General features: G+C 45.5%; 60 protein-coding genes (1 of these 60 running past the window's edge). 32 read left to right on the forward strand and 28 right to left on the reverse strand.

What is annotated here, in order from left to right; all coding sequences use genetic code 11:
• Positions 1 to 162 precede the first annotated feature (162 nt).
• The 7 genes from ACYFDN_RS18915 to glpG all read left to right on the forward strand — a co-directional run bounded on the left by ACYFDN_RS18915 (position 163) and on the right by glpG (position 6711).
• The gene (locus ACYFDN_RS18915) at positions 163 to 1281 is read left to right on the forward strand and encodes a branched-chain amino acid ABC transporter substrate-binding protein (protein WP_152783596.1); all 1119 of its coding nucleotides are present in this window, start codon (positions 163 to 165) and stop codon (positions 1279 to 1281) included.
• A 176-nt stretch (positions 1282 to 1457) separates the two neighbouring features.
• Positions 1458 to 2384: a high-affinity branched-chain amino acid ABC transporter permease LivH gene (gene livH, locus ACYFDN_RS18920; RefSeq protein ID WP_016399757.1), complete on the forward strand. Its 927-nt coding sequence runs from the start codon at positions 1458 to 1460 to the stop codon at positions 2382 to 2384.
• On the forward strand, positions 2381 to 3652 hold the full coding sequence (locus ACYFDN_RS18925) for a high-affinity branched-chain amino acid ABC transporter permease LivM (protein WP_483512341.1): 1272 nt from the start codon (positions 2381 to 2383) through the stop codon (positions 3650 to 3652). The genes livH and ACYFDN_RS18925 overlap by 4 nt, the downstream gene beginning before the upstream one ends.
• Positions 3649 to 4413, forward strand: a complete 765-nt coding sequence (livG, locus tag ACYFDN_RS18930; protein ID WP_016399755.1) for a high-affinity branched-chain amino acid ABC transporter ATP-binding protein LivG — start codon at positions 3649 to 3651, stop codon at positions 4411 to 4413. Before ACYFDN_RS18925 ends, livG begins: the two co-directional genes overlap by 4 nt.
• A gap of 19 nt (positions 4414 to 4432) precedes the next feature.
• Complete coding sequence (locus tag ACYFDN_RS18935) at positions 4433 to 5134, forward strand: ATP-binding cassette domain-containing protein (RefSeq protein ID WP_016399754.1); 702 nt, start codon at positions 4433 to 4435, stop codon at positions 5132 to 5134.
• 405 nt (positions 5135 to 5539) lie between these two features.
• Positions 5540 to 5866, forward strand: coding sequence for a thiosulfate sulfurtransferase GlpE (glpE, locus tag ACYFDN_RS18940; protein ID WP_472591540.1), 327 nt, complete (start codon positions 5540 to 5542; stop codon positions 5864 to 5866).
• Positions 5863 to 6711 (forward strand): rhomboid family intramembrane serine protease GlpG, encoded by an 849-nt coding sequence (gene glpG / locus ACYFDN_RS18945; protein ID WP_040306577.1) that lies wholly within the window; start codon positions 5863 to 5865, stop codon positions 6709 to 6711. The genes glpE and glpG overlap by 4 nt, the downstream gene beginning before the upstream one ends.
• Before the next feature lie 9 nt (positions 6712 to 6720).
• On the opposite strand, the gene ACYFDN_RS18950 is transcribed toward glpG, so the two are convergent.
• The gene (locus tag ACYFDN_RS18950) at positions 6721 to 7122 is read right to left on the reverse strand and encodes a flagellar basal body-associated protein FliL (protein ID WP_016399751.1); all 402 of its coding nucleotides are present in this window, start codon (positions 7120 to 7122) and stop codon (positions 6721 to 6723) included.
• 403 nt (positions 7123 to 7525) lie between these two features.
• Here ACYFDN_RS18950 and ACYFDN_RS18955 point away from each other — a divergent pair, with 403 nt between their 5' ends.
• Positions 7526 to 8089 carry a chorismate--pyruvate lyase family protein gene (locus ACYFDN_RS18955; RefSeq protein WP_483512342.1) on the forward strand — a complete coding sequence of 188 codons (564 nt, stop codon included), beginning with the start codon at positions 7526 to 7528 and terminating at the stop codon, positions 8087 to 8089.
• Positions 8076 to 8951, forward strand: a complete 876-nt coding sequence (gene ubiA / locus ACYFDN_RS18960) for a 4-hydroxybenzoate octaprenyltransferase (RefSeq protein WP_016399748.1) — start codon at positions 8076 to 8078, stop codon at positions 8949 to 8951. The genes ACYFDN_RS18955 and ubiA overlap by 14 nt, the downstream gene beginning before the upstream one ends.
• On the opposite strand, the gene plsB is transcribed toward ubiA, so the two are convergent.
• A complete protein-coding gene (gene plsB / locus ACYFDN_RS18965; protein ID WP_483512343.1) occupies positions 8948 to 11341 on the reverse strand; it encodes a glycerol-3-phosphate 1-O-acyltransferase PlsB in 2394 nt (797 codons plus the stop codon). The genes ubiA and plsB overlap by 4 nt on opposite strands.
• Before the next feature lie 244 nt (positions 11342 to 11585).
• Between plsB and ACYFDN_RS18970 the strand changes: the two genes are divergently transcribed.
• Positions 11586 to 12269, forward strand: a complete 684-nt coding sequence (locus ACYFDN_RS18970) for a zinc metalloprotease (RefSeq protein WP_483512344.1) — start codon at positions 11586 to 11588, stop codon at positions 12267 to 12269.
• A 30-nt stretch (positions 12270 to 12299) separates the two neighbouring features.
• Here the strand turns inward: ACYFDN_RS18970 and ACYFDN_RS18975 are convergent, their stop codons facing one another.
• Positions 12300 to 13178 (reverse strand): NAD(P)-dependent oxidoreductase, encoded by an 879-nt coding sequence (locus tag ACYFDN_RS18975; RefSeq protein WP_016399745.1) that lies wholly within the window; start codon positions 13176 to 13178, stop codon positions 12300 to 12302.
• Positions 13179 to 13499: 321 nt separating this feature from the next.
• Between ACYFDN_RS18975 and ACYFDN_RS18980 the strand changes: the two genes are divergently transcribed.
• Together ACYFDN_RS18980 and ACYFDN_RS18985 are read left to right on the forward strand one after the other, a co-directional pair.
• The gene (locus tag ACYFDN_RS18980) at positions 13500 to 14267 is read left to right on the forward strand and encodes a hypothetical protein (protein ID WP_483512345.1); all 768 of its coding nucleotides are present in this window, start codon (positions 13500 to 13502) and stop codon (positions 14265 to 14267) included.
• A 92-nt stretch (positions 14268 to 14359) separates the two neighbouring features.
• Positions 14360 to 15001, forward strand: coding sequence for a Crp/Fnr family transcriptional regulator (locus ACYFDN_RS18985; RefSeq protein WP_483512346.1), 642 nt, complete (start codon positions 14360 to 14362; stop codon positions 14999 to 15001).
• On the opposite strand, the gene ACYFDN_RS18990 is transcribed toward ACYFDN_RS18985, so the two are convergent.
• Positions 14990 to 15493, reverse strand: coding sequence for a hypothetical protein (locus ACYFDN_RS18990; protein WP_483512347.1), 504 nt, complete (start codon positions 15491 to 15493; stop codon positions 14990 to 14992). The genes ACYFDN_RS18985 and ACYFDN_RS18990 overlap by 12 nt on opposite strands.
• A gap of 144 nt (positions 15494 to 15637) precedes the next feature.
• Here ACYFDN_RS18990 and ACYFDN_RS18995 point away from each other — a divergent pair, with 144 nt between their 5' ends.
• The 3 genes from ACYFDN_RS18995 (at position 15638) to ACYFDN_RS19005 (ending at position 18339) form a co-directional block, all read left to right on the forward strand.
• Positions 15638 to 17050, forward strand: coding sequence for an alkyl sulfatase dimerization domain-containing protein (locus ACYFDN_RS18995; protein ID WP_483512348.1), 1413 nt, complete (start codon positions 15638 to 15640; stop codon positions 17048 to 17050).
• 61 nt (positions 17051 to 17111) lie between these two features.
• Entirely contained in the window at positions 17112 to 17639 is a 528-nt protein-coding gene (locus tag ACYFDN_RS19000; RefSeq protein WP_483512349.1) for a hypothetical protein, read from the forward strand.
• A gap of 121 nt (positions 17640 to 17760) precedes the next feature.
• Positions 17761 to 18339, forward strand: coding sequence for a Crp/Fnr family transcriptional regulator (locus tag ACYFDN_RS19005; RefSeq protein ID WP_483512350.1), 579 nt, complete (start codon positions 17761 to 17763; stop codon positions 18337 to 18339).
• Between the two features lie 240 nt (positions 18340 to 18579).
• On the opposite strand, the gene ACYFDN_RS19010 is transcribed toward ACYFDN_RS19005, so the two are convergent.
• The 6 genes from ACYFDN_RS19010 to ACYFDN_RS19035 form a co-directional block, all read right to left on the reverse strand.
• Positions 18580 to 18918 carry a cytosolic protein gene (locus tag ACYFDN_RS19010; RefSeq protein WP_483512380.1) on the reverse strand — a complete coding sequence of 113 codons (339 nt, stop codon included), beginning with the start codon at positions 18916 to 18918 and terminating at the stop codon, positions 18580 to 18582.
• A 671-nt stretch (positions 18919 to 19589) separates the two neighbouring features.
• Entirely contained in the window at positions 19590 to 20951 is a 1362-nt protein-coding gene (locus ACYFDN_RS19015) for a serine hydrolase domain-containing protein (RefSeq protein ID WP_472589877.1), read from the reverse strand.
• A gap of 72 nt (positions 20952 to 21023) precedes the next feature.
• Positions 21024 to 22181 (reverse strand): DcaP family trimeric outer membrane transporter, encoded by a 1158-nt coding sequence (locus ACYFDN_RS19020; RefSeq protein WP_483512351.1) that lies wholly within the window; start codon positions 22179 to 22181, stop codon positions 21024 to 21026.
• A gap of 128 nt (positions 22182 to 22309) precedes the next feature.
• Positions 22310 to 23680 (reverse strand): serine hydrolase domain-containing protein, encoded by a 1371-nt coding sequence (locus ACYFDN_RS19025; protein ID WP_483512352.1) that lies wholly within the window; start codon positions 23678 to 23680, stop codon positions 22310 to 22312.
• 38 nt (positions 23681 to 23718) lie between these two features.
• On the reverse strand, positions 23719 to 24462 hold the full coding sequence (locus ACYFDN_RS19030) for a hypothetical protein (RefSeq protein ID WP_483512353.1): 744 nt from the start codon (positions 24460 to 24462) through the stop codon (positions 23719 to 23721).
• A 297-nt stretch (positions 24463 to 24759) separates the two neighbouring features.
• Positions 24760 to 25578, reverse strand: a complete 819-nt coding sequence (locus ACYFDN_RS19035) for a helix-turn-helix domain-containing protein (protein ID WP_483512354.1) — start codon at positions 25576 to 25578, stop codon at positions 24760 to 24762.
• An 825-nt stretch (positions 25579 to 26403) separates the two neighbouring features.
• Here ACYFDN_RS19035 and lexA point away from each other — a divergent pair.
• The 5 genes from lexA to ACYFDN_RS19060 all read left to right on the forward strand — a co-directional run bounded on the left by lexA (position 26404) and on the right by ACYFDN_RS19060 (position 31492).
• Entirely contained in the window at positions 26404 to 27051 is a 648-nt protein-coding gene (gene lexA / locus ACYFDN_RS19040; RefSeq protein WP_483512355.1) for a transcriptional repressor LexA, read from the forward strand.
• A 291-nt stretch (positions 27052 to 27342) separates the two neighbouring features.
• Positions 27343 to 28449 carry a cytochrome c oxidase subunit II gene (gene coxB / locus ACYFDN_RS19045; RefSeq protein WP_040306634.1) on the forward strand — a complete coding sequence of 369 codons (1107 nt, stop codon included), beginning with the start codon at positions 27343 to 27345 and terminating at the stop codon, positions 28447 to 28449.
• 11 nt (positions 28450 to 28460) lie between these two features.
• Complete coding sequence (ctaD, locus tag ACYFDN_RS19050; RefSeq protein ID WP_016399731.1) at positions 28461 to 30053, forward strand: cytochrome c oxidase subunit I; 1593 nt, start codon at positions 28461 to 28463, stop codon at positions 30051 to 30053.
• A gap of 1 nt (position 30054) precedes the next feature.
• Positions 30055 to 30633, forward strand: coding sequence for a cytochrome c oxidase assembly protein (locus tag ACYFDN_RS19055; RefSeq protein WP_483512356.1), 579 nt, complete (start codon positions 30055 to 30057; stop codon positions 30631 to 30633).
• A complete protein-coding gene (locus tag ACYFDN_RS19060) occupies positions 30617 to 31492 on the forward strand; it encodes a cytochrome c oxidase subunit 3 (RefSeq protein ID WP_152783580.1) in 876 nt (291 codons plus the stop codon). The genes ACYFDN_RS19055 and ACYFDN_RS19060 overlap by 17 nt, the downstream gene beginning before the upstream one ends.
• Here ACYFDN_RS19060 and ACYFDN_RS19065 read toward each other — a convergent pair.
• On the reverse strand, positions 31489 to 31692 hold the full coding sequence (locus tag ACYFDN_RS19065; RefSeq protein ID WP_016399728.1) for a DUF2909 family protein: 204 nt from the start codon (positions 31690 to 31692) through the stop codon (positions 31489 to 31491). The two genes, ACYFDN_RS19060 and ACYFDN_RS19065, sit on opposite strands and share 4 nt — an antisense overlap.
• On the opposite strand from ACYFDN_RS19065, the gene ACYFDN_RS19070 reads away from it, so the two are divergent.
• The 5 genes from ACYFDN_RS19070 to dinF all read left to right on the forward strand — a co-directional run bounded on the left by ACYFDN_RS19070 (position 31685) and on the right by dinF (position 36256).
• Positions 31685 to 32413 (forward strand): SURF1 family protein, encoded by a 729-nt coding sequence (locus ACYFDN_RS19070; RefSeq protein WP_483512357.1) that lies wholly within the window; start codon positions 31685 to 31687, stop codon positions 32411 to 32413. The two genes, ACYFDN_RS19065 and ACYFDN_RS19070, sit on opposite strands and share 8 nt — an antisense overlap.
• The gene (locus ACYFDN_RS19075; protein ID WP_338623461.1) at positions 32410 to 32913 is read left to right on the forward strand and encodes a hypothetical protein; all 504 of its coding nucleotides are present in this window, start codon (positions 32410 to 32412) and stop codon (positions 32911 to 32913) included. The genes ACYFDN_RS19070 and ACYFDN_RS19075 overlap by 4 nt, the downstream gene beginning before the upstream one ends.
• A 16-nt stretch (positions 32914 to 32929) precedes the next feature.
• Positions 32930 to 33946: a COX15/CtaA family protein gene (locus ACYFDN_RS19080; RefSeq protein WP_483512358.1), complete on the forward strand. Its 1017-nt coding sequence runs from the start codon at positions 32930 to 32932 to the stop codon at positions 33944 to 33946.
• A complete protein-coding gene (cyoE, locus tag ACYFDN_RS19085; protein WP_483512359.1) occupies positions 33924 to 34838 on the forward strand; it encodes a heme o synthase in 915 nt (304 codons plus the stop codon). The genes ACYFDN_RS19080 and cyoE overlap by 23 nt, the downstream gene beginning before the upstream one ends.
• A gap of 80 nt (positions 34839 to 34918) precedes the next feature.
• A complete protein-coding gene (gene dinF / locus ACYFDN_RS19090; protein WP_483512360.1) occupies positions 34919 to 36256 on the forward strand; it encodes an MATE family efflux transporter DinF in 1338 nt (445 codons plus the stop codon).
• Here dinF and ACYFDN_RS19095 read toward each other — a convergent pair.
• Genes ACYFDN_RS19095 through ACYFDN_RS19110 form a run of 4 tightly spaced genes read right to left on the reverse strand, consistent with a single transcriptional unit; the run spans position 36240 to position 39236 of the window.
• Complete coding sequence (locus tag ACYFDN_RS19095) at positions 36240 to 36692, reverse strand: N-acetyltransferase family protein (protein WP_483512361.1); 453 nt, start codon at positions 36690 to 36692, stop codon at positions 36240 to 36242. The two genes, dinF and ACYFDN_RS19095, sit on opposite strands and share 17 nt — an antisense overlap.
• A 28-nt stretch (positions 36693 to 36720) precedes the next feature.
• Positions 36721 to 37185, reverse strand: a complete 465-nt coding sequence (gene trmL / locus ACYFDN_RS19100) for a tRNA (uridine(34)/cytosine(34)/5-carboxymethylaminomethyluridine(34)-2'-O)-methyltransferase TrmL (RefSeq protein ID WP_220719253.1) — start codon at positions 37183 to 37185, stop codon at positions 36721 to 36723.
• A gap of 27 nt (positions 37186 to 37212) precedes the next feature.
• Complete coding sequence (locus ACYFDN_RS19105; protein WP_483512362.1) at positions 37213 to 38547, reverse strand: ATP-binding protein; 1335 nt, start codon at positions 38545 to 38547, stop codon at positions 37213 to 37215.
• Positions 38548 to 38549: 2 nt separating this feature from the next.
• On the reverse strand, positions 38550 to 39236 hold the full coding sequence (locus tag ACYFDN_RS19110) for a response regulator (protein WP_483512363.1): 687 nt from the start codon (positions 39234 to 39236) through the stop codon (positions 38550 to 38552).
• 160 nt (positions 39237 to 39396) lie between these two features.
• Between ACYFDN_RS19110 and ACYFDN_RS19115 the strand changes: the two genes are divergently transcribed.
• Genes ACYFDN_RS19115 through cysE form a run of 3 tightly spaced genes read left to right on the forward strand, consistent with a single transcriptional unit; the run spans position 39397 to position 41619 of the window.
• Positions 39397 to 39852 (forward strand): Spy/CpxP family protein refolding chaperone, encoded by a 456-nt coding sequence (locus ACYFDN_RS19115; protein WP_483512364.1) that lies wholly within the window; start codon positions 39397 to 39399, stop codon positions 39850 to 39852.
• 48 nt (positions 39853 to 39900) lie between these two features.
• Positions 39901 to 40803, forward strand: a complete 903-nt coding sequence (locus ACYFDN_RS19120) for a cation diffusion facilitator family transporter (protein ID WP_483512365.1) — start codon at positions 39901 to 39903, stop codon at positions 40801 to 40803.
• Positions 40804 to 40812: 9 nt separating this feature from the next.
• The gene (gene cysE / locus ACYFDN_RS19125) at positions 40813 to 41619 is read left to right on the forward strand and encodes a serine O-acetyltransferase (RefSeq protein WP_016399716.1); all 807 of its coding nucleotides are present in this window, start codon (positions 40813 to 40815) and stop codon (positions 41617 to 41619) included.
• Positions 41620 to 41624: 5 nt separating this feature from the next.
• Here cysE and ACYFDN_RS19130 read toward each other — a convergent pair whose 3' ends face one another.
• Positions 41625 to 41843 (reverse strand): DUF1653 domain-containing protein, encoded by a 219-nt coding sequence (locus ACYFDN_RS19130; RefSeq protein ID WP_483512366.1) that lies wholly within the window; start codon positions 41841 to 41843, stop codon positions 41625 to 41627.
• A 192-nt stretch (positions 41844 to 42035) separates the two neighbouring features.
• Here ACYFDN_RS19130 and ACYFDN_RS19135 point away from each other — a divergent pair, with 192 nt between their 5' ends.
• Entirely contained in the window at positions 42036 to 42242 is a 207-nt protein-coding gene (locus tag ACYFDN_RS19135; protein WP_016399714.1) for a cell division protein ZapB, read from the forward strand.
• A gap of 16 nt (positions 42243 to 42258) precedes the next feature.
• Here ACYFDN_RS19135 and rraA read toward each other — a convergent pair whose 3' ends face one another.
• The 9 genes from rraA to priA all read right to left on the reverse strand — a co-directional run bounded on the left by rraA (position 42259) and on the right by priA (position 51329).
• Complete coding sequence (rraA, locus tag ACYFDN_RS19140) at positions 42259 to 42747, reverse strand: ribonuclease E activity regulator RraA (RefSeq protein WP_016399713.1); 489 nt, start codon at positions 42745 to 42747, stop codon at positions 42259 to 42261.
• A 171-nt stretch (positions 42748 to 42918) separates the two neighbouring features.
• Positions 42919 to 44250, reverse strand: a complete 1332-nt coding sequence (hslU, locus tag ACYFDN_RS19145) for an HslU--HslV peptidase ATPase subunit (protein ID WP_483512367.1) — start codon at positions 44248 to 44250, stop codon at positions 42919 to 42921.
• A gap of 19 nt (positions 44251 to 44269) precedes the next feature.
• Positions 44270 to 44800 carry an ATP-dependent protease subunit HslV gene (gene hslV / locus ACYFDN_RS19150; RefSeq protein WP_016399711.1) on the reverse strand — a complete coding sequence of 177 codons (531 nt, stop codon included), beginning with the start codon at positions 44798 to 44800 and terminating at the stop codon, positions 44270 to 44272.
• Positions 44801 to 44909: 109 nt separating this feature from the next.
• Positions 44910 to 45233 (reverse strand): replication protein RepA, encoded by a 324-nt coding sequence (locus ACYFDN_RS19155; protein WP_472589894.1) that lies wholly within the window; start codon positions 45231 to 45233, stop codon positions 44910 to 44912.
• Positions 45220 to 45888, reverse strand: coding sequence for an AAA family ATPase (locus ACYFDN_RS19160; RefSeq protein WP_016399708.1), 669 nt, complete (start codon positions 45886 to 45888; stop codon positions 45220 to 45222). The genes ACYFDN_RS19155 and ACYFDN_RS19160 overlap by 14 nt, the downstream gene beginning before the upstream one ends.
• Before the next feature lie 107 nt (positions 45889 to 45995).
• A complete protein-coding gene (locus ACYFDN_RS19165) occupies positions 45996 to 46298 on the reverse strand; it encodes a PilZ domain-containing protein (protein ID WP_016399707.1) in 303 nt (100 codons plus the stop codon).
• 318 nt (positions 46299 to 46616) lie between these two features.
• A complete protein-coding gene (locus tag ACYFDN_RS19170) occupies positions 46617 to 47180 on the reverse strand; it encodes an SPOR domain-containing protein (RefSeq protein ID WP_483512368.1) in 564 nt (187 codons plus the stop codon).
• Between the two features lie 2 nt (positions 47181 to 47182).
• Positions 47183 to 48937, reverse strand: coding sequence for an arginine--tRNA ligase (gene argS / locus ACYFDN_RS19175; protein ID WP_016399705.1), 1755 nt, complete (start codon positions 48935 to 48937; stop codon positions 47183 to 47185).
• A gap of 187 nt (positions 48938 to 49124) precedes the next feature.
• Positions 49125 to 51329: a primosomal protein N' gene (gene priA / locus ACYFDN_RS19180; protein WP_483512369.1), complete on the reverse strand. Its 2205-nt coding sequence runs from the start codon at positions 51327 to 51329 to the stop codon at positions 49125 to 49127.
• Between the two features lie 240 nt (positions 51330 to 51569).
• Here priA and rpmE point away from each other — a divergent pair, with 240 nt between their 5' ends.
• On the forward strand, positions 51570 to 51782 hold the full coding sequence (gene rpmE, locus ACYFDN_RS19185; protein WP_016399703.1) for a 50S ribosomal protein L31: 213 nt from the start codon (positions 51570 to 51572) through the stop codon (positions 51780 to 51782).
• Between the two features lie 76 nt (positions 51783 to 51858).
• On the opposite strand, the gene ACYFDN_RS19190 is transcribed toward rpmE, so the two are convergent.
• The 3 genes from ACYFDN_RS19190 to metJ form a co-directional block, all read right to left on the reverse strand.
• The gene (locus ACYFDN_RS19190) at positions 51859 to 52347 is read right to left on the reverse strand and encodes a DUF3859 domain-containing protein (RefSeq protein WP_483512370.1); all 489 of its coding nucleotides are present in this window, start codon (positions 52345 to 52347) and stop codon (positions 51859 to 51861) included.
• Positions 52348 to 52728: 381 nt separating this feature from the next.
• Positions 52729 to 53097, reverse strand: a complete 369-nt coding sequence (locus tag ACYFDN_RS19195; RefSeq protein ID WP_483512371.1) for a hypothetical protein — start codon at positions 53095 to 53097, stop codon at positions 52729 to 52731.
• 228 nt (positions 53098 to 53325) lie between these two features.
• On the reverse strand, positions 53326 to 53625 hold the full coding sequence (gene metJ / locus ACYFDN_RS19200; RefSeq protein WP_152783554.1) for a met regulon transcriptional regulator MetJ: 300 nt from the start codon (positions 53623 to 53625) through the stop codon (positions 53326 to 53328).
• Between the two features lie 152 nt (positions 53626 to 53777).
• On the opposite strand from metJ, the gene metB reads away from it, so the two are divergent.
• Together metB and metL are read left to right on the forward strand one after the other, a co-directional pair.
• On the forward strand, positions 53778 to 54935 hold the full coding sequence (gene metB / locus ACYFDN_RS19205) for a cystathionine gamma-synthase (RefSeq protein WP_483512372.1): 1158 nt from the start codon (positions 53778 to 53780) through the stop codon (positions 54933 to 54935).
• Positions 54936 to 54963: 28 nt separating this feature from the next.
• Positions 54964 to 56041, forward strand: partial view of a bifunctional aspartate kinase/homoserine dehydrogenase II gene (gene metL, locus ACYFDN_RS19210; protein ID WP_483512373.1) — the 5' portion only. It continues 1334 nt past the right edge of the window; only the first 1078 of its 2412 coding nucleotides appear in the window; it begins with the start codon at positions 54964 to 54966; its stop codon lies off the right edge, out of view.

The raw sequence follows: 56041 nt of genomic DNA on the forward strand, positions 1-56041 counted from the left end.
GTTAAAACCCTATGTGATAGTGCCAGCTTCAGGAGGGCGACTTGTGAAACACTGCAAACTTAGGGTAAAACAACAGCCAATGGGGTGAAATCTGCATTATGGTTTAATGCGGCACTTCTGCAAACACACTCAATATAACAAAAAGCTAACATGGAGTTATCAATGACTAAATGGACAAAATCAGCTTCAGGGGTAGCGGTATCGCTAGCTCTATTTGGCGCTGCTACTTTTGCACAAGCAGCAGACACAATTAAAGTAGCAATTGCTGGCCCAGTAACTGGTCCGGTTGCGCAATACGGTGACATGCAATTTGCTGGTGGCGGCATAGCAGTAGAATTGCTTAACCAAGCTGGCGCACTATCTGGCAAACAAATTGAAGCAGTTGTTTACGATGATGCTTGTGAGCCAAAACAAGCCGTGGCCGTAGCCAACAAAATCATTAACGACGGCGTTAAGTACGTAATTGGTCACCTTTGTTCTGGTGCAACTCAGCCAGCGTCAGACGTCTATGAAGATGAAGGTGTATTGATGATTACGCCTGCTTCAACTAACCCAGACATCACTACCCGTGATTACCAACTTATTTTCCGCACCATTGGTCTAGACAGCGACCAAGGCCCAACTGCTGCACGTTATATCATCAATGCGGTTAAACCTGAGCGTGTAGCCGTGATTCACGATAAGCAACAATACGGTGAAGGTATTGCTACTTCTGTGAAAAATGAGCTAGAAGCTGCTGGCACTAAAGTGGTGGCTTTTGAAGGTGTAACAGCCGGTGATAAAGATTTCTCAGCACTAATTGCTAAGTTAAAGAAAGAAAACGTAGATTTTGTTTACTACGGTGGTTACCACCCAGAGCTAGGTTTGATTCTTCGTCAGTCTTCAGAAAAAGGCCTAAAAGCCACCTTTATGGGGCCTGAAGGTGTGGGTAACAAAGACATTTCTGCGATTGCTGGTGCAGCTTCAGAAGGTTTATTGGTTACGCTTCCTAAGAAATACGACTTAGATCCTGCCAACAAACCAGTGGTAGATGCTCTAGTTAAAAATGGCGACGATCCTACAGGTCCGTTCGTATGGACAGCCTTTGCTGCAATGCAAAGTATTGTTGCTGGCGTAAATGCTGCGGGTGATGATCCAGAAGCCGTAGCCGAATTCCTACGTGGTAACACCGTTGAAACGGTTATGGGCCCACTTCAGTGGGACGCTAAAGGCGACCTTAAAGGCTTCGACTTTGGTGTATTCACTTGGCACGCTGACGGTTCTTCTTCAGCAGCTAAGTAAGCACGTAATACCACACCGGCTAACGATAAGTTAGTCGGTGTTTCTGTTTTTAAGACACTAAATATACCAAACAAGATAAGTCAGCTGGGTAACAAGGTTATCAGCGGTTTGGGCCGCAACACTGAATACACTTACTTGCCGGTATAGGTGGCGTTAGCCACTAGATTGGGGCAGTTATGTCTGAGCAATTTTTCTATTTCTTTCAGCAGCTAGTTAATGGTTTAACCATTGGTAGCACCTACGCACTTATCGCCATTGGGTACACCATGGTGTACGGCATTATCGGCATGATTAACTTCGCACATGGTGAAGTGTATATGATCGGTAGTTACGTCGCGTTTATCGTGTTAGCTGCATTGGCCTTAATGGGCCTAGACTCCTTACCTATTTTGTTATTTGGTGCGTTTGCAATAAGCATCATTATTACCAGCGCCTATGGCTGGACCATTGAAAAGATCGCCTATCGGCCAGTGCGCGGCGGTAATCGCCTAATTGCGCTCATTTCGGCCATTGGTATGTCTATCTTCTTGCAGAACTTGGTGCGACTGTCGCAGGGCAGTCGAGACATTGCCATGCCCAGTTTAATTACTGGTGGTTGGACATTTGGCCCAGAAGATGGCTTTAACCTAACTATTTCCTACATGCAGTTAGTTATTTTTGTAGTGACCTTTGTCACCATGATTGCACTAACCACCTTTATTACTCACTCGCGCATGGGACGTGCCTGTCGCGCTTGTTCTGAAGACATCGGCATGGCCAACCTATTGGGTATCGATACCAATAAAGTTATCTCTCTCACCTTTGTGATTGGTGCTGCATTAGCTGCAGTAGCGGGTGTGCTATTGGGTATTTATTACGGTGTAATTAATCCTTACATTGGCTTTATGGCAGGCTTAAAAGCCTTTACTGCAGCGGTATTGGGCGGTATTGGTTCTATTCCTGGGGCAGTGGTAGGTGGTTTGTTGTTAGGCATTACCGAGGCAATTACCGCAGGTTACTTTAGTACTGAATACAAAGACGTAGTGTCGTTTGGTCTATTGTGTTTTGTATTGTTATTTATGCCTACAGGTTTACTTGGTAAGCCGGAGGTTGAGAAAGTATGAGTAAGCTCAATCTCTCTGGTGCGTTAATTTCTACCATCACTTTTATGCTGTTGGCCGGCTGGCTATTGGGCATTCGTATGGAGCCAAGCAGCAGTGGCTTAAACTTGGCTTTGGCCGATGAAGGTCATCTAAAATGGTTATTCATTGGCATGGCGGCAGTATTTGTTAGCCAGTTACTTAATCCGCTTTTATTTAAGAAAAAAGTCGGAAAAGCCCCAAGCAAGGGTTTTAACTTTAAACTGCCTAGTCCTGAGCAAAACCCAAAGGCTTATCGCTTGCTGGTGTCTTTTGCCTTAGCTGGCGCAATTATTTGGCCCTTTATGGTAAGCCGTGGCTCGGTAGATTTGGCAACGCTCACGCTTATTTACGTGATGCTAGGCTTGGGCCTTAATGTGGTGGTTGGTTTAGCCGGCTTGCTGGATTTAGGTTATGTAGGCTTTTATGCAGTAGGTGCATACACTTATGCGCTGCTAAGTGCCGACGGCTTTGGTTTTTGGCTTTGTTTGCCTATTGCTGGCGCTATGGCGGCCTTGTTTGGCTTTTTATTGGGGTTCCCAGTATTGCGCCTACGGGGTGATTACTTAGCTATTGTAACGCTAGGTTTTGGTGAAATTATTCGCCTATTGCTGAATAACTTAACTCACCTTACCGGTGGCCCAAACGGGATCAGTGGTATTCCTAAACCTACCTTGTTTGGTTTGGAGTTTAACCGCCGCTTGAAAGGCGAGGGTTTTGATACCTTCCACAACTTTTTTGGTATTAGCTACAACTCGCAATACAAAGTGATTTTCTTGTATTTAATGGCCTTGTTATTGGTGGTGCTAACGGTAATTGTGATTAACCGTTTATTAAGAATGCCAATTGGCCGTGCATGGGAAGCACTACGTGAGGACGAAATTGCCTGTCGCTCATTAGGCTTAAACCCTACTGTAGTTAAGTTGAGTGCCTTCACTATTGGCGCTGCCTTTGCCGGTTTTGCCGGTAGCTTTTTTGCTGCACGTCAGGGCTTTATTAGCCCCGAATCTTTCACCTTTATTGAATCGGCAATTATTTTGGCGATTGTGGTACTGGGCGGAATGGGCTCGCAAATTGGTGTCGTTTTGGCGGCGATTATTATGACGGTATTGCCAGAGATGGCGCGCGAATTTAATGAATATCGCATGTTAATGTTTGGTTTGATGATGGTATTTATGATGGTTTGGCGACCACAGGGCTTATTGCCAATGTCTCGTCCTCATATTGAGTTAAAAGAGGAGGCCAAGGCATGAGTGCTTTATTAGATGTAAATGGCCTTACCATGCGTTTTGGTGGCTTATTGGCGGTAAACAATGTTGCCCTTAAGCTAAACGAGAAAGAAGTGGTGTCGGTAATTGGCCCAAATGGGGCGGGTAAAACCACGGTATTTAACTGCTTAACAGGCTTTTATAAACCTACCGCTGGGCAAATTCTTTACCGGGGCGAAGCACTTCAAGGTTTGGCGGGTCATCAAATTGCTCGCAAAGGCGTTGTTCGTACCTTCCAACATGTTCGTTTGTTTAAAGATATGAGCGTGGTCGAAAACCTATTAGTGGCGCAGCACCGCCATTTAAATACCAACTTCTTAGCGGGTTTACTAAAAACGCCAAGTTTTAAAAAGAGTGAGGCAGATGCCTTAGCCTTTGCTGAATATTGGCTTGATAAGGTTGATCTAAAAGAGTTTGCCAATCGCAAAGCGGGTAATTTGGCGTATGGTCAGCAGCGCCGCTTAGAGATTGCCCGTTGCATGGTAACGCGTCCAGAAATTTTGATGCTTGATGAGCCTGCCGCTGGTTTAAACCCTAAGGAAACCGACGATCTAGACCGCTTGATTATGGACTTGCGTGACAACGAAAATGTATCGGTATTGCTGATTGAGCACGATATGAAGTTGGTGATGGGCATATCAGATCGTATATACGTGGTTAACCAAGGCTGTCCTTTAGCCAATGGTACGCCAGAAGAAATTCGCAATAACCCCGAGGTGATTAAAGCCTACTTGGGCGAGTTTTAGGCTGAGGTAGAAAATAACAATGTTAGAGTTAAAAAATGTTTCAACCCACTACGGCCCAATTCAAGCTCTGCACGATGTAAGTGTAAAAGTGAACCAAGGCGAGATTGTGAGTTTAATTGGTGCCAATGGCGCCGGTAAAACCACTTTGCTAATGACTTTGTGTGGCGACCCGCGAGCCAGCAGTGGCCAAGTATTGTTTGACGGTAAAGACATTACCAATAGTCAAACCCACGACATTATGCGTGGCGACATTGCTGTGGTGCCAGAGGGCCGCCGGATTTTCTCGCGTTTAACCGTTGAAGAAAACCTGCACATGGGCGCGTTTTTTGCGACTAAGCAAGAAACCGCCGAGCGCATTGAAGAGGTGTATAGCTTGTTCCCGCGTTTGTTAGAACGGGTGAGTCAGCGCGCGGGTACGATGTCTGGTGGTGAGCAACAAATGTTAGCCATTGGCCGCGCCTTAATGAGCAATCCTCGTTTGCTGTTATTAGATGAGCCTTCACTTGGTTTGGCGCCAATTATCATTCAGCAGATTTTTGATATTGTGGAGCAGTTGCGCCAACGTGGAATGACGGTGTTTTTAGTTGAACAGAATGCGAACCAAGCGTTACGCTTAGCCGACCGCGGTTATGTACTGGAAAATGGCAGGATTGTTCTTGAAGACACAGGTGATAACTTGCTGGTGAACGAGGATGTGCGTAAAGCCTATCTTGGCGCCTAAATGCTTTTCCAGAACTAATTTAAGCAAGCTTCGGCTTGCTTTTTTTATGCTTACAGCTAGGGTCTGTTGAACTTTGCTGATGGATTTTGCAGCAATTTATTAGCCATTTAGGCAAGGCAGTGAGTGTGCAGTTAAGTGGTCTTAATAATCACTCGCTAACGCTGAATAAATGGCTAAGAAATGCTGCCTGAAGGGTTCGGATAAGCGAACTTTACTCTTTGTTAAGCACTTCTTGCTTAGCCCACTAGGCTTCTAAGTGCTCGCCGCGATTAAAGCCCGCTTATCTTGAACAAAATTTCAACACCAAAGATCAACAGACCCTAGTAATCTCCTTATGGTTTGTGGCTTTTTCTTTGTCCTTAAACCAGTTAAAGTGAAACAAAAATTACGGCGGTGAAAAAGATGATGGAACAGTTTGAACAAATTGATGTAAATGGCGCTCAGCAAAAGCTCGCTGCAGAAGGCGCGGTATTGCTAGATATGCGTGATCCGCAGTCTTTTTCTCAAGCTCATCCAGTTAATGCCTTTCACTTAAGCGATGGCAGCCTAAATCAGCTTATTTCGGAAACCGAGTTTGATACGCCACTTATCGTAATGTGTTACCACGGTATTTCTAGCCAAGGTGCTGCACAGTATTTGATTCACCAAGGCTTTGAAGAAGTATATAGCCTGCAAGGTGGCTTTGAAGCCTGGCGCCAAGTTGCTCCTTTTGAATCAGGTGATGTTGAGTGAAGCAATTAATCGTAATGGGTAACCCTCGGGTCGCCCAAGCTTTTGTCGATTACATGGCAGTGCTTAAGATTGAGTGCCAATTGGCACCAGCTGATCAAGGTGTGGCGGTTTTCTTAATTGATGAGCAACATCTAGATAAAGCTGAATATGAACTCAAGCAGTTTATTGAAAACCCTAACGACGAAAAATACCTAGCAGCTTCTTGGACTGTGGCGGATAGCCGTAAAGCTAAATTCTCTTATGGTGGAAAGGGGCTGGTTAAAAGTGCTTTTTTTGCACATGCCGGCCCAGTTACTTTGGCGGTTTTGCTGATTTCCGCCGTGGTTTATTTGTTTATGAACATTGGTTTTGAGCGTTATTTGATGCTCAACCTTACCATTACGCCACAGTTGAGTATGTTAGCCTCAGATCAGTTTTGGCGAGTGATAACACCTATCTTTCTGCACTTCTCGGTGATCCATATTGTCTTTAACGGCTTGTGGTGGTGGCAGTTGGGGGGCGAAATTGAACGCCAGCTAGGTAGCTCTAAATTATTGCTGATTACCCTTGTAGCAGCGGTAATTCCCAATGTGGCACAGCTGCTGGCAACTGGCCCCTACTTTGGCGGTTTGTCGGGGGTAGTGTACGCCTTACTGGGATACTGTTGGTTTACTGGTTGGTTGCGCCCGCAGGCTGGCTTACAGCTTAGCCCGGCTATTGTTGGCTTTATGTTAGTATGGCTGGTCATTGGTTTTATGGACGTGGTGGGGCCTTCTACTGCTAACTTGGCCCACTTATTTGGTTTGTTTGTTGGTTGTGCTCAGGCGCTGTTAGATAAATTTTTCGACAAGCAGCAGCCCAATTAACAACTAGCTTTATTGGTATAAGTACTTAGTGAACAGCAATTTGCTCACTAGCTTTTTACCGGTTTCTTGTACCAATAAATCGTTAACCGCTTCTTGGCATAAAATGCGAATTTCTTCGCGGCCTTTTAAAGACTTAATGTCTTCTTCACGTTGATGACCCAGTATCTCGATAATTGCGTCGCGAATGAGTGGTGCGTGGTGCTCAATGCTGCTTAAAGCACTTTGGTTCTCGACCATTACTTCGGCAGTAATGCGCACATAACCAAGCTTCTTGCCGGTGCTAATGTAGTTAGTAATGATATCGGGTTCGAAGCCAAAATATGCATAACTAGAATTTCCTGCTTCTTGGCTGTAGGCCAGCGAGGAGAAGAATAAGCTGCAACATAACAGCAAGCTGTGAACAAATTTCATGCGACGGTGTATTTCCTTGGTAGTCCTAGCTTTATTGTTTCTGTTAGCGGGCACTAGGTCAAGCTGGTGATGGAAAATAATACAAGACTTGTTAAGGGCTGTTGGCCTTTCGAGCTGATTTTGCAGCAATTTATGGCTTATTTATACAAAGCAGAGGCTCTAATGTTTATCTAGCCTGCTAGGCTGTACAGGCCTTGCCGCGCTTAAAGCGATTTTCTCTCGAAAAAAAATCTAACCGCGAAAGACAGAAACCCCTAGTAAAGCCTCTTATTAACTTAGCTTAACCCCACAAATTTTACTGATAAATGTAAGGCAAATCAGCGAAGCATTCGTACAAAGTAGAGTTTACTTTAAACCGCTGTTTACTGGATAATGCCAGTCTAATTCTTTGCAATGTGATCGCGTGAAACCAAATCAACAGCAGCCTTGCGGGGCCGATGGCAAGTGGCAATTGCCACAACAAGTAAGAATGACAGCACTACAGTTGCGTGACTGGCTAGAGTACCCAGGTTCGTTGACCGCGCGCTTACGCCAACATTGCCAGCAGTTCTCTATTCAAGTGTTGTTTGAGGGGTACGCCGAGATAGCCAATCATGAGTTAGAGACCTTGGCCTGTACAGGACCCTATTGGGTGCGTGAAGTACTGCTATGCTGTGATGGCGAGCCGTGGGTATTTGCGCGCAGCGTGATACCTAAAAGCTCCTTAGAAGGCGATGCCGCAGAGGTAAGCCGTCTCGCTAGTAAACCACTAGGTGAGTTACTGTTTACTGATAAAGGCCAACGACAAACTTTAGAGTTAGCCCAAATTGACCAAAGCTCGGCAATTTACCAGCATGTTAAAGACCAGCAGCCTTTGTGGGGGCGACGTTCACGTTTCTTATTAGCCTCGGCACCATTATTGGTTTCTGAGATTTTTTTGCCATCTTGTATTGCCTATCAAGGAGAAAGTGGTGTTGCAGCTAGCTAACGCAAAACCCTATTGGCAGTTAATGCGGGCGGACAAGCCTATTGGCACTTTATTGTTACTGTGGCCGGCTTTGTGGGCACTTTGGTTAGCCGCCGAAGGATTACCCGATTTTTCTATTTTGCTGGTGTTTGTATTAGGGGTGTTTTTTATGCGCTCGGCTGGCTGTGTGATCAATGATTTTGCCGATCGTAAAGTGGATGCCCATGTGAAACGCACTGCTCAGCGTCCGCTGGCCACCGGAGTGGTAAGCGAGCGTGAAGCGCTCACCTTATTTTTTGGCTTGGTGGTGTTGTCGTTTCTGTTGGTACTAAGCCAAAACACCCTTACCATTTTACTATCTTTTGCAGCCCTTGTATTGGCGGCAATTTACCCGTTTATGAAACGCTATACCCATTTACCGCAGCTGTTTCTTGGCTTGGCCTTTAGTTGGTGTATTCCCATGGCTTACGCGGCGCAAACCAACACAGTGCCTGCCGAGGCGTGGTTGCTATTAGTGGCTAATGTGTGTTGGACGGTGGCCTACGATACTAAGTACGCAATGGTTGATCGTGATGACGACTTAAAAGTGGGTATTAAGTCTACCGCCATCTTATTTGGCCGTTTCGATAAACTGATAGTGGCGCTGTTACAGGCTGCCAGTTTGCTGTGCTTGGCGCTTTTAGGTCATGTGAAGCAATTAGGTTTTATCTTTGATCTTGGTTTGCTCGCTGCAGCGGTATTGTTTGTCTATCAGCAAAAATTGATTAGGTATCGTGAGCGAGAAGCGTGTTTCCAAGCTTTTTTAAACAACAACTATGTAGGTTTGGCGGTGTTTATAGGCATAGCCAGCCATTATGCATGGCTGGCTATTAGTGCGGCTTAAGCTTCTAAATCTAACAATTCACTGATCGATTGGTACACTCCATCGGCCAGCAATGGCGAGAGTTGCTTGAACAAACCCTCTGCAGATTGACTGTCACTTAAGCCCTGCTCGCGAATTAGTGAGAGCAAGTTGGTGGTAATGCGCTTGTCGTAATATTCCGGCGCGTCGATATTGTGTAACTGCGCTAAACGTTGTGCGCCGGCCAATGCTTGCTGTTCTAACTCTGCACGCTCTAGGTGAGGGCGCTTGGCTAGCAATGCCGCAACAATGGCGTAGCGGTGCAAACTTTCTTGAGCCACTTGAGCTAGCAGCAACAAACGCCCACGACGTTGGCTGTCAATGTTAAAGCAATCGCCTTGATCACTAATTAGTTTTAGTGCGGCAAATTCTTCTAAGTAGCGGTCAGCCAAGTTGCTCATGTCACTTACTTGATAACGCAGGAATAATTCACCTTTTAGCAAAGGATAAAGCTGCTCAAGTAAGGCGACTAATTGGCTACGGCACAGGCTGCGATGTTGCAATAACGCGGTGGCGATAAAGGCTGGAATAATCAGTAAGTGGATAATGTTATTGCGATAGAAATTAAGCAGTACCTGCTGTTTTTCATCTAGAGCAATAATTTCGCCTAGGTAGTCGCTGCGAATTTCAAACTTGTCGAGGCTAATAGCCTGATCTAACAGTGTTTCTGCATCCACTTCCGGTAGTGTTACGTGGTCACTATAAGGCACATTTTCGATTAAAGATGTGTATAAACTTATCTGCTTAACCAGTTGCTTGCGCGGCAGGGCTCGGTTCTCGGCAGCTAATAAAATAGTGGCGCTTAAACACAAACCATTTACCGCAGCGGCGCTGTTAATATTCACCATTAACTGGTTGGAGATATCGTTAACCGCAGGCACCAACCAGTTGGGTTTTAAACCTTCTTCTGGATGTTCTCGCCACTCCGGCGCTAGTTTGTTTAAGCTTTGGTTTACGTTAATCGGCTCGCCAAAGTTTACATAGCCGTGGCCAAAGTTGCGCAATTTACGCAGCATGCCAAATAGTGAAAATAACGACTCTTTATCTTTAGATTTTCCTTTTAGCTCTTTGTAGTAAGTGCCTACTTCCATTACGTGTTCGTAACCAAAGTACACGGGAACAATGGTTACCGGGCGCTCTAAGCCTTTTAGCATGGCTTGCACGGTCATGGCTAACATGCCGGTTTTAGGTGGTAATAAACGCCCAGTGCGGCTGCGACCGCCCTCGGTAAAGTACTCTACCGAATAACCGCGGCTGAACAGTTGTCCTAAGTACTCTCTAAATACGGTGGAGTAGAGTTTGTTACCTTTAAAGCTGCGGCGAATAAAAAACGCGCCAGAGCGGCGAAAGAACGGACCGGCAGGCCAGAAGTTTAAGTTTACCCCAGCTGCAATGTGCGGCGGCACCATGCCTTGGTGGTATAAAACATAAGACAGCAGTAGGTAGTCCATGTGGCTACGGTGACAAGGTGCGTAAACTATCTCATGGCCTTCTTGGGCCAGTTTACGCACTTTTTCTGCGTGGTTTACCTCAATGCCTGAATAGATTTTGTTCCAAACCCAACTGAGTACCGCGTCGGCCATGCGTAAGTTACGGTACGAGAAGTCGGCAGCAATTTCTTCTAAGTATTTTAAAGCGGCTTGGCGAGCAGCAGCCTTATCGATATTCTTGGCTTTTGCTTCTTCATTAATCGCTTCGCGAATGGTTGCCGAAGCCAGTAGCTGCTCAAACATGTGGCGACGGTTAGGTAATTTAGGGCCGGTTGCGATCATTTGCATGCGGCTAAAGTGAATTCGGGCAACACGCGCCAGTTTGTGTCCGATACGTTTGTCGGAGCCTTGGCGTTGCGCCATGTCTTTAAGTGAAACCGGTGGACTAAAACGGACTAAGTTTTCACGGCCTTTAAAGATAACCTGCCAGGTTTTCTTTAACACCCCAGCTGGGCGTTCTGGCTTGCCGCCCATTAAGTCGTCTACACTCTCACGCCCCGGGTAACGGTCCCAGAACAACTTAACTGGCACTAGCTGCGCGTTGTGGCTTTCGTCACTACGGTGAATGGCCAAGGCGGAGGTGAATTGCTCAATGGTTTGCTCTAGGGTTTCTCCATTGCCATCAACTAAAAAAGCTACCCGTTTATGCGCTTCGCCAGCAAACATTACCGGTTCAAAGGGATCGGGTAAGCCAAGTTCTTTACAGGCTAGCTGTAGAGTTAATACATCGGCCAATGAATGACTAGGGATCACATAAATAATCGGTTGAGTTAAATCTAAATTGAACTCAGTGATGGGATTGTCTGGGACAAATTTTCCGCGAGTAAAAAAGCCAATTATTGCTCGCAAAACGGCTAAAACTGGAGAGGGTAAATGTAACATCTCAAGAGCTTATAGTGGTGAATTGATACAGGGCATAGGGTAGCAGACTTATCTAAATTTGGCTTTGATTTGATGCAATATCTTAAATAATTCAGGATCTAGATAAATAACTGAAATAAGGCTCAAGAGTTACTCTGGGTAGGTTATTCTTGCTGCAAAAATTCGTTTATTTGGTTGCGGATGCTATTGTTAATGATATGTTACTAAGGATTTTCATTAGGCTTACCACGCTAAGGAATGTGTTATGACCCTGCCCACAAAAAGCTCAGTATTCGCCTTATTGCTATTTGTTTCATCAATGGTTCAGGCGGCCTTTATTACCACCAATGAAGCGGCAATGGATGAAATATATTCGCAAGCTAGCTTTGGCCAAAATATCATCGATATTCGTATTGGTACGGCCAGCGAGTTGGTGTTTCCGGAGCTGCTTGATATAACCACTAGCGCAGAAGTTACCCAGTTATTTAATCAGCACGTTGGCCCAGCCAATGTAGTTAACTTCTATTTCATCGACACTATTAGCGCCTGTGGCAGCTTTGTGCTTACGGGGATTGTTGGTTGTGGTGAGTACTTTGGTAACGATTTTGTGGTTGAGTCTTCCTATGCTGCAGGGTCTTTTGGTGGAGAGCTATTAGCACACGAGCTCGGTCATAACTTAGGTTTGCCGCATAAGGATGGTGCGTTTTTGATGAACCCATCTTTGAACAATCAAACCCTGATTACGCCTGATGAGGTTGAGCGTATTTTTAACAGCCCCTTAGTGCAAGGCGATGAAGATTACTATTGGATAGACATTAATCCAGTGCTGATTGTGGCAGAAGCTACCAGAGTTAGTGAGCCGCTGTCGGCAGGGTTGTTTGCCAGTATTCTGTTGATGCTAGCTTGGAGAAATGCTGGCTTTAAAACAAACAAGGGTGTAACAGCTTAACTGTTACACCCTTGTCATTAAGAGTTCGAATTACTTTTCTAGTTTAAGAAAGTAATCGAAAATCTCTGGTACATTGCCGTTGCCTAGGCCTGCATCTAGTGCAGCGGCCAAGTTAGCAGAAGAACCTTCAGCGATTTTAGACTCAGTACCTAAGTCTTTAACCATTTCTAAGAAGTAGCCAAGGTCTTTGTTTGCATTAGCAATAGAGAAACCTAAGTCACTAACACCATCTACAGCGTAATTTTTACAAAACTGCATGAACGGTGAGTTAGAAGGGCCAGCTGACATAATGTCGAATAACTGTTGGCGGTTTACACCAGCGCGGTCGGCTACAGCAAATGCTTGCGACATAGCAACAACAGTAGTCATACCCATAAAGTTATTTACTAACTTAGTAGTGTGACCAGCGCCAAGAGCACCTAGGTGGAATACATTTTCACCTTGCTCGTCTAATACCGGTTTAACTTTGTTAAAGGTATCGATATCGCCAGCTGCCATAATGTTTAGCAAACCATCTTTAGCGTGAGCAGGAGTACGACCTAATGGTGCGTCAATCATGCCTGCGCCTTTCGCGGCTAGGTCTTCACCAATCTTACGGGTAGAGGCTGGGATAGAAGTACCAAAATCTACTAATACCGCGCCTTCTTTAATACCAGCTAAAATGCCGTCGTCAGCGTAGATAAGTTTTTCAACTACTGCAGAAGTGGTTAAACAAAGCATTACAATGTCACTAGCTGCTGCTAGTTCTTTTGCTGAGCTTGCTTCTTTAGCACCACGAGCAACACACGTTGCAACAGCCTCTTTATTTAAGTCCATTACATTTAGTTGGTAACCGCGCTTTTGCAGGTTTTCAACCATGTTGCCGCCCATAAGACCAAGGCCGATGAAACCGATGACAGGTTTTGTCATTTTCAACTCCAGTAAATCATATTGTATTATTAATAGGGTGTAAGCATATACCTCAGTCACTTTTTAAGCAATTGGCCAGCGGCTTTAATTTATCTTAAAGTACGAATTATTTGATTTTGATCGTACAAAAGCCGCCCTTTATTGCTCTTCCTTCAGAGATTTCGTATTAGGTGATAGCTATTGTTGAGCTACTTCTTCAGTTCATCTATAGCCTGAAGTTCAGAGGGGTTGATTTATTACTCTGCACTCTCTGTGCAGAATCTTTTCTGGCTGGCTGCTAATTTCCGTCGTTGATTTTTCGAACCTTTAAGAGAACTAACGATGGGTAAGTTAACAAATGTGGCCTTGGTAAGCTGTTTATTGTCTGGCTATTCACAAGCTGGGGAAACTGACTCGGTGCAGGATATGTCGGATCCTCTTGCGGTGTATACCCAAGTAGGTGCTGGCTATACCAATACAGGGCTTAACTTAAAGCTAGGGCAAACCTTTGATACTGGTGAAGACACCACCATGGGCATGCATGTATTCGAGGTAAAAGGCATTTTAGGTGACACTTTGAGTAGTGATGAAAGCGCCAGAGATAGCGTGCAAAGTTTACGTTATAGGAAGTTTGAGGCCGATCTTACTAATGGGCGTGGTTCGCAAATAGATAGCAATTATGATTTTGAGAATGAGTCTGGTTCTATTTCCTATAGCATTATTCAATCGCTGCCTGCTTTAGGGCCGTTACAGTTGTTTCCTCTTGCTGGAGCAGGTTTTGCCTTCGGCAACAATGTTATGGGAGACAACGGCGAAGTGATTAGTGGCTATTCGGTACCTGGAACATTTGGGGTTGTTGGCACCTATAGCAAACTCACTCTTACCGAGAACATTTGGCTAAATTATAATCCAATGTGGATGACCACATTGTCGGGTTCTAACCATTATAAAAGCGGTGCTTTTGGCGGAGAATCTCAGGTGTTTGCTCACGAATTTGCGGCGTCTTATCAAATTAACCCAAGATTTAACCTTCGCTACTTTGCGAATTGGACTCAGCATCAGCGCTTTAACGAAAGTGCCCACCGCCTCGAGTTCAACTACCAGTTATAGCTGCGGGTCTACAATTAGATAAGCCAACGTTTTCTCTATTAAATGCTGGAGTATAATAGAGAGAACTACGCCACTGCTGTTGGAGCATAGCTTTGAAAGAAACGGCACATTATCAAGCAAACGGGTTTAACAAGCTGTTTGACGAAGCACAATTTCCGCTCTTAGCTCTTGCCTTGCAAACCAGCGCCCTTCGTAAAACTTTTCGGGCTGGCGACACTATCGTTTTTCAGAATGAAGCGATTGATAGGCTAGGTTATTTAACCGAAGGAGAAGCAGAGATTGAGATCCTCTCTGTAGATGGTGAAATGCTAATTGCAGAAAAATTTGTTTCTGGCTCCCTGCTAAATGCCGTTTCTTTTCTTGATGGGAAAACCTCGCCGGCAACGGTTGTTGCGGTGTCGGAATGTACCGTACTATTTCTGGCTTACAGCAAGTTAAGAAGTGAAGCTAAGTTGGAACATGAAGCGAAATTGCTTTCCGGTTTATGCGCTGCAGCGCTGTATCGAATGAGCGAGCAGCTGCTTTCTACCTCTTTGCTTATGCCACTTAAACAGCGTGTACTATTGCGCTTACAAAGTCTTAAACAACTTGATGACGAAGTATTAATTACTGCCGAAAAGCTAGCGGCTTACTTAGCCGTAAGCAAACACCGGGTTCATCGGGTGCTTAAAGAGCTCGAAAAAGACAGCAAAATAATTAACACCTACGGCGCAGTAAAACTCTTAGATGGCTAACTGCTCTAGCTTAGATCTTGTTTCGTCATCTACTTGATGTAAACGCACTAAACCAAGAGAAAGAGCTTGTTGCATGCTTATTGAACGAGTAATCAGAGCTTGCAGGCCCACCTGAGTCAACATCACCACCTTAGCTGTTGATTCTGGCTGTTCTACATCGATCCTTATCGGTGAAGGACTGGGTAAAAGGTGTGACCACAATGGAATGTCGGCTAATACAATATGTAGGCCTTCAATGTGATGCTCATGTAAGGATTTTGCAAATATTCTTAACCACCACGATGCACGTTGAAAGGTAGCTGCTGGTGGCAGTGGTTTAAGCGCTTGCAGATCATCACTTTTCTCTAAAAATATCGAGTTGATAAGCAGTTGTGATGCACCGGGCAAATCTAGTTCACCTTGCTCTGCACCAAAATGTAAGGGGCATGCAGCAGCTGCGCCCGATAGCATCATGCTAATCGCTATTACTGCCAATTTTTTCTCACGAAACATTGTTGTTAATCTTTTAGTTTTTAATACCACGCGAATGATAGCAGTGAAAAATTCACTCAAAGTTGCAGCTTGCGATTTTTAAAACGCTCTCGCCAATTAGGATAGCTGGCATCAATTATCAACGATAAACATGTGAGATTCTGTATGCCTAAGTTTTCCAAAGTTGCTGCTTTTGTTGCAGTGTTTGCTACTAGTTCGGTGTTTGCCAACAGCTCGTTAGTTGTTGAAGAAAAGAGTGTTATTAGCGCCTCGGGTGCTGTAATTGCTGAGAGCCTGAACAATAAAGATGCTCAATATACCGACGGTGCTTATCAGGTTGCACCTGGAGTATGGTCATTAACTGGTATGGGGATGGACAATGTAAACGTTATTGAGACGGCAAACGGCATTGTTGTATTTGACGGTGGATTGAACCGAGCGTATGCCAAAAAAGCCATCTCACTGCTACCAGAGAACATAGCTAAGAAACCCGTAGTTGGGCTTATTTATACCCATTGGCACTACATTGTGGGTGCGGGTGAGTGGAACCTAAGTGAAGACACCGTGGTGGTGGCCCATAAAAATCATAAGGAAGAGTTTGGAGCTGCTTTGTCGACCGATTCACCAATGGCAACGGTGCGCCAAGTGCGAGCGGGCATTCAGTTAGGTGCATTTCTTCCTGAAGAAGGACCTGATTCGCCATCAAAAACAGGAATGGCAAAAGTTAGCTTTACGGCCTACGATATGGAAGCTTACACGCCGCCTACCATGCTAGTGGGTGATGAAGAGACCTCTATCATAATTGATGGTATGGAGTTTGTTACCCACATGGGGCACACCGATACTATGGATGGCCTCAGCATTTATGTTCCAGAGAAAAAGGTCACTGTAGACAATACTTATTGGGCTCATGGCTTATTCAATTACTCAACTTTGCGTGGTGATCGCTGGCGCGATATTGGGTTGATGGAATCTTCAATTGAGTGGCTATTGTCTAAAGATGTAGAGCATAGCCTGAAAGTTCATGGTAAGCCGGTATCAGGTGAAATATTTAAAGAGCAACTTGAGCATCAACTAATTGCAACTCGTGCACTGATTTCTGAAACCGAGAAAGCAATTGGTTTGGGTATGTCTCCCGACGAACTTCAGTACAGCGTGAAAATACCAGAGATTGTTGCTAACTCTCCTTGGATGGAAGAAAACTACGGTGAGTGGACTTATCACGTTCGTCGTTACTACAACCATGTTATGCATTGGTTTGGCAATGATTCAATTGACCTTCACCCACTGCCAAGAGATTTAGAAGCAACCAAGATGGTTGAAGCGATGGGCGGATTAGACAAAGTGATTAACTTGGCTAAACAAGCTCAAGCAGACAACGACCACCAATGGGCTGCTCAACTTGCCACTTATGCAATTCGCGCTGGTGAAGAAAAGGCAAAACAAGTGAAAGCTGACTCTTTACGCGCTATGGCCCAGAAAGCATCGGCATCTAATACCCGTAACTGGATGCTTACCCACGCTCTAGCCTTAGAAGGTAAAATTGAGCTGCCAATAGTGCTAACTGGCGAATACTAATCTCAATCAAAAGCCTGCGCATTGTGCGTGGGCTTTTGTGCAAAGATAGTGGAGTGTATTGATGAAAAAGCTATTTGCTATTTACCTGCACAGCATGATGCGTCTAGCTGAGCATAGTCGCAGTATGAGATGGCTATTGCGTAAAGGAAACACTGCTCTGGTAAAGCACTTAGTAAAGCAATATCAGAAAAATGGGCTGAGTGCCTGGCAAGCTTTTTGGATCCCCGCGTTTAGCGAATATGGGAAGTATCGAGCCCCTTATTTGGTTAAGAAAATGAATATTGACCAACACTCTGCTCGCGCTATTGGCTCTTACCATGACTATGAAGATCCAATATTTGGGGTGGAAGGGCATTGGGAAATAGATGCGAATGGAGATCCGGTTAGAGTCGAAACAGCATGTGTTGCTTGCGAAGATTTAATGCGAGAGTCACAAGATCCTAAATGCAGTGGCGAGTTTTGTCGGCACATTGTGTCGGCAATGGAGAATGCTACCGGTTGTGCCATTAACCCCAATTACAAGGTCGAGATCATTGCGCTACTTACCGAAGGTGACGAGTCATGTCGGTTTGTTCATCACATCAATTAATGGGTTTACCTAATTTGTACTAAAAGAGTGGTAACTAACAGCTATGCATACAGCCACATATAGCTTGGTTGAAAATACACTTATAAGGAGATATGGAACCAGCCAAGAACTTGCTAAAGAAATGATTAAATTAGGAAAAGTGCAGCAGCTTAATAAAGGCGACTTCATCTATTTTCAAGATGGAAGGTCAGAATTTATTACCTTTCTAATTACGGGGATACTGGGTTTTCACCAATCGGGTAATGGTAATTCTGGGGTGTACGTTAATATTATTTATCCTGGAATTATTCTAAACGAGACTCAGTTTTTTATGGGAGGAAATTCGCCCTTAGACATCAACACATCTTGCGAATGCCGAGTGTTAACCTTGTCTTTCAAAAAAGCGCAAAACCTTATTGCTAGCTCTATAGAATTTAACCAGATGCTGAATCAATCTATGGCTAAAAAGCAGCGAGCACTAAGCCGATTGTTTCATCTTAGCTCTGAGCGTCCTCCTCAGAAAAAGGTATACAAAGCCCTAGAAGTACTTAGTGATCTAAACCAAGATGATGTATTACCTATCAATATACTGTCCTTGGCATCGTTACTTAATATGTCTAGAAACACTGTGGGCAGTGCACTAAAAACGCTGATTTCTAATGGCATTATCGACAAGGCTCATCCAGGATATCGGATCGCTAAAAAGGATCTAACTAGTTAAGCCAAGTGCTTCATATTGTTTACGGTGTGCGAGTCATGCTTTCTCGAAAAAACGCCGTAATGTTAATTGCTTTTTAGGTCTCTCAGGAGCTTGTGTTGGGCCGAGATATTACAGTTTTTCTTATGTTCGAATGTGATGCATCATTGTGAAAAATAGCATTTTCACAATCCTTTCTAACCCAGTTTTTCCTATTCCTAGCTAGCGGTTCCAATTCGTCGATTTCAACTTCCTAAATAATTGTCAGTCCAATCGAGTAATAAAGGTTTGCTCGTCATCCACAAAAGCGACAAAGCCGCCGTGATAGATAAACACCCGCCCGCGTCCCTCCACTAAGCAGGCAAGCTGTGGGTTTAAATCTTCTTCGTTAAATTGGCTTTGAAAAGTGCCCGTATCGGTGATTACGCCGCAGAATGTAGGCAAATATCCATGCGTGCGCTTGACTTGATCAATCAGGCTCAGCTCGCTGGCAGTAGAGAAGCATGAGGGGATCGCCCCCGCTTCTTCGATAAACATTGTTTTCAGTTCTTCAAAAGCTGTAATCACCAGCCAGTCGATGCCGTTAACATGATGGATAAACATAGAGTTTCTCGGTAATTCTGATGCTGCGATTTTATCACTATCAGGGGAAGAGCGTAGTAGAGATTTAGTTGCTAAAGGTGGTAACTCTGTAACATTTCCAGACATTCATGAGGTTTACTTGAAACACGTTTTTGCCCCTTTATGTGTTAACTATAGAGTAAAGGCTTTCGCCTGTGGCGACGTCATTAAGCTTTGACGAGCAAAGAAAAACGAAGCAAAAAGAAAACTCGCCCTGCATCTTCTTAGATCCTCCGTTGCGCATTCACAAGGGAGTTGAAGTAACTCGCTACGCTCAAACAGACTTCAACTCTGCTCCCTTGTTCATTTGCGCTACTCGGCGAAGATGATGGGATTGAAAAGCATAGTCTTGGCTATCGAGTGTGTGAAACGTTTTTGTCCAAAAGCGAGTTGCAATGAATGTCTACAAATCGCTCTTTGTTGCCGCCTAATCATGGTCAACTTCGTGCCATTTTCGGACATTCGCCGACTTTGCAAATATATTCTACTTAGGTAGCCAGACCTAATCTGTCACCACATTCTGGGGCTCAGATTGGCTAATGGGTAAGAAAGGGGATTGTTGGTTGGAAATACGGGCCTCACTCTTCCTTGAGTGAGTTTCTCCGCAATGTGAAGTGTTTACGCTTAGCGCTCGTACTGTGCTGATTTAGGCGTTACTTCAGGGATTGGACTATGGCACGAGCCATTGACTCTTCCTGGTTTTCGCCATCACCAGTAGAGAACCAAGCAACCACGGTATTGGTTGATGGTGATACATAAAGGCCTTGACCACCTACACCCGCTTTGTACATATCGCCTTCAGAGGTGACCGCATCCCATTGGTAGCGATTACTGATCTGTCCCGCATCATCAGCAAAATTTTTGGTTAACTTCTTACCAAGATACCCATCAGGGTACTGGGCGATATATTGGCGATCATGAATTTTGCCCATGATCTCGTCAGAGACGATTTTCTCATTGGCGATAGTGGTAACGCTTGGGGTGAATGCCATACCAAAGCGAGCTAGGTCGCGTAGGGTTGAGTTCACACCCATAAAACCAAGGGTGTTACCTGATGGGCTCACCACGTAAAACGCATCGTGCTCCATACCCAGTTTACTCCAAACGCGTTCTGCGAATAGCTCTGACAAGGGCTTACCTGATACATGCTCAACGATGCGATTGATTACAAACGTATTGATGGAGTTGTATTCAAACCTTTGATGGCCAGGTTTTCTGCGCTCCATAGACTTTAATACGGTGATCCAGTCTTCGTTACGCCCACGCACATCAGGGGCCATACCGATTTCACTGGTTGCCGCCCAACGGAACCAGATTTGATCAGGGTTGGTACGTGAGTCAGGTGTTGGCTCATCATGCTCGGTACCGTTAAGACCCGATGCCATATCTAGCGACTCTTCTACTTTTACCGTGTCCCATACCGAGCCCTGCAACTCCGGTAGGTAGTGGCTGACTGGCTTCTTCACATCAATTTTGCCCTCTTGCTCCAACATCGCTAGCAAGGTAGAGCCGGTTACCTTTGAAACCGACATCCATAAGTGTTTGTCTTGTGGGCGCATGGTTTTATAGCGCTCAAACACGATCTGTCCGTCCTTAATCACCACCATGGAGTCAATGGGCTTGGTGGCGAAATGCTCATCTACAGTGATCTCTTTTTCCGAGCGGTAGTTCAGGTACTTCACATTGTTGATATCTGCGTCAATCGCATAGGGAAGCTCAGCCACCGCGCCATCTCGAGGGACTTGAACGGTGGGGTAGAACTTAGACATGTTTACCCAAGCAAACTCGGTTTCCGGTGAAGGAAATTGAATTTTTACTTTGTTTTCTGGTTGATTAAAGAAGCGACTGATGTCGTTGATTTGCTCAACCGTGCGCGACGTACTGAGCGCCTCAGCTTCAGCTAGCGTTGGTCCGTTAGGTGCGATCACAGTATCGGCTAAGGCTGCGCTAGAAAGCGATAACAAGCCGCTCAGAATAATTGCCTTTGACAGCGTCGTTTTAGTTAGGTGTTTCATGGTTGTCTCCAATTGATAAGTATTAGTAAGTAAATTGTTTATGTTGGCCTTTGGCCCTGCTGTGACTCAGGCCTAGAAGGCGTAATCCACCGCGAGGATCAGGCGATGATTATCTCGCTGGTCTGATCGGCTGCGTTGGTAATGGGTGTAGTTGTATTCCAAACCAAAAGTCAGGTTTTTCCTGGCTAGCCACTTGATGTTTGCCAAAGCAAACTGAGTTTGGGTGAAGGTGTCTGCTTGCCACTCCAGCGCATCGGCCTGCCAAATGCCGTAGCTAAAGGTGGACTTGAGCGTATCGGTCCATGAATGACCCACGGCCGCCCATAAAGATTCGGATTCGCGCAAGTGGAAATCTCCGGTTCCAGGGGTAAACAAGGGACCAGTTTGACTAACCCCAAGCACGTAGCGGTCATTGCCGCGGCTGTTGAAATAAGCCAATTGCAGATGATCTTTGGGGTTGAATTTAATGCCGCCAGACAGGTGCAGTGCCCAGCCTGTGTCGCTGTAGGTAGTGCTTTGTTGTTGGTCTTTAACGGTGATGCGGTTGACGACACCGGCGGCGCGAAGCCAATAGTGTTCATTGTCAGTTTGCAAACCGAAGATGAAGTCTGGCGTGTGGGAGCTGGTATCTAGGTCTACTTGATGGTCTTCGGTGACGACTCTATTTGAGCCACTTTCCAGCGCAATATCATAACGGAAACTGCCAAATTGTTGAGACCAGCGAACCATGGGCTGGCGAGTAAACACGACGCCGCTTAAAGTTGGCTCCAACACTGTATCGGGAAAGCGATTTAGGTCCATCAGTGTTGACCAAGTCTGTCCAACAAGTAGCGAGCGATTGCCAATTTGCCAATCCACATAGGCTTCACGCATCCGCAAATCCATCTTCCCGTTGTTTGAACTATTGAAGTCAAAGGAGATTAAGGATTTCAGCGTCTCGTCTGGCGCAAATTGGGTATGTGAGCCAAGGTTCAGCCTGGTTAGGGTTGTATCTATCGCTACGCTCGGGTCGTTATTCTTACCGAATAGCCCATTAGGTAGGTTGTTCACTCCCATTCCAGAGACGTCGCTATCAGCGATCACAGCGCCAACAACTTTCCCCGAGAGCGTGATGTTTGTACGCTCAGATACCTCAATAGTGTTGGCTAGAGAGGGAGCAGATAAACCGAGCATGGGCATGATTAGTGCTGTGAGAATAGGCTGTCGTTGAGTCACGTTTACTTGCTTCATCTGGTTACTACTTTTATCTCAATATGTAAGTACTGGGTGCGTGAGCCCGCCCCCCTGAAGTAAGAGGGGTAAGGCAATATCTTCTTCACTGGAATTGGCCCCTCCCAACTAGGAAGAGGCCAGAGTGTTTACTTGTCAGCTAGCTGTTTAGCTGCCTCGCGCAAATAACCAGGTAGTAAGTCCGGAGTGAGGTATACAGGCGAGGTGGAGAAGGCTACTCCGACAACATCTCGCGCTGGATCTACATAGAGGTTTTGGTAAAGGTTACCGTGTTTGAACAGTGCACCGTCTTCCCAAACAGCGTCCCACTGGTGCGAGTTATAAATTGGCATGTCTAAGCCGAAAGCGGCTTTAACCCATGAGTGGTCGGTAAAGTCACCCGCAAGATAGGCAGCGTGGTTTCCGCCTTTTTGCATCTTGCTAAGGACTTCTTGTGAGACTACTTGCTCATTAGCCACGCTGTTCCAGCTCGGCGTAAATAGCAGAGCATAACGCGCCAAATCATCCAAGCGAGTGTTGACTGCACCGTACGCGATGGCGTGACCAGCAGGCGTAACGTTGATTTGTGCTGAGGCGCGAGCACCAATCTTCGACCAAATGCGCTCCTCAAACACTTGAGTAAAGGGCTCTTGAGTGATGTTCTCGATTGCTACACCTAGCACTTTGGTGATAGTTGAGCTGTAGCGAGCTACTTCGCCTGAAGCTTCGCCTTCTAGTGGAACCACATCACGCAGTACCTTCATCTCATCTTCAATTACACCATCAGCATTTTTTACGTTGAAGTCAGCGGATAACATGCGCTGGAATACCGAGCGTGGATTTAAGGTATTGGCGGCGTTTTCACTGATGTCTAGGCCAGATGCCATATTCATTGCATCAAGCATAATCACGCTATCCCACTGGGTGCCTTTTAGCTCTGGAACGTATTCGGTGATTGGCTTGTTCATATCGACCTTGCCCTCGTTTTCCAGCATCGTGAGGATGGTTCCCACCGATGATTTCGCTACCGATGCCCATATATGAGAGTCCTCTGGGTTCATGCCTGGGAACGCTTCATAGACCACTTTACCGCCTTTGAGGATCATGATGCCTTGTACCCGGGTTTTCTCATCATGGATGTACTCGCCCATAGTCACAGACTCATTGCCGTCGCCCATGGTAAAGGTCAACTCATTAAGGGAGGGATCAATATTGCGTTTCAGTTCACTTATCTCACCGTGCGGCATAGCCAGTTCAGCCGGTAGGTACTTGGTCATGTTAAGGGTGTAGTACAGCGCGTGGTCACCGCCCATTTGCATATGGAAGTTACCAAAGCTCGCGCTTGCTTCATCGATAAATGTTTTATCAAAGCCTTGCTTTACTTGGCTTACCGGAATAGTTGGTTTAGCACCAGGCTGGGCTAATGCTTGGTCTAGAGCAGACTCGGCGCTCACCGCATTGGTGGTTAGAGCTGCCGCTACGAACACAGCGATACTGGTCATTTTGGTTAGATTTTTCATGGTTTTTTACCTTATAGAACGTAATAGATGTAGATTGCTTAGAAGTAGAACTTGTAATTGGCCCATACCACGGTGTCGTTAATGCTTTGGTTGATGAAGGCATTCTTGATGGTGGTATGGGTGTTAGTGATCTTGATTTGGCCCCAGCGTGTTTTTTCGCTATTGAAAGGAGTGGCCATTAAGAAATTGGTGTTCAGAACTGACAGTTCCGCATCGCCTGATAGGTAGTTGTACTCTGGGTACAGACCGAAATACGTGCCGTCTTTGCCGGCAGTGTAGAAAACATATAGCGCAGCTGAGGCACCTAGAGCTTCGTCGTCAGAGATGTTGGCCATGGTGGTAAGATCTTGGGAAAACTTACCTGCTAACACGCCTGCTCGTGGAAAAATGTTAAGTCCTTTTACACCAGAGTTAATAGCCAGCGTCACGCCGGGCGAAACAGAGCTAAACAAGGCGTTGTCTAGCACATCTACAGAAGCCGCGATTTTAGGCACAACAGAGTTGGCTATAGAGAAAACATGGAAGTATTGCAGGCGACTGTCGGTGTAATTTCCGTGACTATCCATTGCGGCTTCCACGGTAAGCATGCCTTGTTGACCGTTTTGAAACGCCATATCGCCAGAGATTGAACCTTTAAACCCACCGTTGTTACTCATTCCCACGTAGGCAGAGGTATTTGTCTTAGTTAGGTCTGCTGGATCTGGCGTGTCGCTATCGGCAAAAGCGGGTAGCGCAAAAAGCATGCTCAGAGCGGCGATAGGTGCCAGTGGTGTCGTGTTCATTGTTAGCTCTCATAATTCAGTGATAGTTAGTGTGAAGTCCTTTAATAAGGGCCATCTGCCTAGTCATTGACGTTATGAAGGCCGTCGAGTCATTCGAACGAGTGAATAGTAGGTTTTCTCTGCACCCGAAAACAGGTCATATATGGACATTGTCATGGTCATATTCGGACACTTGACATAAGCGTTAGCCACAATAAGTTAGGTAAAGCTAATGGCAGGGGAAAGTTTTAATGGCAGCTGATTGCAGGGAAGGGGCAGTGAGAAACGACCAAGTTGTGTACAGTTATTTGCGACAGGTTAGTCTGGTAGATTCTGCTTACGAAGTTGGGCTGGTGTGGCGCCGCAGATGGCTTTGATTGCCCGGTTAAAGTTCGATACATCCTGATAACCCATACGATAAGCAATGTCAGCAATGGGGTCGTCACTCTGTTCTAGTAGCTTCCGGGTTTGCTTAAGAATCGATTGTTTCTTCATCTGGTTGAACGATGTGCTGTGGTCATTAAAGTAGCGGTACAGTGTTTTGCTGGTGACGCCAAACAGGCTGGCTAACCACTCTAAGGTGAAGTTGGGTAGGTGGCAGTAGCTTTCTGAAAGCAAGTAGATCTCAGAGATGTCACGGGATTTGAGAGTACGATTGGACATAGGTTGAAGATTGTCCACTCCAGCAAGACCAATTTTCAAGGCGGGAGAATCGTAGCTTAGCTGAGTGCGCGGAATTAGCAGCTGCGCAAACTTGGCGCCTGAGCTTTCATGGGTCATAACATTTACAAAGCTGGGCGACCAATCAGGGCCAAGCCAATGTCGGCAAAACTGCATTACCAGCGCAACTCTGAACCATTCGTTAACGACACTACCTGGAAAACTGGGTTTCATCTCACTTCGGTTGCAAAGGCACCACTCTTCACCCGCCTTCTCTAGCCAATAGGTGTTTTGTCGGCTAAACAGGTGCTCGTTGCTCATAAATGATTCTAGGACTTGTTTGAGTTCAAAATCTTTCCCAATGAAACCCTCTTTGCCGTCAATGTAAATTTGAGCGGCGTATTTACCCGCAGCTAGGGGCATATCGTCGGCGCATCTCGCTGCCATTTCATGAAGAAACAAGGAGACGTTCTTCATCGGTAACCATTTCTCAGTACTTGAGTAAGCAGTGGGCAGACCTTGTTCTCTGGCCTTTGACTTCCAGGCGATTCCCTTAGATTCGAAATAGGGGATATAAAACAGCATTGTTTGGCTTGAGGTGAGTAGCAGTGCTCTGGATGTTTTGCGCATGGAGTTCGAGTGAGACCGTTTCCGTCAGTAACTAAGGAGTGAAAAGTCACGGGTTCAATATACAATAATGTGTACTAGCTCAGACCTGATCTGACAGTTACCCAATTTTGAATCGGTGTCTGTCAGTTTAGATTTGAGCTAAGTTCTTCTCAGCCCAAACCGATTTTCCATCGAGTAAAGTTTCCAGTGGTGTTCTACCACAGCATATTGTAACGGTCAAATCATCTTTACCACTTCCATGATTGATAGCGACCTCAACCAAAGTGAATACTGTGTAGGTGACTTTTATAATATGCAAAATAAGACCTTAAAAGTATGAACCTTTGATACCCAAACTGACAAAGAGACAACCTTGAATTGTCTCTTTGTTGTTTTCAGCCCTGCAAAGGCATATTTTCTTATCCCACCTAACCCTGACAACGCTTATTTACATAAACACTCTAACTCACTTTTGTCCAATAGCGAGTTAGCTCTACTCTTCGTATCTTTCTTTTATCCTTAATTCTATCTATTTGTGATTGGTGTCACAAAATATCGGGTGTAGTTTCAAAGTAGCGGAAAGAATTCCAATGAAACTGAAACCTACAATAAGTCACTGATTTAGATAAATCCTTGCTTCATTGCTCATGCTGTATATACTAACAGTGTGCTGTATAAACTTACAGGTAGATTATGAAGCCTTTAACACCCCGTCAAACAGAAGTATTTGAATTAATTCGTCGTCATATTTCCGAAACGGGTATGCCGCCAACCCGTGCAGAGATCGCTAAAGAATTAGGTTTTCGTTCTGCTAATGCGGCAGAAGAGCACCTACGAGCTCTTGCTAAGAAAGGTGCTATTGAGATGATCCCTGGTGCTTCGCGTGGTATTCGCATTAGTGAAGAGTATTTGCCAGCCAGCGCTAATGAGCCAGTAGCCGAAGACTTAGAACCCGGTTTACCTTTAATTGGCCAAGTAGCTGCAGGCGAGCCTATTTTGGCGCAGGAGCATGTAGAGTCGCACTATGCGGTAGATGCTAACTTGTTTAACCCTCATGCCGATTATTTACTGCGGGTGCAGGGAATGAGTATGAAAGACATCGGCATTATGGATGGTGACTTGTTAGCGGTGCACAAAACCAATGACGTTCTTAATGGGCAAGTGGTGGTGGCACGTTTAGAAGACGATGTTACGGTTAAGCGTTTTGAGCGCGACGGTAAAATGGTTTACTTGCACCCAGAGAATGAAGAGCTCTCAACTATTGAAGTTGATTTAGAGTATCAAAGCATCGAAATTGAAGGCTTAGCGGTAGGTATTATTCGCACTGCCGATTGGATGTAAGCCTTACATAGCAATAAGTTCCGCCCTTTTTAAGCCCAAATCAGCCCGATTTGGGCTTTTGTCGTTAGCATCACATCTTTTGTGTTTATCCATAAAAATCTCAACAATATATTTACATTTCTTTAACTTAGGGGTTAATTTATAAGCAGTAGCTTGTATTTAGCTGTTGCTGTCTACTACTTTTGGGGTGGGGGATTTCCCTTTTTCTGCAGCTACTTTCCTAGTTTGGAGAGTTGTTGTCGTTGGCTACTAGCAAAGGAGAGCGCTGTGGGCCGATGGATTCAGCTAATAATGCTGACATTCTTTTCGTCGCAAGTATTTGCGCAAGAAATGTCATTCAACTTACGTCCGGGTGTTACCGCCATTAGTGAGCAGGTTTATGGCCTGCACATGACAATTTTTTATATTTGTTGTGCTATTGGGGTGCTGGTGTTTGGCGCCATGTTCTGGGCTATTTTTCATCATCGCAAGTCTAAAGGGGCCAAGCCGGCTCAATTTCATGAAAGTACCAAAGTAGAAATTATTTGGACCATCGTTCCTTTCATTATTTTGATTGGGATGGCGATTCCTGCCACTAAAACCCTGTTGGCCATGGAAGATCCTTCCGATGCCGATATCACCATTCAAGTAACCGGGTCCCAATGGAAGTGGCATTACAAATACTTCGACCGCGAACTGGAATTCTACAGTGTGCTGGCTTCTGATATGGATGAAGTTAACGGCAAGCTGGAAAAACGCAAAAACTACTTGCTTGAGGTAGACCGTCCGCTGGTATTGCCTATCGATAAAAAAGTACGCTTTTTGATGACTTCGGAAGATGTTATCCACTCCTGGTGGGTACCGGATTTTGCAGTTAAAAAAGACGCCAACCCTGGCTTTATTAATGAGGCTTGGACCATCATTGATAAACCCGGCATTTACCGCGGCCAGTGTGCTGAGTTATGTGGTAAGGACCACGGCTTTATGCCGATTGTGGTTATCGCTAAAACGCAGGCTGATTACGATGTTTGGTTAGCCGAGGAAGAAGCTGCTTATCAAGCCAAGCAAGCCCAAGAGTTAGAGCTGGTTGCTATGACTATGGAGCAAGACGAACTGATGTCGCTGGGCAAAAAAGTCTACGACAAAAGCTGTGCAGCTTGCCACCAAGTTAACGGTGAAGGCTTACCAGGTGTGTTCCCTGGCTTGAAAGACAGCCCAATCGCTATTGGTGATGTGGGCAAACATATTGAAGTAGTTGTGAATGGTGTACCGGGCACTGCGATGCAAGCCTTTGGTAAACAGCTAGGTTTGAAAGAGCTGGCTGCCGTAATTACTTACGAGCGTAACGCTTGGGGTAATGATACCGGTGATTTAGTGCAGGCCAAGGATGTTGTGGCCGTGCAAAACGCAGCGCAGTAGGGAGAGAGATAATGAGCACGATTAGTGACGTTCATGCTGACCATGATGAGCACCATCACGGTGCCCCGCGCGGTTTAATGCGTTGGGTATTAACCACTAACCACAAAGACATTGGCTCAATGTATTTGTGGTTTAGTTTTGCCATGTTTATTACCGGTGGCGCGATGGCGATGGTGATCCGCGCCGAGCTGTTCCAACCAGGTTTACAGTTAGTTGAACCTAACTTTTTCAACCAAATGACCACTATGCACGGCTTAATTATGGTGTTTGGTGCAGTAATGCCGGCCTTTACCGGTTTGGCTAACTGGCTGATTCCGATGATGATTGGCGCGCCAGATATGGCCTTGCCACGCATGAATAACTGGAGCTTTTGGATTTTACCTTTTGCTTTCACCATGCTGTTAGCCTCGTTGTTTATGGAAGGTGGTGGCCCTAACTTTGGTTGGACTTTCTACGCGCCGCTTTCTACTAACTACAGCCCAGACAGTACCGCTTTGTTTGTATTTTCGGTGCATATTATGGGGATTAGTTCGATTATGGGGGCGATCAATGTGATTGTAACCATTATGAACTTACGTGCACCCGGCATGACTTACATGAAGTTGCCGCTATTTGTGTGGACTTGGTTTATTACCGCATTTTTGTTGATTGCTGTGATGCCGGTATTAGCAGGTGCAGTGACCATGGTGCTTACAGATAAGTATTTTGGCACGTCGTTTTTTGATGCCGCTGGTGGAGGAGACCCAGTACTGTTCCAGCACATATTCTGGTTCTTTGGCCACCCCGAAGTTTACATTATGATTTTGCCGTCTTTCGGCATTATCTCGGCGATTGTTCCTGCCTTCTCTCGTAAAAGATTGTTTGGTTATGCCTCGATGGTTTACGCCACTGCATCTATTGCTGGTTTAAGCTTCATTGTGTGGGCGCACCATATGTTTACTACTGGTATGCCTGTGGCAGCTGAGTTGTTCTTCATGTTTTGTACCATGCTGATCTCGGTACCTACAGGGGTGAAGGTATTTAACTGGGTGGCCACCATGTGGCGCGGCTCAATGACCTTTGAAACGCCGATGTTATTCGCACTGGCCTTTATTGTGCTTTTCACCATCGGTGGTTTCTCGGGATTGATGTTGGCGATTACGCCGGTGGATTTCCAATATCACGACACTTATTTTGTGGTGGCGCACTTCCATTATGTACTGGTAACTGGCGCGGTATTCTCGATTATGGCCGCTGCTTATTATTGGCTACCTAAGTGGACCGGTAATATGTACGACGAAGGCCTGGGCCGGTTACATTTCTGGTGTTCGCTTATCTCGGTAAATGTGTTGTTCTTCCCTATGCACTTTTTAGGCTTAGGTGGCATGCCACGGCGTATTCCAGACTATGCGTTGCAGTTTGCCGATGTTAACGCCATTGTGAGTATTGGTGGCTTTGCCTTTGGTTTGTCGCAGTTCATCTTCTTGTACATGGTGATTAAGTGTATTCGTAGCGGTGAACCTGCTCCGGCTAAACCTTGGGAAGGCGCAGAGGGCTTAGAATGGGATGCATTGCCATCGCCAGCGCCTTACCACAGTTTCTCTACACCGCCGGAGATTAAATAATATGCTTGGCCATGGCCGTTTAGTCACAAAGCTGCTGCTTGTAGTAGTGGCTATGTTCGGCTTTGGTTACGCCTTGGTGCCGCTGTATGACGTATTTTGTCAGGTTACCGGCATTAACGGCAAAACAGCTACAGAAGCCAGCGAACTAAGCCTTGTTACTGACCAACAGCGCAGCGTAACCGTGGAGTTTATTAGCTATGTACCGCAAGGGCTAAATTGGAAGTTTGGTCCTAAGGTTAACCAAGTAAAAGTCCATCCAGGTGAGACACTACAGATTGATTTTAGTGCTAGTAACCTTACTCCCAAACGTGGCACGGTGCAGGCGGTTCCTTCGGTTAGCCCTGGTTTGGCGGCCAATCATCTTAAAAAAGTCAGCTGTTTTTGTTTTGAGCAGCAAACCTTAGCTCCGGGTCAACAGCAAGACATGCCATTGTTCTTCTATGTAGATCCAGAGTTACCTAAAGATATAAATACCTTAACTTTGGCTTACACCTTATTTGCCGTAGAGGGCGAGCCGATTGAATCTGAAACTGCACAAGTAAGTGCCGATGGAGAGGTGAGCAATGACGCAGCCTTATGAGAAGTATTACGTTCCTGCGCAAAGTATATGGCCAATTGTTGGCGCGGTTGGTTTATTCCTAATCGCCATGGGCGCTGGTTTTTCTGTTCAACAAATGGGCAGTGAGCAAAGCTACGGCCTTTGGATATTGTCATGTGGCTTTGTGGTAATTGTTACCATGATGTTTGGTTGGTTTGGCAATGTTATCCAAGAGAGTATGGATGGCTTATATAGTGCCCAAATGGACCGCTCTTTTCGCCAAGGCATGAGTTGGTTCATTTTCTCCGAGGTAATGTTCTTTGGTGCATTTTTCGGAGCGTTATTCTACGCCAGAATGATTGCTGTGCCTTGGTTGGGCGGTGCTGGTAATAATGAAATGACTGGCGCTGTGTTATGGCCTGAGTTTACTGCCATGTGGCCGCTAGTTGAAACGCCCGGCGGTACAACAACCCAAGCGATGGGCTGGTTCGGCTTGCCACTGTTGAATACTGTAATACTGGTGATTTCGTCAGTGACTTTGCACTTTGCTCATGTGAGTTTAGAAAAAGATAAACGTGGGCCACTTAAAATGTGGTTAGCCATTACCTTGGTGCTAGGTTTTGCTTTCTTATTTTTTCAAATTGAAGAATACATTCATGCATATCAGGAATTAGGCTTGCGCCTTGATTCAGGCATTTATGGCAATACCTTTTTCTTACTCACGGGTTTTCACGGCTTACACGTTACTTTAGGCGCTATCATGCTTACGGTGATGTTTTTGAGGGTACTAAAAGGCCACTTTACCGGTAAGAGTCACTTTGCATTTATGGCATCGAGTTGGTATTGGCACTTTGTAGATGTGGTGTGGTTGTGTCTGTTTATTTTTGTCTATGTGCTTTAGTAAGGGCGAGGGTTGGGCTGAATAATGCCCAACGCCATGGCGAGTAAAACCAATAGGATAACCAACACGCTAAAAATTAAGCGTTTACCCAAGTAATGGGTCATTGGTTTTTCTCCGCCCTTTAGCATTACCCGTAAAGCAAACAGCATGTTCACCACCACAAACAGGATTAACGCGGTAATTAGCAGTTTTATGACCATAACTAAGCTCTCTCAACAGGCTGATAAAAAAACAGTTTCTTACCGCTTGATACTGTTTGTAGTGCTTATGGTTGCGCTGATAGGGCTAATGGTCAAGCTTTCCTTGTGGCAATGGCAACGCAGTGAACAAAAACAGCAGTTATTAGATCAATACCAGCAGCAATCGCAGCTCGAAACCAGTTTAGAACAGGCCCTTGCTTCGGGCGTACAGCCGTTTCAATTAGTTACGTTAAGTGACATCGCAAGCACGGATAAGTTTTTGTGGTTAGATAATAAAGTAAATGAAGGAGTAGTGGGGTACGACGCCTATACCTTAGCAGATACCCCTCAAGGCAATGTACTAGTGCGTCTTGCTTGGCAGCCCGCTGGAACAGATCGGCGTTTGCTACCAGATGTCATGAGTGCTCAAGAGCTACCTTCGCGCTATCGATTAAGAGAAATAAGCTTGCCAGTGGTACTTAATCAGCAGCACTGGTTAGAAGAGCTGCCGCAGGGATTGCGGGTTCAGCAAATCAATATTGCGGCTTTGTCCGATTATTGGAATCTTGAACTATTGCCTTTTGTGCTAGATAGCCAACTTGAGCATAGTTCTGAACAGTTAGTGTCAATATCGCCGCAAAAGCACCAAGGTTATGCGCTGCAATGGTTGTTAATGGCCTTAGTTGCCGCAGGCTTAACCGTTTATTTTTGTGTGCAAAATAGAAACAAGGAAGGTTTATGAGAAGTCACCAAAAAACCATGTTGTTACTTGCTTCGGTATTTTTAGTACCGCTTATTTTGGCTTGGGTAGTACTTAAAATGGGTTGGTATGAACCGGGTGCACTCAGTCATGGGGAGTGGATGGAGCCGCCAAGACAGTTGGAAAACTATCCCATAGGTAAGTGGTCGATTGCTCAGGTTATTGATGGCGACTGCTCGCAAGCTTGTTTGCAACAGCTTGGCAAACTCAATAATGCTTGGTTAGCTTTGGGCATCGCCAAACAGCAAACTCAAAAAGTTGCCCTTACTTCCGGCGAACAGCTCAATCAAATAAACGATGGCCTTGAGCAAATGAGGTTGGGACAAGCTAATCAACAACTGGCCGATTACGATCAACAGTGGTTAGTGATAGACCCAACAGGTTGGGTGATATTGAGCTACCAACCCGCTCAAGGTGATGAGCAGATCAAAGGGCTAATCACCGATTTGAAGCGACTGATTAAAAACTCGCGGTTTCAATAGAGTTTAAGGACAGCATATGCAAAAGGGATTAATTGCCGCTATTTTACTTGCCGTTGTTGTCATTGGTTTAGGCGCATTCACTCGCTTAACTGATGCTGGTTTAGGTTGCCCCGATTGGCCTGGCTGTTATGGGCAGTTAGTGGTTCCACAAAGTGAAGAGCATATTCAACACGCTGCTAGTGCTTATCCAGAGCGGCCGCTAGAAGCGCACAAAGCCTGGAATGAGATGATTCATCGCTACTTTGCTGGCGGTTTAGGTTTGCTAGTGGTGGGACTAGCTGCGCTGGCATTTTGGCAAAAGCAACACCGCTTTTGGGCGCTAGCCTCGGTGCTGCTTATTGGCTTTCAAGCCATATTAGGCATGCTCACGGTAACACTTGGTTTAATGCCCATTGTAGTTATGGGCCACCTACTAGGTGGTTTCTCAATGCTGGCTTTATTGTTTACTTGGTTGATGATTGCAAAACGTCCATTAGCTAAGCCCCAGCGAAGTGGCCGTTGGTTGTGGCTAGGTTTATTGGTACTAGTTGTGCAAATAGCATTAGGTGGCTGGACATCGGCTAACTACTCGGCCATTTCTTGTCAGGGCTTGCCGCTTTGCCATGAAGAGTGGCTAAGCTCTTATCAGCTGGATGCATTTGATCCGCTGCCGCTTGCTACTGGCAATGATTACGAATTTGGTGTGCTTAGTCATGAACAGCGCAAAACCATTCATGTTACCCATCGTATTTGGGCAGGCGTAACTGCCATTTACTTGTTCATTCTGGCGCTAAGTTACATTCAGCGACGACATAGTGATATGGAACGAGGGCGCGCCTCTAGGCTGATTTTTATATTGTTTACTCAAGTCGGTTTAGGCGTTGCCAATGTGCTTTGGCAAGTACCCTTGGCGATAGCTGTGGCACATAACTTAGTGGCTGCCATGCTGTTGTTAAGTCTAATAAGTTTAATCTTGGCTCACTATCAGGGTGCGGCCGTAGCAACATTCGTTGAGCAAAAGGAGACGCATTATGGCGAAGTTGAACACGCTTAACCCGCCAAGTTCACTCAACAAAGGCATTAATTGGCGCGCCTTATACAAACTTACCAAACCCAAAGTGGTCGCCCTTATTGTGCTCACTGCGGTGGTAGGAGCATGTTTGGCGACTTCTGGTTTGCCGCCTTGGCAAGCTTTACTAATAGGTAACTTAGGCATTGGTTTAATGGCTGCGGGCGCTGCCGCCTTTAATCACTACATTGATAGTGAAGCAGATGCGGCAATGGCGCGCACTCACAAACGCCCTTTACCCACTGGTGCGATAGCCAATTGGCAGGCCTTGCTATGGGCCTCACTGTTATCAGTGGTAGGTTTTGCCATGTTGTATTGGTGGGTTAATCCACTGACTGCTTGGCTAACTGCAGCTAGCTTAGTGGGGTATGCGGTGATTTATACCCTCTGGCTTAAACGAGCAACGCCGCAAAACATTGTAATTGGCGGCTTGGCTGGCGCTATGCCTCCATTGTTGGGATGGACGGCAGTAAACAACGCCATATCGGCTGAGCCCTTATTGCTAGTAATGCTGATATTCACTTGGACTCCGCCACACTTTTGGGCCTTGGCCATTGCTCGCCGTGAAGATTACGCCAAGGTTAATATTCCAATGCTGCCGGTTACCCACGGTGTGGGCTTTACCAAAAAGTTGATAGTTCTTTATTCTCTGCTGCTGTTCGCTGTTGCTTGGCTACCCTTTTTAGTGGGCATGAGTGGGGTGCTTTACCTCGTGTTAAGTTGTGCACTTAACCTGCGTTTTATGCACTTAGCTTGGCGACTGTATAAGGGGGATAACCAGCGTGACGCAATGCGCCTATTTGCCTTCTCGATAGTGTATTTGATGTTGTTGTTTGTTGCCTTGTTGGCAGACCATTGGTTGTTTGCTTTGCTATAAACAGCCCCTAGCTTTTAAAGGCTTGCCGAGAGTGTAACTAACTCTTACACTCTCGCTATCGCCTGCTTAGTTTCCCTTTCATGTCTGTTTCGCGTTTTTCCGCCATTGCGGCCATTGCCGTGCCAATGATTTTATCTAACATCACTATTCCTTTATTGGGGCTGGTGGACACCGCTGTTATTGGCCATTTAGATCATGCTTATTATCTTGGTGGGGTTGCCTTAGGCTCAATGATGATTAGCCTGGTGTATTGGTTATGTGGCTTTTTGCGCATGTCGACCACAGGCTTAAGTGCGCAAGCTTTTGGTGCAGATGACCAGCTAGCTTTACAGCGAATAGGCTTTAACTCTGCCTGCATTGCTGTGCTTATTGGATTGGCCTTACTGCTACTTAGCCAACCAATATTGCAACTTGGTTTGGCTTTAGCCGGTGGTAGTGAACAAGTTCAATATTATGCGGCGCAGTATTTTTCTACCCGTATTTGGGGCGCGCCAGCGGCACTGCTTAACTTAGTGTTGTTGGGGTGGTTATTGGGCATGCAAAACGCTCGAGCCCCCATGTTACTGCTGATTGTAGCCAATACCACTAACATTGCCTTGGATGTGCTGTTTGTTGTGGGGCTAGATTGGAAAGTGCAGGGGGCTGCTTTAGCCAGCGTGATTGCCGATTATTTCTCATTGGCTGTTGGTTTGGCGTTGTGCCGCAAACAGTTTTTAACACGATTTAATGCCTTACCGTCGTTAAAGGATTGTTGGGCCGATTTTAACCGCCAGCATTTGGCGGGATTATTCTCGCTAAACCGAGACATATTTTTGCGCTCACTTGCCTTGCAAGCTTGTTTTGCCTTCATCACTTTTCAAGGCTCGCGTTTGGGCGACCACATTGTTGCGGCCAACGCAGTATTACTTAACTTCTTGATGTTTGTTTCTTTTGCTTTAGATGGTTTAGCTTACGCCGTAGAAGCCTTAGCGGGTAAAGCAAAGGGCAAAAATGACCGCGCCTTGTTTGTGGTAACGATTAAACAGTGTTTGCAGTTAGCCTTAGTGGCGGGCATTGGCTTTAGTTTGGTTTTTGGAGTACTGGGTGAGCAACTGGTTGCGTTGCTTACCGATATACCCGAAATCCGCAGCACTGCGGCTAGCTATCTTAATTGGATGATTTTGCTGCCGTTAGTCTCGGTGTGGTGCTTTATCTTAGATGGGGTTTTCATTGCCACCTCTGAGGGGCGCATTATGCGTAACTCGATGTTATTGGCTAGTTTCGCCGGGTTCTTTCCGCTTTGGTGGTTTACTCAAAGTTGGGGGAACCATGCTCTATGGTTGGCGATGTGTGGTTTTATGGCAATTAGAGGATTGAGCTTGGGGTGGGTTTATTACCAGGCTTTAAAGAGCCAGCGCTGGTTTAAGCATGAGGCTTAACTGAGCGAAGCATTTCGTTGGCGATTACCGCAACGCCATTGTAGCTGGTTTGAAAGGTATCGCTGACAACAAAACCATGATCTTGGTAGAGCGCTTTGGCAGGCCAATTGCTTTTGGCAACATATAAGCGGGTAGTGTAGTTGATATTGTTTAACAGGTGCTCTAGCAGTTGTTTGCCGAACCCTTTACCTCGAGCGTCGGGATGGACAAACAAAGCGCTTATCACCGAGCCTTGGTGCGCGCCATAAGCCACTACCTTATCGGTTTGATAGACAAAAATAGTTGATTGTTTGAGAGAGGCGAAACGTTGCTGATCTTGAGTTAATGGCAGAAGACTAAATGTATTTTGCTCAAAGCGTAACTCGTCGAGTTTAGAAAGGTTGTAAATGTTAATAATGGTGTTCAGATCGCTGTGTTGGTAATCACGTATTTGCACGGCCTGAACACCTTTAGTATTGGCTTAGTTATACGCCGTCTACATAGCCTAGTTGGCGCCAAGCTTCGTAAACAAATACCGATACAGCATTAGATAAGTTCATGCTGCGGCTATCGGCCAACATTGGAATACGCAGCCTAAATTGACCATCTATCTCATTTAGCACTTCATCGGGTAGGCCGCGTGTTTCTGGGCCAAACATTAGATAATCACCAGCTTCAAAAGCAAAGTCACTATGAAAACCGCTGCCTTTGGTGGTACAAGCAAGCAAGCGCTTAGGCTGCTCGCTGTTTAAGAAGGCTTGGTAGTCTGGGTGGCGTTTTACTTCGGCAAACTCGTGGTAGTCCAAGCCGGCACGTTTAACTTTTTTATCATCCCAGGCGAAACCTAAAGGCTCGATAAGATGTAAGTTACAACCGCTGTTCGCCGCTAAACGGATAATTGCGCCGGTGTTTTGCGGTATTTCTGGTTGATATAGCACAATGTTAATCATGATTAATCCAAGTGGCTGCGAAAAGCGCTATTGTAGTGGCAAGCGTAGGCTAACTTCTAGCCCTTTACGCGAATGATTGCTGGCACTAATGCTACCACCGTGTTGGCGAATCGCAGATTCGGCAATCGCCAAGCCTAAACCCACCCCGCCACTGTCACGGTCTCGTGCTTCACCGCTACGATAAAATGGTCGAAAAATGCTATTTAATTCGTCATCTGGAAGGCCTGGGCCGTCATCTCGCACAATCAAGGTGAGCAAGTTGTCTTGCACACTAGCGCTTAGTTTAACCTTACGGTCTGCGTATTTAAGGGCGTTGCGACAAACGTTCTCAAGTGCCGATGCGAGTAGCTCTGGGTAACAAATTACACTCAGTTGTTGCGGGTAGTTGGCACTAAACTGTTTGTTTAACTGTTCTGCTTCAAACTCACAATCGCTAACTAAGTCTTCAATGAGTTCCTGCAAAGTCATTTTTTGTTGTTTGGCGTTAACTTGCATACGCGATAAAGATAGCAAGGCGTCAATCATTTCGGCTAGGCGTTGCGATTCTCGCTCAATTCGTTCCACTTCGGGAGTCACTTGCTGGCGTTTTTTATGTAGCGCGAGTGCCATGTTTAAGCGAGTAAGCGGCGAGCGAAGCTCGTGAGAAATATCGCTAAGCAGGCGTTGTTGGTTGCTAATGGCTTGATTAAGGGTGTCTACCATTCTCTGCAAGCTATCAGACAGTTGACCAATTTCATCACCACGATTGATCTCCGGCAACGGTGTATCTAAATATCCCAGTGACACCTTATTCGCGGCAGATTGCAGTTTTTTAAGTGGCCTTACGATGTGGCGGGTTAGTAAGAAACAAAGCGCTAAACTCAAGCCCACGGCTACTAGCGACAAAAACCACGGCGATACACCAAAGTTACGGATAGCGTGCAGCTGTTCTGGGTTACTTCGGCGCTCTATGTAGAGCAGATAACGCTGGTTATCGATTGTAAGCGCTTGCGGACCAATTAAAATGTGCTTTTTATCGAGCATTATTCGAGGGTCTTCAATGTTATCGTGGTTAACTAAAAAGCGCCTCATGCCCCGGCTGATGTTTTCATGGTTTACCACTTCGCCTTCGCTATTAACGATAAAGGGTTTACCAAAACGTGATTTAAGGTGGGGCTCTAAACGCGGGCTTAACATGCGTTCAGGGTTACGCTCTATACGTAGGGCAAATTCATGTAAGTTTTTTATCGCCCATTTAGGCGCTTTGAAGTTGTCTTCGCTAAGCATTCTGGACAGGTTAATCGACACAAAGGCCGTAACCAGCAAAATCATCCAAAATGAGATGAAGATTTTTACAAACAGATTGTTGATTAAGCGCTTCATTATTACCACTCTAACCACATGTAACCTTTGCCTCTCACCGTTTTAATACGCGGCAGTTGGTCTTTGCGAGCAGGGATCTTTTTACGTAAATTACTAATGTGCATATCCAAGCTGCGATCAAACGCTTGTAGGCGTTTACCCAATACTTTTTGATTCAGACTATCCTTTTCTAATAGCTTGCCTGGCTGCTCTAGCAAGTGTTGTAGCAATAACAGCTCGGTACTGGTGAGCTCTAACTCTTGCTCATCACAGTGTACTTGCTGTTTAGCAACCGAGAGGGTCAGATCTTGGTGGCAAATAAGGTCTTGTTTGGCATCGGCTGGTGGACTGTTTTGAGTGCGACGTAAAATCGCTCTTATACGCGCTAGCAATTCTCGCTCGCTGAAGGGTTTGGCTAAGTAGTCGTCGGCGCCTAACTCTAAACCCAGTACTCGGTCTATCTCATCACCTTTGGCAGTAAGCATTAATACCGGTTGCTGGTTGTCTTTACGCAATTCTTTTAATACTTCGAAGCCGTTTTTACCCGGCATCATTACATCGAGCAGTACTAAGTCGTAACGCTTTTCTGCTAGCTTGGTTAGGCCGCTTAAGCCGTCGTTGCATACCTCACAACTAAATCCCTCTAGTTCTAAGAGTTCGCCGAGTAACTCGGTCAGTTCTTTGTCGTCATCTATAAGTAGTAAATCCACTGGGCGATTCTCTATTCAACATTAATAAGCAAATTGTACAAAACTCACAGCGCTTTGCCGTGCTTAATGTTCGCCTTTTACATAGCTTTACACTTTGCTGCGGTTAGTTTGCATTGGCTTTTGTAGACTACAAATGACCGAACAGACCCGAGGAAAGAAAATGAAAAAGTTACTAGTTACTACCCTTGTTGGCGCACTTGTTGTTGCCCCTGTAGCCTTTGCTGCTAAATCTAATGGTGAAGGTAAGCAACGTGGCGGCCATCCAGCCATGAAGATGATGAAGCAGTTAGATTTAACTGATGAGCAAAAGGCTCAAGTTAAAGAGATTATGCAGCAGCATAAACCTCAAGCCAATGCTGAACAGCGTCAAGCGATGTATCAACAGCGTATGGAAATTATCACCGCAGCCAGTTTTGACGAAGGTGCCGCTCAAGCCTTTATTGATGTGCAGCAAGCTAATCATCAAACTCGCATGATGAATATGCTGCAAGCTCAACAGGAAATTTATCAAGTATTAACCCCTGAGCAACAGCAGAAATACCAAGAGTTAAGCGCTAAAAAGATGGAAAAACAGCAAAAGCGTATGCGGAAGGGCGATAAAAAAGCTCAACTTTAACATGCACTAAACGTTATACTTTACAAAATCTTCCAAAGAATTTGTAAAGTGGATAAGCAACGTTATCAGCGCTTGGTCACCTTAGCTACATGGGTTGCAACTTGTGTAGCGGTGACCTTGCTTGTTATTAAAAGCGCCGCATTTTTATATACTGGCGCGGTAAGTATTCTTGCTTCCTTAATTGATTCACTAATGGACATTGCTATGTCTTTAGTGAACCTTCTAGCAGTGCGCTATGCCCTGCAGCCCCCCGACAAAGAACACAGTTTTGGCCATGGTAAGGCAGAGCATTTAGCTGGTCTTGCGCAAGCGGCCTTTATTACTGGTTCGGCCTTAATGCTGATGTTTGGCGGCGTGAGTGAATTGCTACACCCCAAAGCCATTGAGCACAGTACTGTTGGTATTACGGTTATGGTAATTTCTACTGTTATCACCTTTGCCTTAGTTATGTTCCAGCGCTACGTTATCGCTAAAACCAATAACGCGGTAATTAAAGCCGATTCGATGCACTATGCCATGGACATATACATGAACATTGCGGTGCTGGTGGCTTTACTGCTTAGCTTTTATGGTTGGTATTGGGCTGATGGCTTGTTTGCTGTGCTTATTGCTTTTTATATCTGTTACGGCGCCTTTGGCATTGGTAAAGAGTCGGTACAAAATCTATTGGACAGGCAGCTTCCAGAGGCCTTTCAAAAACAAGTGCTTAGCTCTGCTTTAGCGGTTGAAGGGGTACTAGGTGCTCATGATATTCGTACTCGCCAATCTGGGCATACAAAATTTATACAACTTCATTTAGAGCTTGATGATAAGCTTAGCCTGTATGAGGCGCATAGAATTGCCGATGAGGTTGAAGCTGCTTTTATGGCCGAGTGGCCGGAAGCTGATGTATTGATCCACCAAGACCCTCAATCGGTGGTTCCGCAAGAAAAGAAATTAGATCTTGAGTAAGGTGAAGTAGTGGCAAAGGTAAAGGATTATCAAATCAAACAAACTCTAGCTGAGACGGTATGGTTACAAATCCGTGATGAAGCAACCCGCATGGCGGCAGACGAGCCAATGCTATCGAGTTTCTTTTACTCCACCATTCTAAATCATCACAGTTTGTCTTCTGCATTAAGTTTTCAGCTTGCGAGTAAGCTTGACAGCTCAACGGTTCAAGCGATTTTATTGCGAGAGTTTATTGAAGAAGCTTTGTTGGCCGATCCTGGTATTTTAGAAGCCGTAGCCGCAGACATTGTTGCGGTAAAAGACCGAGATCCGGCAGTAAAATACTACGCCATCCCGTTACTTTACTTAAAAGGCTTTCATGCCTTGCAGGGCCATCGAGTAGCAAATTGGCTTTGGCATAAGGGCAGACTAGCTTTAGCCCGTTATATGCAAAATCAAATCTCAGCGGTATTTGCGGTTGATATTCACCCAGCTGCAACCATTGGTAAAGGCATCATGCTCGATCATGCCACCGGTATTGTCGTGGGTGAAACTGCGGTTATTGAAGACGAAGTTTCAATTTTGCAGTCGGTAACTTTAGGTGGTACCGGTAAAGATCGTGGTGACCGCCACCCAAAAATTCGTCGCGGTGTATTGATTGGGGCCGGAGCTAAAATCCTTGGTAACATTGAAGTTGGCCGCGGCGCTAAAGTAGGTGCGGGTAGCGTAGTATTAGAGTCTGTTCCAGCTCATACTACAGTTGCTGGCGTACCGGCAAAAGTGGTTGGCACGCCTAGCTGCGACATGCCAGCCATTGATATGGGGCAAAATATTTAACCTAGTTACTCTTGTGCTTCGATTAATGCAAATCGAGGCACTTGCTTACCTTCAAACTCCACGTTTTCAAAAAACATATCGTAGGGTCTTACCCATAGTTTCCCTTCACCATATAAAGGCTTGTAAAGCACCAATACTTCTTCTGTTTCTGAGTGTATTGCAGTATCAATAACTTGGTATTCTGGGCCTTTGTAGTGACGATAACGGCCTTTTTGTAAATTCATGATTATTTATTCAACAACTAGTTAGGGAAATACATTTCTACCCTTGTTGGCTATAGATGACAAGAGTATGCTGCTTTAAAAGCAGTCACCATCAGTAGGTGAACACTAACTAGCGTTCATATATCCATGATGACTGACTCAACAAAAATAAGCTGAGTTGGCTTTGAGACGGAATTAACGGGAGAAATATTAATGTCTTTTGATGTATTAGAAAAATTAGAAGCAAAAGTTCAGGTTGCAGTTGATAGCATCGAACTATTACGTATGGAAATTGACGAGCTTAAAGAGCAAAACAGCAAGTTAAACGACGAGAACGGCCGTTTAGTGCAGGAGCAACAAGCTTGGCAAGAACGTCTTAAAGCCTTACTAGGCCGTATTGAAGACGTTCACGCCGAATAATGAGTTGCTTGAGCGCTTATTCTATATCTAGCGGCTCTGGCGATAAAATTACCCCGGTGGTATCTGCATAAATGTGATCTTCTGGAAGGAAGGTCACGCCACCAAAGTTAACCGGAATGTTCACATCGCCGGTTTCATCTTCTGCATCAGCGCCTACAGGAATAGAGGCTAGGGCTTGAATGCCTATGTCTAAGTCTTCCAGCGCATCTACATCACGCACGCAACCGTAAACAATAATACCGTCCCATTCATTGTCGGCGGCCGTTTCGGCGATGCTTTCATCTACCAAGGCTCGACGTAGCGAACCACCGCCATCAATCAACAATACTCGGCCAGTTCCAGACTCTTGAACTACCTGAGCAATTAAGCCGGCATTTTCAAAGCACTTAATGGTGGTAATTTCGCCCCCAAAAGCGTTTCTGCCACCATAGCTGGCAAACATCGGTTCAACAACGTCAACCGTATCTGCATAAAGGTCACAAAGTTCAGAGGTATTATATTCCATGGTCTGGATCCTAAATTGGCCCGAATAATCGCTACCAGTATAAACCCTAAGTTGCCGTTTTCAATTAAGAAATATCAAGTCTTTTACTTAGGACTTAATGAGCGTTGATGTAAATGGCAGGTGCAAAAAAGCCGCCAATCTGGCGGCTTGATAAAAGACTTAACGCGATGCTTACAAAATAAAGCGACTTAAATCTTCATCTGCTACTAAATCATCTAGGTACTTAGTCACGTAATCGGCATCAATCACGATGGTTTGGCCTGCATTGTCTGAGGCAATAAAGCTTAGCTCTTCCATCAGCTTTTCCATTACCGTGTGCAAGCGGCGAGCACCAATGTTTTCGGTACGCTCGTTTACTTGCCATGCCGCATTAGCGATTCGGCGAATACCGTCTTCGGTAAACTCGATGTCTAAACCTTCAGTGGCCATTAAGGCTTTGTACTGCTCGGTTAAAGAGGCATTTGGCTCGGTAAGAATACGGACAAAATCTTCGGCACTTAAAGCGCTAAGGTTTACACGAATCGGCAAACGGCCTTGTAGTTCAGGGATTAGGTCTGAAGGTTTAGCCACTTGGAAAGCACCAGAGGCAATAAACAAAATGTGGTCGGTTTTCACCATGCCGTGTTTGGTACTTACCGTTGAACCTTCTACCAAAGGTAATAGGTCTCGCTGCACACCTTCGCGGCTTACATCTGGGCCTGAGGTATCGGCGCGTTTACAAATCTTATCAATTTCATCTAGAAACACGATGCCGTTGTTTTCTACCGCATGCAGGGCTTTTTCTTTAAGCTCTTCTGGGTTAACCATTTTGGCTGCTTCTTCTTCAACCAAAAGCTTAAAGGCTTCTTTGATCTTGAGTTTGCGCTTCTTGCTGTCTTTGTTGCCCGAAAGGTTTTGGAACATGCCTTGCAGCTGGTTGGTCATTTCTTCCATACCAGGAGGCGCCATGATCTCTACACCAACTTGTGGTTGAGCTACATCGATTTCGATCTCTTTGTCATCGAGCTGACCTTCACGTAGCTTTTTACGAAATGTTTGGCGAGTCGAGTTTTCTTTGGTGTCTTCTTCGTGACCAAAAGTGTCTTTAGCAGGCGGAAGTAAGGCATCTAGTATGCGGTCTTCGGCTTGGTCTTCGGCGCGAAAGCGGAATTTTTCGGTTTCTTGTTCGCGGGTGATTTTAAACGCAACATCAGCTAAATCACGAATAATGGTTTCAACTTCTTTACCTACGTAGCCCACTTCGGTGAACTTGGTCGCTTCTACCTTAATAAACGGCGCGTTGGCTAGTTTGGCTAAACGACGAGCAATCTCGGTTTTACCTACACCCGTTGGGCCAATCATTAAGATGTTTTTTGGGGTCACTTCTTGGCGCAACTCGTTATCAAGTTGCATACGACGCCAGCGGTTACGCAGAGCAATCGCTACCGCACGCTTAGCGTCACTTTGGCCAATAATATGGTTGTCTAATTCTGAGACAATTTCTCTTGGGGTCATTTCCGACATAATTTCTTCCTGCAAAGCCTTAGGCTTTGGCGTCTAATTCTTCAATAGTGTGGTTTAGGTTGGTAAACACACAGATGTTTCCAGCGATGGTAAGGCTTTTCTCAGCAATTTCGCGTGCGCCTAGCTCGGTATTTTCAAGTAATGCTAATGCAGCAGACTGGGCAAATGGCCCGCCAGAGCCAATAGCAATCAGGTCGTGTTCTGGCTGCACTACGTCACCGTTGCCGGTGATAATTAGTGACGCTTCGCTGTCGGCTACTGCAAGCAACGCTTCTAGCTTGCGCAGCATTCGGTCGGTTCGCCAGTCTTTGGCAAGCTCTACTGCTGCTTTTGTTAAGTGGCCTTGGTGCATTTCTAGCTTAGCTTCAAAACGCTCAAATAGGGTGAAAGCATCTGCAGTACCACCTGCAAATCCAGCGAGTACTTTTCCGTGATATAGGCGGCGCACTTTTTTGGCGTTGCCTTTCATTACGGTGTTGCCAAGGGAGACTTGGCCATCGCCAGCAATGATCACTTTGCCGTTGCGGCGTACGGAGACGATAGTAGTCACGTTATTTCCTCAGTTTGTTGAGCTAACTTGCAGCGTTAGCTTGGCTATAACTGTGAAATGGGGGGGAGTAGCAGCGTTTTCAAGGTGTAATCTAAAAAACAGCGCGGTTTTAGCGCTCTTGGTTCTGCTCTAACAGGGCTTGTTGCTGCTGAGGGCTGAGCGAGTCGAATTGCTTTAGTAGCAGCCTAAGTAGTTTAGATTTAGCCACTTTATGTTGCTGGGAAGCTTGTTGTAAGTGGCTAATTGCTGGTGCATCGAAGGTAAAAGTACAGTGGCGGAAATTTGTTGTAGGTTTAGCCTCGCTTGTCAGTTTATTTGCAGTGCTAGGTTTACCCTGTGCATAGTTATCGGCGTCTTCAATAAACTGGTCAACACTTACTTTGTTGCGCTTAACGGTTTGTTTAGAGCGCTTTTTAAGATCAGTTAAACTCATGAGAGTCTTCTTGTTGGATCGCAAATAACTCATCAACAATGGCGGCTATTTCCGCCGCGGCTTTACCATCCTGCTCTATTTCAATCACCGAGCGGCCACTTTCTTCGCTATCGTCATAAATGTTGCGAGAGAAGGTGACAGAGTCTAGTACGTGTAGACCAAAGGAGCGGCAAACGTCTTTTGCATCAAGTATGCGTTGTACTTGGCTAGGTAAAGCGGGGCACTGGGTGATGACAAAGCTGGCAACCATTTTTGGGTTAACCATTTTACAGGTGCTAAGCATGTCTTCCATGTGCGGTAAGGTTTTTAAATCGCGGCGTTTTGGACGCAATGGAATAAGTACGTATTTTGCAACCGACATAGCGGCGCGCATGGCGAGGTTATCTTGGCCGCCACAATCAACAATTACAAAGTCGTAGCCACCTTCTAGGCTTAATAGGTCTTTGCGGATCTTGCCGTAAAGCTGAATGCAATTGATGCCTGGTAGCGATTCATCTTCATTACGGGCTTGAATCCAATCAGAGGTAGTGCGCTGTGGGTCGCAGTCCACCATCAAGATGTTGGCATTTAGGCTGGTTTTAAGGTGTACAGCAATGTTTTGTGCGAGGCAGCTTTTGCCACTGCCGCCTTTTTCTCCACCTACTAGTATTAGCATGGCTGCTCCTTGTTATCGCTACTTGTTGTTTTTTATCTCGTTAAGATTGCTACAAGTAATAATAAGTATAAGACAGTTCGCCAGTTTTGCTCGTGCAGGTGGTTTTTCTATAGTAATAACAAAAACATATGATAGCTGGAGAAATTTTTACGGTGACAGCGTGCAACCTTGGCTTTCATTTCTGAGGTATCACTATGCCCCGCAGAAAATTGTATTTTTAGCTTGGTTCCTATTTGCAGATCGTTGCTATGTTTTACCAACATGCCACGTCGAGAGATATCTATGCAGGTTGCTTCAATGCTTTGATCTTCGCCTTCGCCGTCTTTCCACGTTAGTTGCACTGGCTCATTCTCTAAATCCAGTCGCATTGAGCGACGACGGTCGAGCTGCTCTAGTTCCGTGTTTTCCATTTCATCGCGTTCCTATTACGAGTCGCGGATTGAAGCTTATAGATATTCCGCATTTTAGTTATTCCTAACATACTAGCCTAGCTACATTTTTATAACATAGTTGAGAACTAGTTCAAATAACTAATATTTTTAATTGCTTAGCGTTGTTTTTTTCTGTCTTTTTCACTAAAGGGTGAGGATTTTTTGCTGAAATAGTGCCCTAAAGTAGTTGTTTTAACGGTCGATTGTTAATACAAAACTTTAATACTACTTTGATTCTAACTAATTAAAAAATAAGCTGAATTAGGATTATTCAGCTTATTTAGTTTGGTAGGTGTTTTAGAAGTTCCAATGCCAAATTTGGCAGCCATTAATTTTGGCTCGCTGCAGTATGTGTCGAGCACGTTCTGCGTCGCGTTTAGTGGGGTAAGGGCCTAAAACCACTCGATACCATGCGCCGTTTTTCCCTTCGGTGCGTCTAATTTGGCTTTCTAGGCCGGCAAAGGCGATAAGCGCTTTGCTTTCTTCGGCTTTATCTCGGCTGCGAAAAGAGGCACACTGCATTTGATAAGGCTTGCTTGGTTTAGAGGACTGCTCGGCAATCTCTACTTCAACCTTTTTCTCTTCTAGCTCTTTAACGTAAGTACGTTCTTTAGGTGGCTCGGGCAGCGTTGTTTTGGGTTTAGTGGGCGTGGCTGCTTTAGGTTTTACTATCTCGCTTAGCTCTGGTGCGGGGGTTGGGGCTGTGCCTTTAATATTAAAGAGCAACGCTGCAAATCCCACAATAGCCGCAATTACCGCTAATGCTAGCGGTAAAGGGAAACGTTTATTGTTAGATACCGGGCGGCTAGGTTTAGCCGCGCGCTTCTTGGGCTTACTACGCCCTACGTAATCCTTGGCCATGCTTACATACGTTCCAGGGTTTCAATTCCTAGTAGTGATAGGCCTTGGTCAAGAACTTTGGCGGTAAGCGAGGCTAGGCGTAAACGGCTAGATTTAGTATCGGCTGCTACGTCTTCTTTAAGAATTGGGCAGGCCTCGTAAAAGGTCATGAAGGCACCCGCTAACTCGTAGAGGTAGTTACACATCATGTGTGGCATGCCTTTGTTAGCCACGTTATGTACCGCATCGCTAAATTGAATAAGCTTTTGTGCTAATGCAATTTCGGCGTCTTGCTCTAAGCTAATTGCTTGCTGCAAATTGGCTACATCCACTTCCGAGCGGCGAATAATGGATTGGATACGGGTATAAGCGTACTGCAAGTAAGGAGCTGTATTGCCGTTAAAGGCCAGCATGTTTTCCCAATCAAAAATGTAGTCGGTAGTACGGTTTTTAGATAAATCGGCGTATTTTACTGCACCCATAGCAATCGCTTTAGCGGCTACCACTTGTTGCTCTGCATCTAAATCGCGAGATTTTTCAGCCACAATGGTTTGCGCGCGTTGCTCGGCTTCTTCTAATAAATCCACTAACTTAACAGTGCCGCCGCTACGGGTTTTAAATGGGCGACCATCTTTGCCCAACATCATTCCAAAGGCGTGGTGCTCTAATGGAACTTCCTCTGGCACGTAGCCGGCTTTGCGAACAATGTTCCAAGCTTGCATCAGGTGCTGGTGTTGGCGTGAGTCAATGAAGTACAGCACGCGGTCTGCATTAAGGTTTTGGTAGCGGTATTTAGCACAGGCGATGTCGGTGGTGGTATACAAGAAGCCGCCATCTTTTTTCTGGATGATTACACCCATTGGGTCGCCGTCTTTGTTTTTGTACTCATCAAGGAATACCACGGTAGCGCCATTATCTTCTACTGCTAAACCTTGTTGTTTTAAATCGGCTACCACGTCGTTAAGCATGGGGTTGTACATGCTCTCGCCCATCACATCGTCTTTGGTTAACGATACATTTAAGCGGTCGTAAACGGCTTGGTTATGGCTAAGGGTAATGTCTACCAGTTTGCGCCACATAGTGTTGCAGTACTCGTCACCACTTTGCAGTTTTACTACATAGTTACGGGCACGTTCGGCAAATACTTCGTCGCTGTCGTAGCGTGCTTTAGATTCGCGGTAAAATACTTCTAAGTCGGCTAATTCAATATCGCCAGCATCGGTGCCACGCGCCTCTACTTCTTCTAGGTTGGCGATTAGCATGCCAAACTGAGTACCCCAGTCGCCAATGTGATTAGCGCGAACCACTTTGTGACCTAAAAACTCTAAGGTGCGAACAACAGCGTCGCCAATAATGGTTGAGCGCAAGTGGCCAACGTGCATTTCTTTGGCTACGTTTGGCGCCGAGTAATCCACCACAATAGTTTGGGCTTTGTCAGCAGGCTTAACGTTAGCGGTTGGCGAGCTAGCCATAGCTTCAACTTGCGATGCTAACCAATCGTTGTTTAGGTAGAAGTTAATGAAGCCTGGTCCCGCAATCGCAGTTTTTTCTACCAAGGCTGAAGCCGGTAGGTTATCTACGATGAGTTGAGCCAACTCGCGTGGGTTTTTGCCCGCAGGCTTAGCAGCCATTAGCGCAAGGTTGGTGGCTAAATCACCGTGAGCTTTATCTTTGGTTCGGTCTACTTGGATACGTGGTTCGAATCCTTCAGGCAGCACCTGCTGTTGTTTTAGGGCTGTGACCGTTTGTTCCAGAAGTTGTTGAATAAGCTCTTTCATGTAGGTTGGCACCAATCTCGCGTAAATAAATTGTACAAAGCGGGCATTTTACCGACAATTTGTGACGAAAACTATCTCTTATCTGGGCTAATTAGCCTTAGTTTTGGAAGCTAGGGGAAATCATCTAAGATCCTAGGTGCCACTTGGCGAGAGATTGATCTTTTAAGCCTTACAGAAAGTCTTAGATTTATTGCATGTCGTAAGGGTCGATATCCAGTGACCAACGTACTTTTCGGCTTAGTTTTAAGCTTTCTAGTTGAGGTAACAAGCGATAAACCAGTTGGTGCAATTGCGGGCGTTGTTCGGCTTGAATCAACAGTTGCATTCGAAACTTACCCGCACGGCGCGCTTGTGGCGCAGGGCAGGGCGGAAATACCCACGTTTCGCCTTGCTGTAGCGGTTGAGCGAGTTGGTATAGCTGTTGGCTAAGCTCGTTAACTGCGTTGCCATCGGCAGCTTCAAAGCGAAACAGCGCTTGAAAGCTAAAGGGTGGTAGCTCGGTATCTTTACGCTCGCTTAAGGCAAAGCGAGCAAAATGTTGGTAACCGTTGTTGATAAGATCTTGCAATAGTTCGTGTTCAGGGTGGTGAGATTGCAGCAACACCTTGCCCAGCAGATTCGCTCGACCAGCTCGGCCAGCTACTTGAACGTAAAGTTGGGCTAAGCGTTCTGGCGCACGAAAATCAGAGCAAAACAACGCGTGGTCTATGTCTAATAAGGCAACCAAGGTTACATTTGGAAAGTGGTGGCCCTTGGCCAACATTTGGGTGCCAATTAATATTTGGTATTGGTTATTGTGAATATCGTCCAGTAACTGTTCTAAGCTGCCTTTGCGGCGGGTACTGTCGCGGTCGATGCGCGCGACTTTGTATTCGGGGAATATTTCCAGCAAGGCTTCTTGCAATTGCTCGGTGCCTAAACCTGTAGTCACCAAGTTGGTTGAGCCACATTTTTCACATTGGTGTGGTACTGCTTTCTGGCTGCCACAGTGGTGACAAGCTAAATGGCGAGGTTGTTGATGATAGGTAAAGTAGGCCTCACAGCGCTCACATTCACATACGTGGCCACACTCATGGCACAGCAACGCAGGGGCGTAACCTCGGCGATTTAAAAACAGCATTACTTGGCGGCCAGCTTTTAACTCAATGCGCATGGCTTTAATTAGTGCTGGTGATAAACCTGACGATAGTGGCTGCTGGCGAATATCCAGTAATTGTTGCTCGGCTAATACCGCATTACCAGCGCGTTGTTTTAGCTCTAAGTGTGAGTAACGGCCACTTAGCGCATTGTGCAAACTTTCTAGCGATGGGGTGGCAGAGCCTAACACCACCGGCATTTTTTCTAAGCGGGCACGCACTATGGCTAAATCGCGCGCGTGGTAGCGAAAGCTGTCTTGCTGCTTAAAAGAGCTGTCGTGCTCCTCATCGATAATAATTACCCCAGGGTTTTTCATGGGGGTGAATACTGCCGAACGGGTGCCAATAATAATGCCTGCTTCGCCTTGTTTGGCTTTAAGCCATGCGGTAAAACGCTCGGTGTCGTTTAAACCAGAGTTAATCGCATAAACCGGCACTTTAAAGCGCTCGGCAAAGCGCGCTAAGGTTTGTGGCGTTAAGCCAATTTCGGGCACCAATACTAAGGCTTGTTTACCTTGGGCGAGCACTTCGGCAATAATATTTAAATACACCTCGGTTTTGCCCGATCCGGTAATACCCTCGATAAGAAAGGCCTGAAAACTGCCAATGCTTTGATTAACTGCCGCCACTGCAATGGCTTGTTCTGCATTAAGCTTAAGCGAGGCTTGGTTGTTGGTATCGCTTTTCGACCACAGCGCTGGTGCGGGCGTAATCTCATGTTTTTCGATAAAACCTTTATCTACTAGCGCTTTAATGGCAGTACGGGATAATTCTTGTTGCTTGCATTGTTCGTCACTCAGCTGGCCATCTTCTTGCTGTTGCAAGCTGCCTAATACAACCCCTTGCTTGGGGGCGCGGGTAAAGTTAGTTAAATCGGCCACTTTGCCCTGCTCGCTTAAACGCCACACCACAATGCTTTTAGCTTTGGCTGGCTCACCTTTGCGTAAAAGTGCTGGCAAGGCTTGGCTGATCACATCTCCCAAGCTGTGGTGATAATAAGAGCTAGCCCAATTAAGTAGCTTAAATAGGCTTTCTGGTAACAATGCTTGTTGATCGAGTGATTCATTAAAAGGTTTAAGTTTACCTTCGGCAATGTCGCTGTCGCTGGGGTGTTCTATTACCAAACCCACTTTTTCGCCTTTACCAAAAGGCACCTTTACGCGAGTACCAATGGCTGGCATTGGAGTGTTTGCTGGCACGCTGTAATCAAAAAGGCGACGCAGGGGAATAGCTAAGGCAACACGAACAATCGACACTAATGAATAAACTCAAGCAAAAAACCTGTCTCATTCTACTGGCAGAGCACCTTGCGGAGCAAATTAAGCGTTTGGCGAATTTTTGCCCGCTTTTTGTTGTTGGGTGCTTGCTATGCTAGGTGGCTTCTTATATGATCCGCCACCTAAAATTTATAGGCTCTGATAGAGTTGCTTTCGTATGGTGTTTGGTGTCAATTGTGGCGACCAGATGGCGATACGGCCCAAGTATTGAGGTAATCCATGAAAACTGATATCCACCCAACTTACGAAGTACTTACTGCTACTTGTTCTTGCGGTAACGTAATCGAAACTAAATCTACTCGCACTGGCGCAATGTTCCTAGACGTATGTGACAAATGTCACCCGTTCTACACTGGTAAGCAACGTAACGTTGATACCGGTGGTCGTGTTGATCGTTTCAACAAGAAATTCGCTGTATTGGGCAAAAAATAAGCCAGCCTTATTTACGCTACACAGCAAACAAAAAGCGCCTAAGGGCGCTTTTTTTGTGTCTGGGGCTTAATAGTTTTTAGATTAAGCTAAATTGCTTTTTAGTTAGAAGTTTACCTTCATGGAATACTTCAAATAACCAGTTACCAGTAACAGCTTCCCATTTTTCTTCGATGAAGTAGAAATGACAATTACTCGTTGTCCCGTTTTTTAGTTTTAGCGTTTTACTGTATGACATCGAAGTATAGATTTTCCCGTCATCATCTATCATTTCAGGGCTGGTAATCGATTTAGTTACTTCAACCTTTTTTTGTCCAGCTTTTACTTCAAAACAATAACCAAAAGTTGTACCCACTTGAGCTGCTATCTCAGTTGTTTGCTTAGTGACTTTTCCACTCTTACCCGTTAGTACCGAATCGTTTGGCGTATTGCTTGCTGAGTATTCTCCTGTGAGACTTGATTGCCCGTAAATCCCGTAGTCGAGAATTGTTGAAGTTACTTCGGTATTTGATTCAGTACTGGCACATCCTGCTAATAGAATTAGCGCAGCTGTGTATAGCTTTTTCATGATCATCCTTGACGTTATTAACTGACTTAAAATAGAAATTTTTTTGAGGATGATAACTAACTAAACTAGAAAGTCGATTGCTTAATGTTTTGCTGAGCTTATTTTCTTTCGAAGTTAGACATACGCAGCTGAACTCATTAGCAAACGCAGTACAAACTTTCACTTCATATTTAGTGTCTCCTGAGTGTTCAGATAATGCGGGGCAACCTTTCTTTTGCTTCATTTTCTTTGGTTGTTCAAAGAAAATGACGTCGCAGTTAGGCGAAACGGGTGCGTTTAGCTAACAGATGAGAAATAAAGCAAATGGAGGCAAGCGTAGCCTTAGGTAAGGTAAAGCAACAAAAGCCGCTTAATCAGCGGCTTCGTTTTATCAATTAGTACTTAGTTGTTGGCTTCTTCTCTCTGCTCTAAAGAGTGAGCTTTACCCAAAGTCCAAGTGTCATAATCTCGCAGCAAATAGAGAGCTAAGCATGCAGCGAGCATTGGCCAAGCAGCAAAGAACAATAAGTTATTAAATGGGTCTAGATACTTAGCAAATGAAGAGAATGTTGAACCAGCATGCAGCACCAACACCGCAAGGTAGGTGATGTTTTTCCATAAACCTAAGGTAAAGGCTGCGATAAAGGCGAGTTGTGCAAGCCCCATGGCAATAAGTGCATTGGTGGTTAAATTTAATCCGTAAAAGCCAGAGAACACTTTTATAGCATGCTCTGGTACAAGTACTTTATCTAATGCCCATATTATAAACACGAGGGCAATGCTTAGCCTTAAACATAAAAGGCCAAGTGATAGCTTTGAAGCTAACTGAGGTGGGTACGACGTTTTCATCCTTTTACCTATTTTAAATTAAGAGCCTGTTTACAGACCGGTAAGCCCCCAATTTGATTACAGTTTATGAGTAATAGTTGGTGAAAATAGTTTGTTGTACGCTGGGTTTAGGCAATAAAAAAGCCGCTCGGTGAGCGGCCTTGTAAAATGTTAATCTTCTTTATTGAGTTCCGCTTGGGCGGCTTTCTCTAAGGCCGGGTCGGGCTTGTCTTTTTGCAAGTCGGCGTCGTCGGGGAGCGGTTGGCCTGTGTAGGCGTGCAAAAATGCTTCGCAAAGTAGCTCACTGTTGGTGGCGTGGCGTAGGTTATTTATTTGTCTACGGGTTCGCTCATCGGTCAATATCTTTAGCACTTTTAGTGGGATAGATACTGTGATTTTTTTTACTTGTTCGCTTTTTTTACCGTGCTCAGCGTAAGGGCTGATCCACTCACCATTCCAATCTGTAGACATTCTGCAATACACACCAAACTAAAGAGACCCTATTGTAACGGGGGAAATGCGACTTAGCAATCCAACAGCAAAGACATTTAGACGTCTAGAAGTGTTGACGTCTTTTTTGCTGGTGGTAAAGTGGCAGGATAAATTGAGGGAGTAAATCAGCAATGTCTTTAAAAGATCTACAAGCGGCTACTATAGCAGTGCGCAGCGGTATTGAAAGTGATACCCAACACGGTGCGGTAGTGCCACCTATTTATTTGTCGAGTAACTACAGCTTTGCTGATTTTAACCAAAAACGCCAGTTTGATTATAGCCGTTCGGGTAATCCTACTCGCCACATTTTAGCCGAGGCGATTGCCGATTTAGAACATGGTGCTGGTGCGGTAATTACTAACACCGGTATGTCGGCGGTTAACCTTGTTACTGCCTTGCTTGAGCCAGGCGATTTATTGGTTGCGCCGCATGATTGTTACGGTGGTAGCTACCGTTTATTCGACAGCCTAGCTAAAAAGAATGCTTTTGAAGTGGCTTTTGTTGATCAAAACGATGACGCAGCTCTAGCTCAGCTATTGGCTAAGAAGCCTAAATTGGTATGGTTAGAGACCCCAAGTAACCCTTTGCTTCGAATTGTAGACATTAAAGCCATTGCCGAGCAGGCACATGCTGCAGGCGCATTGGTGGTGGTAGACAACACCTTCTTGTCGCCTGCTTTGCAAACGCCAATTTTGTTAGGTGCCGACATTGTGGTGCACTCGGCCACTAAATACATTAACGGCCACTCGGATGTGGTGGCCGGTATGGTGGTTGCGGCCAACGAAGAACTGGCCGAGCAATTGGCGTGGTGGGCAAACTGTTTAGGGTTAACGGGGTCGGCTTTTGATTCTTACCTTACTTTGCGTGGTTTACGTACCCTTAAAGCGCGTATGAATGTGCACCAACAAAACGCCCAAGCCTTGGTGGAATGCTTAAAGCAGCAAGAAGCGGTGGGCGAGATTTACTATCCTGGTTTGCCAGAGCATCCTGGGCATGTTTTAGCGCAAAGCCAGCAAAAAGGCTTTGGTGCTATGTTCAGTTTTGAATTGAATTTAGAAGAAAGCCAAATGGTTAAGTTTTTAAAAAGCTTACAGTTGTTTTCTTTGGCGGAATCTTTAGGTGGCGTAGAGAGTCTAATTGCTCATCCGGCTACCATGACGCACGCTGCGATGTCGGCGGAAGCGCTAGCAGAGGCTGGCATTTCTAATCAGTTATTGCGGGTATCGGTAGGCTTGGAAGATTCGCAAGATTTAGTTAATGATTTACAGCAGGCCTTTGCCCAACTGTAGTTTTACCAGCGTTGTAGAGAGGTAAGTCATGTCGGTAAATAGACATGTGCATAAGTTTGGTGGCAGCAGCTTAGCTGATGCAGGGTGCTTTAAGCGGGTGGCGGCCATTGTGGCCGAGCATACCCAAGCACAGGATTTAATTGTGGTATCGGCAGCGGGTAAAACCACTAACCGTTTAATCAATATTATTGAGTTGGCTAAACAGGCCGATAATGCCGCAGCCGATGCGCTCACCGGTTTAATTGAATTTCAAAGCAAGTTGGTGAATGAGCTTCTTGATGAAGCAGCTGCCAAACCGATCTTAACAGCGCTTGACGGCGAGCATCACCAAATTGCTAGTATTCTTGAAGGTGGGCTTACAGCCTTTACCTGCAACGAAGTATTGTCTTTTGGCGAGCGTTGGTCTGCACGTTTATTAGCTGCTTTGTTAAGTGCTCAAGATTGCCAAGCCGAATGGTTAGATTCTCGCCAGTTTTTTAAAGCGGAGTTATCTACCCAACCGCAAGTGGATGTTACGCAAAGTGCCCCCTTATTAGCTAAATGTTTAGCTGAAAAAGCCGCTTGTCGCATTGTGGTAACCGGGTTTATTTGTAGTGATAGTGAACAACGTACCGTGACTTTAGGTCGCAACGGCAGTGATTACTCGGCTACCGAGTTAGCCGCCTTGGCTGATGCTGTGTCTACTACGATTTGGAGTGATGTGGCCGGTATTTACAGTGCAGACCCACGTTTAGTGAAAGATGCGGTATTGCTCGAAAATCTTGCGTTGAATGAAGCGGCAGAATTATCGCGCATTGGTACCTCGGTATTGCATGCGCGCACTTTAGAGCCACTGGCGCGCTCTCGCCAAAAAGTGAACTTGCGTTGCAGCTACGCTCCCAACGACGGGCAAACCTTAATTCACCGAAAAGGCGCAAACAGCCACAGCGCTAAAATTGTTACCTCGGTAGACAATGTGGTATTGCTAGAGCTTACTTTTACTGAAGATTTTTCTCACAACGCCACCGCGTTGTTAGAGGTTTTAGCCTGTAGCCATTTAGCGCCAGCTACTCGCCATAAACATAGCGAAACCGGTTCTTTACGTATGGCTTACACCTGTGAGCTTG

This window comes from Agarivorans sp. D1326 (assembly GCF_056958115.1).

Excerpts from the sequence above, each read along its gene's own strand:
- ACYFDN_RS19160 (WP_016399708.1), bottom strand. The coding sequence starts at position 45,888 with ATGCTAATACTAGTAGGTGGAGAAAAAGGCGGCAGTGGCAAAAGCTGC.
- ACYFDN_RS19030 (WP_483512353.1), bottom strand. The coding sequence starts at position 24,462 with ATGAACACGACACCACTGGCACCTATCGCCGCTCTGAGCATGCTTTTT.
- ACYFDN_RS19055 (WP_483512356.1), top strand. The coding sequence starts at position 30,055 with ATGCTTGGCCATGGCCGTTTAGTCACAAAGCTGCTGCTTGTAGTAGTG.
- ACYFDN_RS18950 (WP_016399751.1), bottom strand. The coding sequence starts at position 7,122 with ATGAAATTTGTTCACAGCTTGCTGTTATGTTGCAGCTTATTCTTCTCC.
- ACYFDN_RS19000 (WP_483512349.1), top strand. The coding sequence starts at position 17,112 with ATGAAAAAGCTATTTGCTATTTACCTGCACAGCATGATGCGTCTAGCT.
- ACYFDN_RS19130 (WP_483512366.1), bottom strand. The coding sequence starts at position 41,843 with ATGAATTTACAAAAAGGCCGTTATCGTCACTACAAAGGCCCAGAATAC.
- ACYFDN_RS18995 (WP_483512348.1), top strand. The coding sequence starts at position 15,638 with ATGCCTAAGTTTTCCAAAGTTGCTGCTTTTGTTGCAGTGTTTGCTACT.
- ACYFDN_RS19190 (WP_483512370.1), bottom strand. The coding sequence starts at position 52,347 with ATGAAAAAGCTATACACAGCTGCGCTAATTCTATTAGCAGGATGTGCC.
- livG (WP_016399755.1), top strand. The coding sequence starts at position 3,649 with ATGAGTGCTTTATTAGATGTAAATGGCCTTACCATGCGTTTTGGTGGC.
- ACYFDN_RS19020 (WP_483512351.1), bottom strand. The coding sequence starts at position 22,181 with ATGAAGCAAGTAAACGTGACTCAACGACAGCCTATTCTCACAGCACTA.
- ACYFDN_RS19035 (WP_483512354.1), bottom strand. The coding sequence starts at position 25,578 with ATGAAGAACGTCTCCTTGTTTCTTCATGAAATGGCAGCGAGATGCGCC.
- lexA (WP_483512355.1), top strand. The coding sequence starts at position 26,404 with ATGAAGCCTTTAACACCCCGTCAAACAGAAGTATTTGAATTAATTCGT.
- ACYFDN_RS18975 (WP_016399745.1), bottom strand. The coding sequence starts at position 13,178 with ATGACAAAACCTGTCATCGGTTTCATCGGCCTTGGTCTTATGGGCGGC.
- glpE (WP_472591540.1), top strand. The coding sequence starts at position 5,540 with ATGGAACAGTTTGAACAAATTGATGTAAATGGCGCTCAGCAAAAGCTC.
- ACYFDN_RS19155 (WP_472589894.1), bottom strand. The coding sequence starts at position 45,233 with ATGAGTTTAACTGATCTTAAAAAGCGCTCTAAACAAACCGTTAAGCGC.
- ctaD (WP_016399731.1), top strand. The coding sequence starts at position 28,461 with ATGAGCACGATTAGTGACGTTCATGCTGACCATGATGAGCACCATCAC.
- plsB (WP_483512343.1), bottom strand. The coding sequence starts at position 11,341 with ATGTTACATTTACCCTCTCCAGTTTTAGCCGTTTTGCGAGCAATAATT.
- hslU (WP_483512367.1), bottom strand. The coding sequence starts at position 44,250 with ATGTCGGAAATGACCCCAAGAGAAATTGTCTCAGAATTAGACAACCAT.
- metB (WP_483512372.1), top strand. The coding sequence starts at position 53,778 with ATGTCTTTAAAAGATCTACAAGCGGCTACTATAGCAGTGCGCAGCGGT.
- rpmE (WP_016399703.1), top strand. The coding sequence starts at position 51,570 with ATGAAAACTGATATCCACCCAACTTACGAAGTACTTACTGCTACTTGT.
- cyoE (WP_483512359.1), top strand. The coding sequence starts at position 33,924 with ATGGCGAAGTTGAACACGCTTAACCCGCCAAGTTCACTCAACAAAGGC.
- ACYFDN_RS19070 (WP_483512357.1), top strand. The coding sequence starts at position 31,685 with ATGACCATAACTAAGCTCTCTCAACAGGCTGATAAAAAAACAGTTTCT.
- ACYFDN_RS18990 (WP_483512347.1), bottom strand. The coding sequence starts at position 15,493 with ATGTTTCGTGAGAAAAAATTGGCAGTAATAGCGATTAGCATGATGCTA.
- ACYFDN_RS19165 (WP_016399707.1), bottom strand. The coding sequence starts at position 46,298 with ATGGAAAACACGGAACTAGAGCAGCTCGACCGTCGTCGCTCAATGCGA.
- ACYFDN_RS18915 (WP_152783596.1), top strand. The coding sequence starts at position 163 with ATGACTAAATGGACAAAATCAGCTTCAGGGGTAGCGGTATCGCTAGCT.
- ACYFDN_RS19075 (WP_338623461.1), top strand. The coding sequence starts at position 32,410 with ATGAGAAGTCACCAAAAAACCATGTTGTTACTTGCTTCGGTATTTTTA.
- ACYFDN_RS19010 (WP_483512380.1), bottom strand. The coding sequence starts at position 18,918 with ATGTTTATCCATCATGTTAACGGCATCGACTGGCTGGTGATTACAGCT.
- livH (WP_016399757.1), top strand. The coding sequence starts at position 1,458 with ATGTCTGAGCAATTTTTCTATTTCTTTCAGCAGCTAGTTAATGGTTTA.
- ACYFDN_RS18935 (WP_016399754.1), top strand. The coding sequence starts at position 4,433 with ATGTTAGAGTTAAAAAATGTTTCAACCCACTACGGCCCAATTCAAGCT.
- ACYFDN_RS18980 (WP_483512345.1), top strand. The coding sequence starts at position 13,500 with ATGGGTAAGTTAACAAATGTGGCCTTGGTAAGCTGTTTATTGTCTGGC.
- coxB (WP_040306634.1), top strand. The coding sequence starts at position 27,343 with ATGCTGACATTCTTTTCGTCGCAAGTATTTGCGCAAGAAATGTCATTC.
- trmL (WP_220719253.1), bottom strand. The coding sequence starts at position 37,185 with ATGATTAACATTGTGCTATATCAACCAGAAATACCGCAAAACACCGGC.
- ACYFDN_RS19135 (WP_016399714.1), top strand. The coding sequence starts at position 42,036 with ATGTCTTTTGATGTATTAGAAAAATTAGAAGCAAAAGTTCAGGTTGCA.
- ACYFDN_RS18925 (WP_483512341.1), top strand. The coding sequence starts at position 2,381 with ATGAGTAAGCTCAATCTCTCTGGTGCGTTAATTTCTACCATCACTTTT.
- ACYFDN_RS19015 (WP_472589877.1), bottom strand. The coding sequence starts at position 20,951 with ATGAAACACCTAACTAAAACGACGCTGTCAAAGGCAATTATTCTGAGC.
- ACYFDN_RS19080 (WP_483512358.1), top strand. The coding sequence starts at position 32,930 with ATGCAAAAGGGATTAATTGCCGCTATTTTACTTGCCGTTGTTGTCATT.
- dinF (WP_483512360.1), top strand. The coding sequence starts at position 34,919 with ATGTCTGTTTCGCGTTTTTCCGCCATTGCGGCCATTGCCGTGCCAATG.
- metJ (WP_152783554.1), bottom strand. The coding sequence starts at position 53,625 with ATGTCTACAGATTGGAATGGTGAGTGGATCAGCCCTTACGCTGAGCAC.
- ACYFDN_RS18970 (WP_483512344.1), top strand. The coding sequence starts at position 11,586 with ATGACCCTGCCCACAAAAAGCTCAGTATTCGCCTTATTGCTATTTGTT.
- ACYFDN_RS19005 (WP_483512350.1), top strand. The coding sequence starts at position 17,761 with ATGATTAAATTAGGAAAAGTGCAGCAGCTTAATAAAGGCGACTTCATC.
- ACYFDN_RS19105 (WP_483512362.1), bottom strand. The coding sequence starts at position 38,547 with ATGAAGCGCTTAATCAACAATCTGTTTGTAAAAATCTTCATCTCATTT.
- ACYFDN_RS19025 (WP_483512352.1), bottom strand. The coding sequence starts at position 23,680 with ATGAAAAATCTAACCAAAATGACCAGTATCGCTGTGTTCGTAGCGGCA.
- argS (WP_016399705.1), bottom strand. The coding sequence starts at position 48,937 with ATGAAAGAGCTTATTCAACAACTTCTGGAACAAACGGTCACAGCCCTA.
- ACYFDN_RS19065 (WP_016399728.1), bottom strand. The coding sequence starts at position 31,692 with ATGGTCATAAAACTGCTAATTACCGCGTTAATCCTGTTTGTGGTGGTG.
- ACYFDN_RS19170 (WP_483512368.1), bottom strand. The coding sequence starts at position 47,180 with ATGGCCAAGGATTACGTAGGGCGTAGTAAGCCCAAGAAGCGCGCGGCT.
- ACYFDN_RS19060 (WP_152783580.1), top strand. The coding sequence starts at position 30,617 with ATGACGCAGCCTTATGAGAAGTATTACGTTCCTGCGCAAAGTATATGG.
- rraA (WP_016399713.1), bottom strand. The coding sequence starts at position 42,747 with ATGGAATATAATACCTCTGAACTTTGTGACCTTTATGCAGATACGGTT.
- ACYFDN_RS19115 (WP_483512364.1), top strand. The coding sequence starts at position 39,397 with ATGAAAAAGTTACTAGTTACTACCCTTGTTGGCGCACTTGTTGTTGCC.